Source organism: Salinisphaera sp. (genome assembly GCF_002729955.1).
In the GTDB taxonomy this organism is placed as follows: Bacteria; Pseudomonadota; Gammaproteobacteria; order Nevskiales; family Salinisphaeraceae; genus Salinisphaera.
Genome location: NZ_PBYA01000058.1, coordinates 1 through 56701, shown reverse-complemented (window position 1 = coordinate 56701; position 56701 = coordinate 1). Strand labels below are relative to the sequence as shown.

General features: G+C 64.8%; 57 protein-coding genes and 1 other RNA gene (1 of these 58 cut by a window edge). 25 read left to right on the top strand and 33 right to left on the bottom strand.

All coding sequences use genetic code 11. From position 1 onward, the window contains the following. The 6 genes from CMN27_RS17240 to CMN27_RS17215 all read left to right on the top strand — a co-directional run. A protein-coding gene (locus CMN27_RS17240; protein WP_293628497.1) for a sigma-54 dependent transcriptional regulator crosses the window boundary here: on the top strand, nt 1-200 show its final stretch. The gene continues 1225 nt to the left of window position 1, outside the view; 200 of the gene's 1425 nt are visible here — the last part of the coding sequence; its start codon lies beyond the left edge, outside the window; its stop codon occupies nt 198-200. Nucleotides 201-274: 74 nt separating this feature from the next. Then, the gene (locus tag CMN27_RS17235) at nt 275-1501 is read left to right on the top strand and encodes a type II secretion system F family protein (protein ID WP_366515485.1); all 1227 of its coding nucleotides are present in this window, start codon (nt 275-277) and stop codon (nt 1499-1501) included. 49 nt (nt 1502-1550) lie between these two features. Then, nucleotides 1551-2432, top strand: a complete 882-nt coding sequence (locus tag CMN27_RS17230) for an A24 family peptidase (protein WP_293628493.1) — start codon at nt 1551-1553, stop codon at nt 2430-2432. A gap of 85 nt (nt 2433-2517) precedes the next feature. Continuing rightward, entirely contained in the window at nt 2518-3159 is a 642-nt protein-coding gene (gene coaE / locus CMN27_RS17225; protein WP_293628491.1) for a dephospho-CoA kinase, read from the top strand. Nucleotides 3160-3239: 80 nt separating this feature from the next. Then, nucleotides 3240-4010 (top strand): cell division protein ZapD, encoded by a 771-nt coding sequence (gene zapD / locus CMN27_RS17220; RefSeq protein ID WP_293628489.1) that lies wholly within the window; start codon nt 3240-3242, stop codon nt 4008-4010. After that, the gene (locus CMN27_RS17215) at nt 4010-4213 is read left to right on the top strand and encodes a DNA gyrase inhibitor YacG (RefSeq protein ID WP_293628487.1); all 204 of its coding nucleotides are present in this window, start codon (nt 4010-4012) and stop codon (nt 4211-4213) included. Before zapD ends, CMN27_RS17215 begins: the two co-directional genes overlap by 1 nt. A gap of 5 nt (nt 4214-4218) precedes the next feature. Here CMN27_RS17215 and CMN27_RS17210 read toward each other — a convergent pair whose 3' ends face one another. The 3 genes from CMN27_RS17210 to secA are packed head-to-tail and all read right to left on the bottom strand — an operon-like array spanning nt 4219 to nt 9222. After that, nucleotides 4219-5193, bottom strand: coding sequence for a Nudix family hydrolase (locus CMN27_RS17210; protein WP_293628485.1), 975 nt, complete (start codon nt 5191-5193; stop codon nt 4219-4221). A 6-nt stretch (nt 5194-5199) separates the two neighbouring features. Beyond that, nucleotides 5200-6414 (bottom strand): bifunctional glutamate N-acetyltransferase/amino-acid acetyltransferase ArgJ, encoded by a 1215-nt coding sequence (gene argJ / locus CMN27_RS17205; RefSeq protein ID WP_293628483.1) that lies wholly within the window; start codon nt 6412-6414, stop codon nt 5200-5202. A gap of 6 nt (nt 6415-6420) precedes the next feature. After that, the gene (gene secA, locus CMN27_RS17200; protein ID WP_293628481.1) at nt 6421-9222 is read right to left on the bottom strand and encodes a preprotein translocase subunit SecA; all 2802 of its coding nucleotides are present in this window, start codon (nt 9220-9222) and stop codon (nt 6421-6423) included. A gap of 154 nt (nt 9223-9376) precedes the next feature. On the opposite strand from secA, the gene CMN27_RS17195 reads away from it, so the two are divergent. Then, nucleotides 9377-9826: a DUF721 domain-containing protein gene (locus CMN27_RS17195; protein ID WP_293628479.1), complete on the top strand. Its 450-nt coding sequence runs from the start codon at nt 9377-9379 to the stop codon at nt 9824-9826. A 9-nt stretch (nt 9827-9835) separates the two neighbouring features. Here CMN27_RS17195 and lpxC read toward each other — a convergent pair whose 3' ends face one another. From lpxC to rsmI, 18 genes are all read right to left on the bottom strand, one after another. Beyond that, nucleotides 9836-10753 carry a UDP-3-O-acyl-N-acetylglucosamine deacetylase gene (gene lpxC / locus CMN27_RS17190; protein WP_293628477.1) on the bottom strand — a complete coding sequence of 306 codons (918 nt, stop codon included), beginning with the start codon at nt 10751-10753 and terminating at the stop codon, nt 9836-9838. 279 nt (nt 10754-11032) lie between these two features. After that, complete coding sequence (gene ftsZ, locus CMN27_RS17185) at nt 11033-12178, bottom strand: cell division protein FtsZ (RefSeq protein WP_293628475.1); 1146 nt, start codon at nt 12176-12178, stop codon at nt 11033-11035. 101 nt (nt 12179-12279) lie between these two features. Next, nucleotides 12280-13515 (bottom strand): cell division protein FtsA, encoded by a 1236-nt coding sequence (ftsA, locus tag CMN27_RS17180; RefSeq protein WP_293628473.1) that lies wholly within the window; start codon nt 13513-13515, stop codon nt 12280-12282. Next, on the bottom strand, nt 13499-14245 hold the full coding sequence (locus tag CMN27_RS17175; protein WP_293628471.1) for a cell division protein FtsQ/DivIB: 747 nt from the start codon (nt 14243-14245) through the stop codon (nt 13499-13501). The genes ftsA and CMN27_RS17175 overlap by 17 nt, the downstream gene beginning before the upstream one ends. Next, a complete protein-coding gene (locus CMN27_RS17170) occupies nt 14232-15197 on the bottom strand; it encodes a D-alanine--D-alanine ligase (RefSeq protein WP_293628469.1) in 966 nt (321 codons plus the stop codon). The genes CMN27_RS17175 and CMN27_RS17170 overlap by 14 nt, the downstream gene beginning before the upstream one ends. Continuing rightward, nucleotides 15194-16648: a UDP-N-acetylmuramate--L-alanine ligase gene (murC, locus tag CMN27_RS17165; protein WP_293628467.1), complete on the bottom strand. Its 1455-nt coding sequence runs from the start codon at nt 16646-16648 to the stop codon at nt 15194-15196. Before murC ends, CMN27_RS17170 begins: the two co-directional genes overlap by 4 nt. Beyond that, nucleotides 16645-17748, bottom strand: coding sequence for an undecaprenyldiphospho-muramoylpentapeptide beta-N-acetylglucosaminyltransferase (gene murG, locus CMN27_RS17160; RefSeq protein ID WP_293628465.1), 1104 nt, complete (start codon nt 17746-17748; stop codon nt 16645-16647). The genes murC and murG overlap by 4 nt, the downstream gene beginning before the upstream one ends. After that, nucleotides 17745-18896, bottom strand: coding sequence for a putative lipid II flippase FtsW (gene ftsW, locus CMN27_RS17155; protein WP_293628463.1), 1152 nt, complete (start codon nt 18894-18896; stop codon nt 17745-17747). Before ftsW ends, murG begins: the two co-directional genes overlap by 4 nt. Further along, the gene (murD, locus tag CMN27_RS17150; RefSeq protein WP_293628461.1) at nt 18893-20233 is read right to left on the bottom strand and encodes a UDP-N-acetylmuramoyl-L-alanine--D-glutamate ligase; all 1341 of its coding nucleotides are present in this window, start codon (nt 20231-20233) and stop codon (nt 18893-18895) included. The genes ftsW and murD overlap by 4 nt, the downstream gene beginning before the upstream one ends. Next, a complete protein-coding gene (gene mraY / locus CMN27_RS17145) occupies nt 20230-21312 on the bottom strand; it encodes a phospho-N-acetylmuramoyl-pentapeptide-transferase (protein WP_293628459.1) in 1083 nt (360 codons plus the stop codon). Before mraY ends, murD begins: the two co-directional genes overlap by 4 nt. After that, entirely contained in the window at nt 21306-22688 is a 1383-nt protein-coding gene (gene murF, locus CMN27_RS17140) for a UDP-N-acetylmuramoyl-tripeptide--D-alanyl-D-alanine ligase (RefSeq protein WP_293628457.1), read from the bottom strand. Before murF ends, mraY begins: the two co-directional genes overlap by 7 nt. Next, a complete protein-coding gene (locus CMN27_RS17135; protein ID WP_293628455.1) occupies nt 22685-24136 on the bottom strand; it encodes a UDP-N-acetylmuramoyl-L-alanyl-D-glutamate--2,6-diaminopimelate ligase in 1452 nt (483 codons plus the stop codon). Before CMN27_RS17135 ends, murF begins: the two co-directional genes overlap by 4 nt. A gap of 35 nt (nt 24137-24171) precedes the next feature. Next, complete coding sequence (locus tag CMN27_RS17130; protein ID WP_293628453.1) at nt 24172-25932, bottom strand: penicillin-binding protein 2; 1761 nt, start codon at nt 25930-25932, stop codon at nt 24172-24174. Then, the gene (gene ftsL / locus CMN27_RS17125; RefSeq protein ID WP_293628451.1) at nt 25929-26198 is read right to left on the bottom strand and encodes a cell division protein FtsL; all 270 of its coding nucleotides are present in this window, start codon (nt 26196-26198) and stop codon (nt 25929-25931) included. Before ftsL ends, CMN27_RS17130 begins: the two co-directional genes overlap by 4 nt. Then, nucleotides 26195-27145 carry a 16S rRNA (cytosine(1402)-N(4))-methyltransferase RsmH gene (gene rsmH, locus CMN27_RS17120; RefSeq protein ID WP_293628449.1) on the bottom strand — a complete coding sequence of 317 codons (951 nt, stop codon included), beginning with the start codon at nt 27143-27145 and terminating at the stop codon, nt 26195-26197. Before rsmH ends, ftsL begins: the two co-directional genes overlap by 4 nt. A gap of 52 nt (nt 27146-27197) precedes the next feature. Further along, nucleotides 27198-27659 carry a division/cell wall cluster transcriptional repressor MraZ gene (gene mraZ / locus CMN27_RS17115; protein ID WP_293628447.1) on the bottom strand — a complete coding sequence of 154 codons (462 nt, stop codon included), beginning with the start codon at nt 27657-27659 and terminating at the stop codon, nt 27198-27200. Between the two features lie 381 nt (nt 27660-28040). Then, an RNA gene (gene rnpB / locus CMN27_RS17110) (RNase P RNA component class A) lies at nt 28041-28392 on the bottom strand. A 39-nt stretch (nt 28393-28431) separates the two neighbouring features. Beyond that, nucleotides 28432-29283, bottom strand: coding sequence for a 16S rRNA (cytidine(1402)-2'-O)-methyltransferase (gene rsmI / locus CMN27_RS17105; RefSeq protein WP_293628445.1), 852 nt, complete (start codon nt 29281-29283; stop codon nt 28432-28434). A gap of 97 nt (nt 29284-29380) precedes the next feature. Between rsmI and CMN27_RS17100 the strand changes: the two genes are divergently transcribed. The 3 genes from CMN27_RS17100 to CMN27_RS17090 all read left to right on the top strand — a co-directional run bounded on the left by CMN27_RS17100 (nt 29381) and on the right by CMN27_RS17090 (nt 32375). Further along, complete coding sequence (locus CMN27_RS17100; protein ID WP_293628443.1) at nt 29381-31291, top strand: penicillin-binding protein activator; 1911 nt, start codon at nt 29381-29383, stop codon at nt 31289-31291. A gap of 135 nt (nt 31292-31426) precedes the next feature. Continuing rightward, nucleotides 31427-31786 (top strand): YraN family protein, encoded by a 360-nt coding sequence (locus CMN27_RS17095; RefSeq protein ID WP_293628441.1) that lies wholly within the window; start codon nt 31427-31429, stop codon nt 31784-31786. Then, a complete protein-coding gene (locus CMN27_RS17090; protein WP_293628439.1) occupies nt 31776-32375 on the top strand; it encodes a phosphoheptose isomerase in 600 nt (199 codons plus the stop codon). Before CMN27_RS17095 ends, CMN27_RS17090 begins: the two co-directional genes overlap by 11 nt. A 34-nt stretch (nt 32376-32409) precedes the next feature. On the opposite strand, the gene CMN27_RS17085 is transcribed toward CMN27_RS17090, so the two are convergent. The 11 genes from CMN27_RS17085 to CMN27_RS17035 all read right to left on the bottom strand — a co-directional run bounded on the left by CMN27_RS17085 (nt 32410) and on the right by CMN27_RS17035 (nt 41642). Continuing rightward, nucleotides 32410-32835 carry a ClpXP protease specificity-enhancing factor gene (locus CMN27_RS17085; RefSeq protein WP_366515486.1) on the bottom strand — a complete coding sequence of 142 codons (426 nt, stop codon included), beginning with the start codon at nt 32833-32835 and terminating at the stop codon, nt 32410-32412. 138 nt (nt 32836-32973) lie between these two features. After that, nucleotides 32974-33606 (bottom strand): glutathione S-transferase N-terminal domain-containing protein, encoded by a 633-nt coding sequence (locus tag CMN27_RS17080; RefSeq protein ID WP_293628435.1) that lies wholly within the window; start codon nt 33604-33606, stop codon nt 32974-32976. A gap of 25 nt (nt 33607-33631) precedes the next feature. Beyond that, the gene (locus CMN27_RS17075) at nt 33632-34381 is read right to left on the bottom strand and encodes a cytochrome c1 (protein WP_293628433.1); all 750 of its coding nucleotides are present in this window, start codon (nt 34379-34381) and stop codon (nt 33632-33634) included. Continuing rightward, nucleotides 34378-35613, bottom strand: coding sequence for a cytochrome bc complex cytochrome b subunit (locus CMN27_RS17070; protein WP_293628431.1), 1236 nt, complete (start codon nt 35611-35613; stop codon nt 34378-34380). Before CMN27_RS17070 ends, CMN27_RS17075 begins: the two co-directional genes overlap by 4 nt. A gap of 1 nt (nt 35614) precedes the next feature. After that, nucleotides 35615-36214, bottom strand: coding sequence for a ubiquinol-cytochrome c reductase iron-sulfur subunit (gene petA / locus CMN27_RS17065; RefSeq protein ID WP_293628429.1), 600 nt, complete (start codon nt 36212-36214; stop codon nt 35615-35617). A 130-nt stretch (nt 36215-36344) separates the two neighbouring features. Beyond that, a complete protein-coding gene (gene hisD, locus CMN27_RS17060) occupies nt 36345-37646 on the bottom strand; it encodes a histidinol dehydrogenase (RefSeq protein WP_293628552.1) in 1302 nt (433 codons plus the stop codon). Beyond that, nucleotides 37646-38290 carry an ATP phosphoribosyltransferase gene (gene hisG / locus CMN27_RS17055; RefSeq protein ID WP_293628427.1) on the bottom strand — a complete coding sequence of 215 codons (645 nt, stop codon included), beginning with the start codon at nt 38288-38290 and terminating at the stop codon, nt 37646-37648. The genes hisD and hisG overlap by 1 nt, the downstream gene beginning before the upstream one ends. Beyond that, nucleotides 38287-39579 (bottom strand): UDP-N-acetylglucosamine 1-carboxyvinyltransferase, encoded by a 1293-nt coding sequence (gene murA / locus CMN27_RS17050; RefSeq protein WP_293628425.1) that lies wholly within the window; start codon nt 39577-39579, stop codon nt 38287-38289. The genes hisG and murA overlap by 4 nt, the downstream gene beginning before the upstream one ends. 28 nt (nt 39580-39607) lie before the next feature. Next, complete coding sequence (locus CMN27_RS17045; protein ID WP_293628423.1) at nt 39608-39850, bottom strand: BolA/IbaG family iron-sulfur metabolism protein; 243 nt, start codon at nt 39848-39850, stop codon at nt 39608-39610. 101 nt (nt 39851-39951) lie between these two features. Beyond that, complete coding sequence (locus tag CMN27_RS17040) at nt 39952-40707, bottom strand: ABC transporter permease (protein WP_293628421.1); 756 nt, start codon at nt 40705-40707, stop codon at nt 39952-39954. Then, entirely contained in the window at nt 40704-41642 is a 939-nt protein-coding gene (locus tag CMN27_RS17035) for an ABC transporter ATP-binding protein (protein WP_293628419.1), read from the bottom strand. Before CMN27_RS17035 ends, CMN27_RS17040 begins: the two co-directional genes overlap by 4 nt. A 148-nt stretch (nt 41643-41790) precedes the next feature. Between CMN27_RS17035 and CMN27_RS17030 the strand changes: the two genes are divergently transcribed. From CMN27_RS17030 to mgtE, 14 genes are all read left to right on the top strand, one after another. Further along, nucleotides 41791-42768, top strand: coding sequence for a KpsF/GutQ family sugar-phosphate isomerase (locus CMN27_RS17030; RefSeq protein WP_293628417.1), 978 nt, complete (start codon nt 41791-41793; stop codon nt 42766-42768). After that, a complete protein-coding gene (locus CMN27_RS17025) occupies nt 42765-43274 on the top strand; it encodes an HAD hydrolase family protein (RefSeq protein WP_293628415.1) in 510 nt (169 codons plus the stop codon). The genes CMN27_RS17030 and CMN27_RS17025 overlap by 4 nt, the downstream gene beginning before the upstream one ends. Nucleotides 43275-43286: 12 nt before the next feature. After that, a complete protein-coding gene (lptC, locus tag CMN27_RS17020; protein ID WP_293628413.1) occupies nt 43287-43838 on the top strand; it encodes an LPS export ABC transporter periplasmic protein LptC in 552 nt (183 codons plus the stop codon). Then, entirely contained in the window at nt 43813-44340 is a 528-nt protein-coding gene (lptA, locus tag CMN27_RS17015) for a lipopolysaccharide transport periplasmic protein LptA (protein WP_293628411.1), read from the top strand. Before lptC ends, lptA begins: the two co-directional genes overlap by 26 nt. Further along, nucleotides 44337-45089 carry an LPS export ABC transporter ATP-binding protein gene (gene lptB, locus CMN27_RS17010; protein ID WP_366515484.1) on the top strand — a complete coding sequence of 251 codons (753 nt, stop codon included), beginning with the start codon at nt 44337-44339 and terminating at the stop codon, nt 45087-45089. The genes lptA and lptB overlap by 4 nt, the downstream gene beginning before the upstream one ends. Then, nucleotides 45086-46540, top strand: coding sequence for an RNA polymerase factor sigma-54 (locus tag CMN27_RS17005; RefSeq protein WP_293628409.1), 1455 nt, complete (start codon nt 45086-45088; stop codon nt 46538-46540). The genes lptB and CMN27_RS17005 overlap by 4 nt, the downstream gene beginning before the upstream one ends. A 44-nt stretch (nt 46541-46584) precedes the next feature. After that, nucleotides 46585-46917 (top strand): ribosome-associated translation inhibitor RaiA, encoded by a 333-nt coding sequence (gene raiA, locus CMN27_RS17000; RefSeq protein WP_293628407.1) that lies wholly within the window; start codon nt 46585-46587, stop codon nt 46915-46917. A gap of 73 nt (nt 46918-46990) precedes the next feature. Continuing rightward, nucleotides 46991-47455 carry a PTS sugar transporter subunit IIA gene (locus CMN27_RS16995; RefSeq protein ID WP_293628405.1) on the top strand — a complete coding sequence of 155 codons (465 nt, stop codon included), beginning with the start codon at nt 46991-46993 and terminating at the stop codon, nt 47453-47455. A 13-nt stretch (nt 47456-47468) separates the two neighbouring features. After that, nucleotides 47469-48467, top strand: coding sequence for an HPr(Ser) kinase/phosphatase (gene hprK / locus CMN27_RS16990; protein WP_293628403.1), 999 nt, complete (start codon nt 47469-47471; stop codon nt 48465-48467). A 118-nt stretch (nt 48468-48585) separates the two neighbouring features. Next, nucleotides 48586-49443 carry an RNase adapter RapZ gene (rapZ, locus tag CMN27_RS16985; RefSeq protein WP_293628401.1) on the top strand — a complete coding sequence of 286 codons (858 nt, stop codon included), beginning with the start codon at nt 48586-48588 and terminating at the stop codon, nt 49441-49443. 24 nt (nt 49444-49467) lie between these two features. Next, nucleotides 49468-49866 (top strand): PTS fructose transporter subunit IIA, encoded by a 399-nt coding sequence (locus CMN27_RS16980; protein ID WP_293628399.1) that lies wholly within the window; start codon nt 49468-49470, stop codon nt 49864-49866. Nucleotides 49867-49908: 42 nt separating this feature from the next. After that, nucleotides 49909-50178: an HPr family phosphocarrier protein gene (locus CMN27_RS16975; RefSeq protein ID WP_293628397.1), complete on the top strand. Its 270-nt coding sequence runs from the start codon at nt 49909-49911 to the stop codon at nt 50176-50178. A 37-nt stretch (nt 50179-50215) separates the two neighbouring features. Further along, nucleotides 50216-51955: a phosphoenolpyruvate--protein phosphotransferase gene (gene ptsP, locus CMN27_RS16970; RefSeq protein ID WP_293628395.1), complete on the top strand. Its 1740-nt coding sequence runs from the start codon at nt 50216-50218 to the stop codon at nt 51953-51955. A 204-nt stretch (nt 51956-52159) separates the two neighbouring features. Beyond that, nucleotides 52160-53524, top strand: coding sequence for a magnesium transporter (mgtE, locus tag CMN27_RS16965; protein ID WP_293628393.1), 1365 nt, complete (start codon nt 52160-52162; stop codon nt 53522-53524). 527 nt (nt 53525-54051) lie between these two features. On the opposite strand, the gene pmbA is transcribed toward mgtE, so the two are convergent. Beyond that, nucleotides 54052-55425, bottom strand: coding sequence for a metalloprotease PmbA (gene pmbA / locus CMN27_RS16960; protein WP_293628391.1), 1374 nt, complete (start codon nt 55423-55425; stop codon nt 54052-54054). Nucleotides 55426-55520: 95 nt separating this feature from the next. On the opposite strand from pmbA, the gene CMN27_RS16955 reads away from it, so the two are divergent. Next, on the top strand, nt 55521-56701 hold a 1181-nt coding region (locus tag CMN27_RS16955), incomplete at its 3' end, for a HAMP domain-containing sensor histidine kinase (protein WP_293628389.1).

Genomic DNA, 56701 nt, shown 5'->3' with positions numbered 1-56701 from the left:
GTACGGCCAATGCCGCGCCGCGGCCTGCCGCGCCCGTGGATACCAGCGTCGATCTGGAAACCCAGCTGGAGACACTCGAACGCGAGCGTATCCAGGATGCGCTGGAGACCTGTCACTACAACAAGACGAAGGCGGCCAAGCACCTGGGCATTACGTTTCGCGCGTTGCGCTATCGCCTGGCCAAACTGGGGATGAATTAATAGCCGCGGCCGCCGATAAAGCGTTATGCGGCACAGGGGACGCCGATTACTGACGGCTAGCGGTACGGGGCAACATGGCAAGCACGATGAGCGAAAACCAGACTTTCTTCTGGATCGGCACCGATCGAAGCGGCGCACGCATCAAGGGCCAGACCGACGGTCCGAACGAGGCCATGGTCAAGGTCGCGCTGCGAAAACAGGGCATCAACCCTATTCGCGTGCGCAAGCAGACCACCATTTTCGGCCTCGGCGGCAAGCGCAAGAAAAAGATCAAGGCCGGCGATATCGCCATTTTCGCGCGCCAGCTCGCCACCATGCTGGCCGCCGGCGTACCGCTTGTGCAATCGCTGGAGATCATCGCCAAGGGGGCCGACAACCCGTCGCTGGGTGAGCTGGTAGACGCCATTCGCGCTGATATCGAGGACGGCATTCCGCTGGCCCAGGCGCTCTCCCGTCATCCGAAATACTTCGACGACCTGTTCGTGAACCTGGTCGACGCCGGCGAGCGATCCGGCGCGCTCGAGTCCCTGCTCGACAAGATTGCGACCTACAAGGAAAAGACCGAAGCCATCAAGGCCAAGGTGCGCAAGGCGCTTTTCTACCCCAGCGCGGTGATCGTGGTCGCGATTATCGTCATGGGCATCCTGCTCTATTTCGTGGTGCCGCAGTTCCAGTCGCTGTTCCAGGGCTTCGGTGCCGATCTGCCGGCCTTCACGCTGCTGGTCATCAGTCTGTCGGAAACGGTCCAGGCCTGGTGGTGGCTGATTATCGGCATCATCGCCGCCGCTTTCTACGCCTTTTTCCAGGCGCGATTACGATCGCGATCATTCAGGCGCATGAACGATCGGCTGGCGCTCAAGCTGCCCGTGATCGGCGATATTCTCTACAAGGCCGCGGTCGCGCGTTTTGCCCGCACCCTGTCGACCATGTTTGCCGCGGGCGTGCCGCTGGTGGAAGCCATGGACTCGGTCGCTCGCGCTTCCGGCAATATCGTGTTCGAAGAGGCCATCCTGCAGATGCGCGATCAGGTCTCCTCCGGCGTACAGTTGCAGCTGGCCATGAACAACACCGGCCTGTTTCCGAGCATGGCCCTGCAGATGGTCGCGATTGGCGAAGAATCCGGCTCGCTTGATGCCATGTGCTCGCGCGTGGCCGATTTCTACGAGGCCGAGGTCGACAACCAGGTGGATTCCTTGTCCTCGCTGCTCGAACCCATGATCATGGCAATCATCGGCGTTCTGGTCGGCGGGCTCGTCATCGCCATGTACCTGCCGATCTTCAAGCTCGGCTCGGTGGTCTGACGCTCGCCCGGCCGACGGTCAACGCCCGCAGCAACCGGCACGGACATCGATGCACACCCTATTCGCCGAACAGCCGGTCTTTTGCTATATCGCCGTGGCGCTATTTGGCTTGGTCGTCGGCAGTTTTCTCAACGTCGTCATTCTGCGCCTGCCACGCATGATGCAGGCCGAATGGCGCGCCAGTGCCGCCGAAATCCTCGGCCAGCCGGTCGCGACGCTTTCGACCCGCCGTATTTCGCTATCGCAGCCACGCTCGACCTGTGGGCATTGCGGCACGCCGATCAAACCCTGGCACAACATCCCCGTACTCAGCTTCCTGCTGCTACGCGGCCAGTGCGCGAACTGCAGCCACCCCATTTCGTTGCAGTATCCCGCGGTAGAACTCGTCAGCGCCGCGATGGCGGTGGTGGTTCTGGCTGTATTCGGCATGACGCCGGTGACAGGCTTCGCGCTCGTATTCACCTGGACGCTGATCGCGGCGGCGATGATCGACTGGCAGACCCAGCTGCTGCCCGACACGCTGGTGCTACCGCTGCTCTGGCTGGGGCTGTTGCTCAGCCTGGGCCACGACGCGGGGTTTGCGCTGGTGGATCCGGCCACCGCCATTCTCGGTGCGGCCGGCGGCTATCTCGTGCTCTGGCTGATTTTTCATGCGTTTCGCCTGGCCACCGGCAAGGAAGGCATGGGCTATGGCGACTTCAAGCTGCTCGCCGCGCTCGGCGCGTGGCTGGGCTGGCAGGCCCTGCCCATGGTGCTGCTGATGTCTTCGCTTGCCGGCGCGATTGTGGGCGGCACGCTCATGGCCACCGGTCTGCTCGAACGCGGCAAACCCATGCCGTTCGGCCCCTGGCTGGCGCTGGCCGGCTGGCTGACACTCGTTGCAGGCGATACAATCGGCGCCGCATATTCATCCCTCGCCGGTTTGAGCTAGCGGCCCGCTGCCGCTAGGGGTTGGGTCATCGTCGTCCCGGACGGTGCGCCGGCGTGCTGTATCCCGGCTGCAAAGGAAATAGCAAATGCCGAGTAGTCTCGTCGTCGGCCTCACTGGCGGCATCGCCAGCGGCAAGTCCTTGGTTTCCAGCGCCTTCGAGCGGCTGGGCGTCACCATTATCGATGCCGATGTCGTCGCACGCGATGTGGTCGAACCCGGCCAGCCGGCCCTGGCAGAGATCGTCGAGCGGTTTGGCGCCGATATCGTCGACGACGAGGGCCGACTGCGGCGCCGTGCCCTGCGCGAAATCGTGTTTAGCGACGATGCCCAGCGCGCCGAGCTCGAACGCATCACCCATCCGCGTATTCGCGAAGAACTGGCCCGTCGCCGCGATGCGGCCCAGTCCGACTACTGCCTGCTGGTGGTGCCGCTGCTGGCCAAGTCGAGCATGCGTGATCTGGTCGACCGCGTACTGGTGGTCGATGCGCCCGAGGTCGTGCAGATGGACCGACTCATGTCGCGCGACGAGATCAATGAAGACCTGGCACGGCGCATGATCGCCGCCCAGGACAGCCGGGCCGAGCGGCTGGCGCTCGCCGATGACGTGCTCATCAATACCGGCCCGCGCAAGGATATTGCCGATCTCGCGGCCGCGCTGCATGCCGGCTATCTGCGTCTGGCCCACGGCGAAGTGGCCGACCTGCCGCCGCTGCATCTGCCTGGCTGAGCCAGGCACGGCGCGAACACTTTGATTGGCCGGTGCAGACGCATAGACTGACCGCCTGATTTATTCATCGAGGGTTGTCTGTGGCCGATAACGGCGCGTTCTGTTACGAGCAACCGCTCAACGAGCGCATAAGAACCTTCCTGCGTCTTGAGCACCTGATCGCGCGTCTGCGCCATCACGAAGCCGACGAAAGCCCGTGGGGCCGTCGCGCGACGCTGGACGCACTGATCGACATCCTCAACGTGATGTCGCGCTATGACACCCGCGCCGAGGTCAGCAAGGAGCTCGGCAGTCGCTATGCCGCGTTCGAGAAACTGGCCGATCGCGACGACGTGGACGAGCGCGCGCTCAAGCAGGTGCTGAGCGAACTCGATACCCTCGGGCGCGCCATGCAGACCATGCCGCCGCAGTTCGCCTCCTACCAGCTGCGCGACAACGAACTGCTCAACAGCCTGAACAACCGCAGCCCCATCGCCGGCGGCGATTGCGGCTTCGATCTGCCGGCGTTCCAGCACTGGCTGTCACAGAAGAACGCCGACCAGGCCCGCGATCTGAAAGCCTGGGCCGGGCATATCCAGCCGTTCGAGCAGGCCATCGGCATGCTGCTGCGGCTGTTGCGCGAAAGCACCAGCCCTGCGTTGCACACGGCCAAGAAAGGCGTGCTCGTACACAACATGGACACCAGCACCCAACTGATCCGCGTACTGCTCGACGATGCACGCGTATTCCCCGAAATCAGCGCGGGTCGGCATCGCGCCACGGTTCGCTTCGTCGAGGTGCAGGACAAGAAGCTGCGGGTGCGTCAGTTCCCGTCCAATGTCGAATTCCGTATGGCCTGCTGTCGTTTCTGATGACCAAGACGATCGAATGCCCGCAATGTGGCAAACCGGCCCGAATTGGCCCCGACAACGCCTACCGGCCGTTCTGCTCGCGCCGCTGCAAGCTCATCGACCTCGGCGACTGGCTCGATGAAAGCAATCGCATTCCCGACCCCACCGGCTCCGCCGGTGGCATGCTGCCCGACGACGCAGACGATTCCGGCCTGCCGCACTAGGCGATCTAGTCGACCGCGGCCTTCCAGAAGCCCCGGATCGCTGCCACGCCCTGCGCATTGCGCCGCTGGGCTGCGGTGAGGTCGGCCTCGCCCAGCCCACCCAGGGCATAGACCGGCAGCGCATGGTCGGCGCGAGCCGCGCACCAGCCCTCCCAGCCCAGCGCCGGTGCGCCCGGGTGGGTGGGCGTGGCAGCCACCGGCGACAATACCGCGAAATCAGCGCCGCGCTCGACCGCCGTGGCGAGATCCGTGCCGGTATGGGCCGATACCGCCAATAGCTGGCCTGGCGCCAGCTCGGGCCGGCCTGATTCGAGCAGACGCGCCACCGACCAGTGCAGCCCGGCCGCGCCCACGGCCTCACATACCGCCAGCGACCGATCGACCAGTACGGCCACGTCGTGCCGCCCTGCCGCCTCGACCACCTTCGCCGCCAGCGCCTGATAGTCGGCATCGCTCAAGCCTTGGTCACGCAGGCGCAGCAGCCGGATGTCCGGCTGTGCGAGCAGCGAATCGAGGCGGGCCCACCAGGCATCCGGATCGGCCGCGCTCAGTGCCGGCGTGATGGGGTATCGGCCCGGAAGATCGAGGGCACAAAGGATTACGTCCGTGGCCGGGAGCAACGGGTAATCGACCAGCGCCCCGCGCTCGACCCAGGCCAGTTGCTGGCCTTCGAGGCCGCTCGGTTCACCCTGCCACTGATCGATACGCCAGACATGCAGGCGTACCGGGCGTTCGCCCTGGGTGTGCATGAACCGGATCAACGGGGTATCGAGCCGGCAGTCGGTTACGCCGACTTCCTCGGCCAGCTCACGGGCCAGGCAATCGCGCATCGGCTCCTCGCCTTCGCGCTTGCCGCCGGGGAACTCCCAGAGCCCTTCCCCGGGCGTGCCGGGCCGGCGCAGTGCAATCAACAGACGACCGGCCTGATCGACCAGAATACCGACCGCAATATCCAGCGGCACCTGCTTATCGGATGGCATGACGGTTCAGCTGCGGTATTCGGCGTTGATACGCACGTATTCGTAGGACAGATCGGACGTCCAGATACGCGCCGAGGCATCGCCGCGGCCGAGGTCGATCGCGATCGTGTATTCGCTTTGGGCCATGACCGCGGCCGCATCGCTTTCCGCATAGTCGTCGCGCGGCTCGCCATCAGCCACGATCGCGACCGAGTCCAGCGCGATGGCGACATGATCGATCGCAAAATCCGCTACCGGCGCACGACCAACCGCAGCCAGGATACGCCCCCAGTTGGGATCGCCGGCAAAACAGGCAGTCTTGACCAGCGGCGAATGGGCCACGGTGAAAGCCACCGCCCGTGCCTCGGCCTCGTCGCGGGCGCCGCTCACATCGAGGGTGATGAAACGGGTTGCCCCTTCGCCGTCGCGCACGATGGCCTGGGCCAGTTCGCGGGCGAGATCGGTCAGCGCATCGACAAAAGCCACCCAGCCGGGCGCGCTCGGCGAAAGCGAAGCGCCGGCGCCGGTGGCACAGGCAATACAGGCATCGTTGGTCGAGGTATCGCCGTCCACCGAAATCGCGTTGAAGGAATGCGTCATCGCGGTACGCAACGCGGTGTCGAGCGTATCGGCATCGATCGCGGCATCCGTGGCGATGAAGGCGAGCATGGTGGCCATATCGGGACGGATCATGCCCGAGCCCTTGGCGATGCCGGTGAGGGTCACGGTGCTGCCGTCGCCGATATCCACGCTGCGCGACGCGCCCTTGGCCACGGTATCGGTGGTCATGATCGCCTGGGCCGCATCCAGCCAGTGATCGGGTTGAAGCCCCGCGTCGAGCCCGGCGATGCAGGCCTGCATGCGCTCGACCGGCAGGTGCTGGCCGATCACGCCGGTCGAGAACGGCAACACCTGTTCCACTTCCAGCGACAACGCATCCGCCACGCTCTGGCAGCAAGCCAGGGCATCGGCTTCGCCGCGCCGGCCGGTGCCCGCATTGGCGTTGCCGCTGTTGATCAACAGCGCGCGCGCCGGCCCCGCGGCCAGATGGCGCTGTGCCACGCGCACCGGCGCCGCGGCGAAGGCGTTCTGTGTAAATACGCCGGCCACGGTGGCGGTATCCGCCAGCTTGAGCACCGCCATATCGTTGCGACCGGGTTTCTTGATCGCGGCTTCGCCCACGGCCCACGCAGCGCCGGCGACCGGCAGCAGACGCGCCGGCGCACTCAGATTAACGGCCATATCGCTTCAGTCTCGTCCGTGGCAATGCTTGAATTTCTTGCCCGAGCCACAGGGGCAGGGTTCGTTACGCCCGATCTTGCGTTCGTTGCGTACGAAGGTTTCGGGCCGCTGGTCGCCGTCGCCCGGTTCGCGCGCGACCGGGGCATCCGAGCCGGGCAGATTGGCGCGGGCGGCCTGTTCGGCCGGGTCCGGCGCCTGCCCTTCGGGCTGCTGTTGGGCGGCTGCCGCAGCGGCGACAGCCTGATCGGCCGCGCTGGCGGCTTCGGCATGCTGGAAATCGAGGTTTTCCATCTGCTTGCGGCGTTCTTCCCGTGCTTCTTCGGTGGCTTCGGCGCGCACCCGGCCCCGGGCAAGCACCGTGACCGTTTCGTGCTTGAGCCGCGTGAGCATGTCGTTGAACATCTCGAACGCTTCACGCTTGTACTCGTTCTTCGGGTCCTTCTGGGCATAGCCGCGCAGGTGAATGCCCTTGCGCAGATAGTCCATGGACGCCAGGTGTTCGCGCCACAGCGAGTCCAGCACCTGCAGCAGCACGGCCTTCTCGATCTGGGCGAGTACGTCCGAGCCGGCCTCTTCGCGCTTGTTTTCGTAGGCCTGCTTCAGCTGCGACGCGACACGTTCGCGCAGGCCTTCCTCGTCGAGCGTCTTTTCTTCGTCCAGCCACTGCTGGATCGGCAGCTCCTGACCGAAATCGCGCTGGATCGCCTCGACAAGGCCGGGGATATCCCACTGCTCTTCCAGGCTCTGCGGCGGAATATGCTGGCTGATGACGTCGTTGACGACCTCGTCCCAGATATTCTCGACGATATCGCCGACATCGTCGGCGTCCATGATTTCGTTGCGCTGTTCGTAGACGACCTGACGCTGGTCGTTGGCGACGTTGTCGTATTCGAGCAGCTGCTTGCGGATATCGAAATGGTGGGATTCGACCTTGCGCTGGGCGTTCTCGATCGCCCGCGTGACCCACTTGTGCTCGATCGCCTCGCCTTTTTCCAGGCCGAGGTTCTGCAGCATCGAGCGCAGCCGCGGCGGCGTGAAGATGCGCATGAGGCTGTCTTCGAGCGACAGATAGAACCGCGACGCGCCCGGATCGCCCTGACGCCCGGAACGACCGCGCAGCTGGTTGTCGACGCGCCGGGATTCATGGCGTTCCGAACCGATCACGTAGAGGCCGCCCGCTTCGAGCACGGCTTCGTGGGTCTTGGCCCATTCATCCTGCAGGCGCTGGCGACCGGCCTCGTCGTCTTCCATGGCCTCCAGGGCTTCCTGGATATTGCCGCCCAGCACGATGTCGGTACCGCGACCGGCCATGTTGGTCGCAATCGTGACCGCACCGGGGCGCCCGGCCTGGGCGATGATCTCGGCCTCGCGTTCGTGCTGCTTGGCGTTGAGCACCTCGTGGCGAATACCGAGCTGGCGAAGCAGCCGCGAGGAAAGCTCGGAGGCTTCGATCGAGGCGGTACCGATGAGCACCGGCTGGCCGGCTTCGCTGGCGCGCTTGGCTTCCTCGGCGATGGCCTGGAACTTCTCGGCGCCGGTCATGAAGATCTGGTCGGGCAGATCCTTGCGCAGCAGCGGCTTGTTGGTGGGGATGACCACCACTTCCAGCCCGTAGATCGACTGAAATTCGAAGGCCTCGGTATCGGCCGTGCCGGTCATGCCCGAGAGTTTGTCGTAGAGCCGGAAGAAGTTCTGAAAGGTGATCGAGGCCAGGGTCTGATTCTCTTTCTGAATCTTGACCCCTTCCTTGGCCTCGATGGCCTGATGCAGGCCATCCGACCAGCGCCGCCCCGGCATGGTGCGGCCGGTGAATTCGTCCACGATCACGATCTGACCGTCGGCGATGATGTAGTCCACGTCGCGCTGATAGAGCACGTGCGCGCGCAGGGCCGCGTTCATGTGATGCATGAGCGCGACGTTGTTCGCATCGTAGAGGCTTTCTTCCGCGTCGAGCAGACCGGCCTCGCGCATCAGCGCTTCGACCTTCTGATGGCCATCTTCGGTAAGAAAGACCTGCTTGTTCTTTTCTTCCGGCGAATAGTCGCCGGGGCCGTCTTCTTCGACCTGTTCGTCGAGGTGCTTGACCAGACGGTCGACCCGCATCGAGGTTTCCGGGTCATCGTCGGTGGGCCCGGAGATGATCAGCGGCGTACGGGCCTCGTCGATGAGAATCGAGTCGACTTCGTCAATGATGGCGTAATGCAGCGGGCGCTGAACGCGATCGGCCGGCGAGAACGCCATGTTGTCGCGTAGATAGTCGAAGCCGAACTCGTTGTTCGTGCCGTAGGTGATATCGCAGGCATAGGCGCTGCGCTTGCCCTGCGGATCCTGACCGGAGTAGATCACGCCGACGGTCAGGCCCAGAAACCGATAGAGACGGCCCATCCACTCGGCGTCACGACTGGCCAGGTAGTCGTTGACGGTGATGATATGAACGCCCTGGGCCGGCAGCGCGTTCAGATAGGTGGTCAGCGTGGCGACCAGGGTCTTGCCTTCGCCCGTCTTCATTTCGGCGATCTTGCCCTGGTGCAACACCAGGCCGCCGACGAGCTGGACGTCGAAATGCCGCATGCCGAGCACGCGCTTGCCGGCTTCACGCACCGTGGCGAACGCCTCGGCGGTGAGGTCGTCGAGCTTGGCGCCCTGTTCCAGGCGCGCCCGGAACTCTTCGGTCTTGGCTTGCAGCTGCTCGTCGCTGAGCGCCTCGTATTCGGTCTCAAGGGCGTTGACGGCGCCGACAATGCGGTGCAACCGCTTGACCACCCGCTGATTACGGCTACCGAGAAGCTTGGTCAGAATATTGCTCATGAACCCTCGTCGTCTGGCCCGATCGAAGCGCGGCGAACATCGCGCGCGATGCAAAACGGGCATGATACCGCAGGCCCTGTCTGCCTTTCAGTGACGGCAGCCGAATCCGGCTGCTACGCTTGAAACAATCCGTTCGCGTCGGCCTGGGAAGAGCATGGGGACGACACCGCAATCAATCCAGTCCCTGCTGCATACAGCGACCCCGGATATTGCCGATCTGATCGGACGCGCCCGCTTTCTGGAACGCATGCGCCAGGCGCTGCTCGAGATTCTGCCGGATGCCGCCGGCCCGCATGTGCGTGTCGCGGCCTATGAAGGCTATCGCCTGCGCCTGCACGTCACCCATGCGGGCTGGGCGACCCGACTACGCTATATGCAGCCGGCGATCGTCCAGGCGCTCGCCCAGCGCATGCGCCTGCATATCGAGGGCGTCGAGATCAAGGTGCGCCCGGACCTGACGCCTACGCCGCCCCCGGAGGTGGTGCGCACGATCAGCGATACGGCGCGGGCGCATCTACGCCGCAGCGCCGCCTATATTGGCGATAAACAGCTGGCCGACGCGCTCGCGCGCCTGGCCGAGGCCGGGCGCCGCGACAACGGCTAGCCCGGATATCTACGCGGCCGCGACGGGGCGGGCGTTGATGTAGGAGATCGGGGAATCCTCGATATCCTCGTAGGTGACCTCTTCCCAGGCTTTTTCTTCCGAGAGCAGCGCACGCAACAGCTTGTTGTTGAGCGCATGCCCGGACTTGTAGCCGGAATAGCTGCCGATCAGGCCGTGACCGAGCAGATAGAGATCGCCGATCGCGTCGAGGATCTTGTGGCGCACGAATTCGTTGTCGTAGCGCAGACCATCGGCGTTGAGCACGCGATAGTCGTCAAGAACAACGGCATTATCCATGCTGCCGCCGCGCGCGAGATTGTTCGAGCGCAGGAATTCGATATCGCGCATGAAGCCGAAGGTCCGCGCACGGCTGACTTCACGCACGAACGAGGTCGTGGAGAAATCGACGGTCGCAGACTGGGTGTCGGAATCGAACGCCGGATGATCGAAATCGATACAGAAGCTCACCTTGAAGCCGTCGAACGGGTCAAAGCGCGCCCATTTGTCACCGTCGGTGACCTGAACCGAACGCTTGATACGGATGAACTTCTTCGGCGCATCCAGCTCCTGGATGCCGGCCGACTGAATCAGGAAAACGAAAGGACCGGCACTGCCGTCCATGATCGGCAGCTCGTCCGACGAGAGCTCGACGATCGCGTTGTCGATGCCCAGGCCTGCCATGGCCGAAAGCAGATGCTCGACCGTCTGCACGCGCACGCCGTCGTCAACGAGCGTGGTCGCCAGCGTCGTATCGCCCACCTTGAATGCATCGCCACGGAACTCCTTGACCGGAGAACAGTCCGTACGACGAAACACGATGCCCATGTCAGCCTGTGCCGGGCGCAGGGTCATATAAACCTTCTGGCCGGTATGCAAGCCGACGCCGGTCGCCCGGATGGGATTCTTCAAGGTGCGTTGTCTAAGCATCGAGTTTTTATCCTTGTGGCGGTTTGTCATGCTCGGCGTGCCATGTCATAAAGCCGTCACCTGACGGTCAGATACTTTATGCACAGTGGCTTAATTTCGCCTTAACTCGCCGCGTCCTGCTACTGCTCGCGCCCGGAACCCGAAAAAGCCCGGTCCGCAAAGCCGCTTAGATTAACATAGGGATGCCGGTTGGCAGCGCACGGCTACCGCCAACCGGCATGTTTTCGACTACCGCCGGCCCGTAGGCCGGCTCTGGCAGACGCCCTCCAACCATGCCGCTTAGTCGGCCTGGTTACGCAGGAACGCCGGCACGTCGAAGTAATCCATATCGACCGCGGCGTTCTCACGCGAGGACTGCTGCGGACGGTTACGGATCACGGTGGGACGATCCAGATCCTCGTAGCGCATCTGGCCGCCGGCATCACGCTTGACCGCACGAATGGCTTCGCGCTCTTCGGCCTGACGACCCAGGCCCGTGGCCACGACGGTCACGCAGATTTCGTCGCCCATGCTCGGATCTTCGGCCATGCCGACGATGACTTCGGCATTGTCCGCGCCCATGTCGGCGATGACTTCGTTGACGATCTGGAATTCGTGGATGCCCAGATTCTCGTCGCCGGAGACGTTGACCAGCAGGCCCTGGGCGCCGTGCAGGCTCAGATCGTCCAGCAGCGGCGAGGCCAGCGCGGCTTCCGCGGCTTCGCGGGCACGGTCGTCGCCGACGGCCGTGGCGCGGCCCATCATGGCCATGCCCTGGACCGACATCACGCGACGCACGTCGGCAAAGTCGACGTTGATCACGCCCGGACGGGTGATCAGGTCGGAAATGCCCTGCACCGCGTTATGCAGCACGTTGTTGGCCGCCTGGAAGGCGTTCTTCAGCGTGGTGGCCTTGCCCAGCGCGGTGAGCAGCTTTTCGTTCGGGATCACGATCAGCGAGTCGACATAACGACCCAGCTCTTCGATGCCCTGCTTGGCGATTTCCATGCGACGGCCGCGCTCGAACGGGAACGGCTTGGTCACGACCGCCAGGGTCAGAATACCCATTTCGCGGGCGATCTCGGCCACGACCGGTGCCGCGCCGGTGCCGGTGCCGCCGCCCATGCCGGCGGTGATGAACAGCATGTCCGCGCCTTCGATGGATTCACGAATACGATCGCGATCCTCTTCGGCGGCCTGACGGCCGATGGCCGGATCCGCACCGGCGCCCAGGCCACGGGTGACGTTCATGCCGAGCTGTACGAGCACGTCGGCGTCGCAACGCTCCAGATGCTGGGCGTCGGTGTTGGCACAGATGAAATCCACGCCCTCGATGCCGCCGTTGACCATCTGGTTGATGGTGTTGCCGCCGCCACCGCCGACGCCGATGACCTTGATTATGGCCTTATCGGTCTTTTGATCTGCAAATTCAAATACTTCAGGCATGATGCACCTCTATCTTGGTTGCCGTGCTTTTTCCTTGCGGAAAAACTTTTGTGTCGGGCCGGCGACTGCCGGCGATTGACCGACGTTGATCGAACGCGAAACTAGAAATTCCCCTGGAACCAGGCCTTCATCCGCTCCCAGACCTGCGCAAACGAATTGTCTTTATTGGAAATATCGATCCCCGGCCGCGGCTGGGAACGATTACCGAACTCGAGCAGACCCACGCCCGTGGCATGGATCGGATTCTTCACTACATCCGAAAGCCCCTGTACGCGCTGGGGCGTGCCCAGACGAACCGACATGTGGAACACCTCTTCAGCCAGATCGGTGAGCCCTTCCATTTTCGATGAGCCACCGGTAATGACCACGCCGCCGGCCAGCAGATCCTCGAAGCCGGAGCGCACCAGCTCCTTGTGGATGAGCATGAACAGCTCTTCGTAGCGCGGCTTGATCACCTCGGCGAGCGTATAGCGCGACAGCCGCCGCGGCGGGCGTTCGCCCACGCTCGGTACCTCAATGGCATCGTCGTCCTCGATGAGTTCCGGCAAGGCACAGCCATAGCGAATCTTGATGCCCTCGGCATGCTGGGTGGGCGTACGCAGCGCCACGGCAATATCGTTGGTCACCTGATCGCCGGCAATCGGAATCACCGCGGTATGGCGGATCGAGCCATTCACGAACACCGCAATATCCGAGGTGCCGCCGCCGATATCCACCAGCGCCACGCCCAGATCCTTTTCGTCGTCGGAGAGCACCGCATAGCTCGACGCGAGCTGTTCCAGCGACAGCTTGGAGACTTCCAGACCGCAGCGGCCAACGCATTTCTGAATATTCTGCGCCGAGGTCACGGCACCCGTCACGATATGCACCTTGGCTTCCAGGCGCACGCCGGACATGCCGACCGGCTCCTGAATGCCTTCGTTATCGTCGACGGCAAATTCCTGCGGCAGTACGTGCAGGATCTTCTGATCGGCCGGGATCGCCACCGCACAGGCGGCGTCGATCACGCGCTCGATATCGGATTCGGTGACTTCCTTGTTACGCACCGCCACGATGCCGTGCGAATTCAGCGAGCGCACATGCGCGCCCGATATGCCGCAGTGCACGGACTGAATCCGGCAGCCGGCCATCAATTCCGCTTCCTCGACCGCGCGACGAATGGAATCGGTGGTGGATTCGATATTGACCACCATCCCCTTCTTCATGCCGCGCGACGGCGCACTACCCAGACCAATGATCTCGAGCTTGCCCTCGTTCACCTCGGCAACGATACAGGCAACCTTGGAGGTGCCAATATCGAGGCCGACGACGAGATTCTGGTCAGGCCGCTTGCTCATCACCTTTCTCCTGATTGCCGGTCGCGGCACGCGTGCCGCCGACTGCAAAACCGTCGCTATAGCGCAGATCCACATAGCCGGCTTCGGCCAGTCGCCTGCGCGCCTGTTCATCACCCAGCGCATAGCGCACGAAGCGCTGCACGCGGGCATCGATATCGTCGCGGCCCAGCCGCAGTTCCAGCCCATCGGCCAGCTGCGCGCTCCACGAGCCGCGCGCGTCCAGGGCGAGACTATGCAGCTCGACGCCGGACGCCGCCAGCGTCTTGGCCAGTTTGCGATACCTGTTGTAGACCTTCAGACCCGCGGTATCCGGGCCATCGAGCTGTGCCAGCCCGGTCGGCCGCGTATCCGCGGAGGGTGTGAAAACCTGCCCGTCTTTTGCAAGCACGCCGTTTTCGCCCCAGAGCGCAACGGGCTCATGCTCGCTTAACCGTACGACCACGCCATCCGGCCAGTGGCGCGAGACTTTCACCTCGCGCAACCAGGCCAGATTGCCCAGCTTGGCCTGCAGCCCTTCCAGATCGACGTCGAAGAAGGAGGCATCCAGATACGGGGCCGCGATTTCCGCGATCCGATCGTCGCTGACATGCACCGCATCGCCGCTAATATACAGGTGCCGGGCGGCTTCGCCTTCCGGTTTGATGCCCTGCCAGGTACAGGCTGCCACACCCAGCAGCAGGCCCGCGCCCAACAGGGCATCCCGCCAGCGCTTGGGTTCACGCCAATTCATTGTCTTTCTCCTGATTAGCCGTGGTCAGCGTGGCGGCAAGAATGCGCCACACCAGTTCGTCGAAATCCATTCCCGCCGCGCGGGCCGCCATGGGCACCAGCGAATGCGAAGTCATGCCGGGAATGGCGTTGAGTTCCAGAAACCAGGGCTGGCCGGCGTCGTCGAGCATGAAGTCGACGCGCCCCCAGCCGCGCGCCCCGGTGATTTCGAACGCGCGCAGCGCCAGGCGCTGCAGCTCGGCCTCGCGGCCCTGTTCGAGATCGCAGGGGCAGTGATAAAGCGTGTCGTCGGCGACGTACTTCGCTTCGTAGTCGTAGAAACCGCTGGACGGCTCAATATGAATCAGCGGCAAGGCGCGGCCGTCCAGAATCGAGGCCGTGTATTCGGGCCCGGCCACGAACTGCTCGGCCATGACTTCACGGTCGTATTTCGCCGCCGCAGCGCGCGCGGCGTCCAGATCCTCGACGCGCTCGACCTTGCTGATGCCGATGGTCGAGCCTTCATGCACGGGCTTGACGATCAACGGCAGTCCGAGCGCGTCGACCACGGCCTGCGAGTCGGTGCGCGCATCCAGCAGCCGATGGGCCGGCGTGGGAATCCCCTGCGCGGCCCATAGCGCTTTCGTGCGCACCTTGTCCATCGACAGCGCACTGGCCAGCACGCCGCTGCCCGTATACGGCAGCCCCTGCAGCTCGAGCGCGCCCTGAACCAGGCCGTCTTCCCCGCCGCGGCCATGCAATGCCAGCCACACGCGGTCGAAGCCTTCCTCGGCCAGGCCGAGCACACGCTGCTGGTCGACGTCGATCACCGTGACATCGACGCCGCGACGCTCCAGGGCAGCCCCCACGGCCGTGCCGGAATCCAGGGACACGGCTCGCTCGGCGGACCAGCCGCCCATCAGCACGGCAACACGGCCGAACGCGCTCGCATCGGTAATACGCGGGTTGTTCATGTCGTTGCTTCCTTGAAAGTACGAGCCATCTGCTGGGCCACCGCGCCGATATCGCCGGCCCCTAGAGTGAGCAGTACGTCGCCGTCGCGCACCACGCCGCTGAGTACGTCACCAAGGCGCTGCACGTCGTCGACGAATACCGGGTCGACCTTGCCGCGCGCACGCACGCCGCGTGCCAGCGCCCGTCCGTCCGCGCCGGCAATCGGATGTTCGCCCGCGGCATAGACTTCGCAGAGCACGAGCACGTTCAGCTCCGCCAGCACCTGGCAGAAGTCGTCGAACAGATCGCGGGTTCGCGAGAAACGATGCGGCTGAAACACCACCACCAGCCGCCGATCCGGCCAGGCGTTGCGCGCGGCGCTGATGATGCTCACCAGTTCGCGCGGGTGATGGCCGTAGTCGTCGACCAGCAGCACCCGCTGGTCGGCAAGCACGATCTCGCCATGCACTTCGCAACGACGGCCGATGCCGGCGAACTGCGACAGCGCTTCGCCGATCGCGGCCATGTCCACGCCCAGCTCGTGCGCCACCGCGGCGGCGGCCAGGGCATTGAGCACGTTGTGCTTGCCCGGCAGATTGAGGTGGACGGCATGGCCCGGCTCGCCGCTACGGCGCAGCGTGAAGCGCGTACCCGTGCCGTCGAAGGCCAGATCCTCGGCCATGATGTCGGCGTCGTGGTCGATACCGTAGGTCACGATCGGCCGGCCCACGTCGGCCAGAATCGAACGCACCACCGGGTCGTCGGCGCAGAGCACGGCCAGGCCGTAGAACGGCAGGTGGTGCAGGAATTCGACGAAGGTTTCGGTCAGGCGCGAGAACTCGCCGCCGTAGGTTTCCAGGTGATCGGCATCGATATTGGTGACGATCGCCATCATCGGCGTCAGAAACAGGAAGCTCGCGTCGGACTCGTCGGCCTCGGCGACCAGATAGGGCCCCTCGCCCAGACGAGCATTGCTGTTCGCACCCAGCACCTTGCCGCCGACGATGAAGGTCGGGTCCAGCCCGCCGCCGGCCAGCAGCGCGGCAACCAGACTCGTGGTGGTGGTCTTGCCATGAGTACCCGCCACGGCGATGCCGTAGCGAAAACGCATGAGTTCGGCCAGCATTTCGGCACGGCGAACCACCGGCACGAGACGCTCATGTGCGGTCGCGACCTCGGGGTTGTCCTCGGACACCGCGGTGGATACGACCACGACATCCGCACTTTCGACGTTCTCCGCCGCATGGCCAATGAATATCTTCGCGCCCTGAGCGGCCAGCGCCTGCGTGGTGACGCCGTCCTTGATATCGCTGCCGGTCACGGCATAGCCGAGGTTGAGCAGCACGCTGGCAATACCGGCCATGCCGACGCCGCCGATGCCCACCATGTGTACGGTGCGTACGCGCCGCATCGGCCGTTCGGCCAGCGGCTGAAAATCGCCATTGGGGTGACGTCCCTGGGGCGCGATCATGCAGCCTCCATGGTGTCGAAGCAGGCGGCGACGATATCGTCGGTCGAATGCGGCCAGGCCACGCGGCGAGCCGCCTCGGCGCGTTCGCGCAGGGCGTTGCGATCGGCGCACAGGCGCTCGATCTCTTCGGCGAGGCGCTCAACGCTCAATTCGGACTGATCGATCAGCGTCGCAGCACCCGCATCCACCAGGTACTGGCCATTGGCGCGCTGGTGATCGTCCACCGCAAACGGATAGGGCACGAGCAGCGCGGCCACGCCGGCGGCCGCCAGTTCGGCCACGGTGAGAGCACCGCTGCGACAGATCACCACGTCAGCCCAGGCATAGGCTGCGGCCATGTCATCGATGAAGGCGCTCACATCGGCCTCCACACCGGCCTTCGCATAAGCCGCCTGCGCCTGTTCGAGCGTGCGTCCGGCCTGATGACGAACCAGCGGACGCCTGTTCGTATCGATACGAGCCAGCGCTGCCGGCACGCGTTCGTTGATGGCCAGCGCGCCGCCGCTGCCGCCGAGCACGAGCAGGCGCACCGGGCCATCGCGATCCGCGAAGCGCTCTGCCGGCACTGGCAGATCCAGAATTTCGGCGCGCACCGGGTTGCCGACGCTGCGGGCCCTGTTGCCGGCAAAGGTGTTCGGAAATGCCTGCAGTACCGTATTGGCCATGCGCGCCAGCAGGCGGTTGGTCAGCCCCGCGGCAGCGTTCTGTTCGTGAATGAGCAGCGGCCGCCCGGTCAGACGCGCGGCCAGCCCGCCCGGCCCGGCGGCGAAACCGCCCATGCCGACCACCAGCTGCGGCGCCACCCGACGCACCACGCCCAGCGCCTGCAGACAGGCACGCGCCAGCCGCAGCGGCGCGGCCAGCCACGAGAGCATGCCCTTGCCGCGCAGGCCGGCGACATCGATGGTATGCAGCGGCAGGTCGTTGGCCGGCACCAGCCGCGCCTCGATACCGGCCGCCGTGCCCAGCCAGCTCACCTGCACGCCGCGCGCCAGCAGCGCCTTGGCCACCGCCAGCGCAGGGAAGACGTGCCCGCCCGTTCCGCCGGCCATGATCAGCACGTGCGGCGCGTTTGCGGTCTTGCCCACTGGCGCACTCATCGCGCACCTGCCTTTTCGGGCATGCGGGTTTCGATATCCACGCGCAGCAGCAGCGCACAGAGCACGCACATCATCACCAGGCTGGAGCCGCCATAGCTCATCAACGGCAGGGTCAGCCCCTTGGTCGGCAGCAGGCCCATGTTCACCGCGATATTGAGAAACGCCTGCAATACCAGCCAGCTGGACATGCCGTAGGCCACGAAGCCGGCAAACAGCTGGTCGGCGAGCACCGCACGGCGTGCGATGACGAAGCCCCGCCAGACCACGGTCGCGAACAGGCCGATCAGCAGCACCGTGCCGATCAGGCCGAATTCCTCGGCATAGACGGCGAACAGGAAGTCGGTATGGGTTTCCGGCAGATACAACAGTTTCTGAACCGAATTGCCCAGGCCCACGCCGGCGATTTCGCCGCGGCCGATGGCGATCAGCGACTGGGTGAGCTGGAAACCGCTGGCATAGGGATGCGCCCACGGGTCGGAAAAGCTCAGCAGACGCGCGAGGCGATACGGCGAGGACAGCACCAGGCCGACTACGGCGGCACCAGCAAGCGTGCCGAGCACGAGCAAATAGGTCAGCCGCGCCCCGGCCAGGAACAGAATCATGGCCGCCACGGCCACCATCACCGCCGCCGCGCCGAAGTCCGGCTCGATCAGTAGCAGAAAGCTCGCCAGCGCCATGAAGAACATCGGCCGGAACAGCCCGCCCCAGCTGGTGGCGAGCTCGTTCTGGCGGCGCGCAGCATAGCCGGCGACATAAAGAATGAGACAGAAGCGGGCCGGCTCCGAAGCCTGCATGGAAAACGGCCCCAGATCGATCCAGCGACGGGCGCCGTTGACGGCATGGCCGATACCCGGAATGAGCACGATCACCAGTAACAGCAGACCGATGCCCAGCAGGGTGAAGGTATTCGCCTGCCACACGCGCATGGGCACATGCAGCACGACAAAGCCGGCCACCAGCCCCACCAGAGCGAAAACCGCCTGACGATAGAAGAAATACATGGGATCGTCGGTCAGCCGATCGGCAACCGCGACCGATGCCGAACCCACCATTACCAGACCGATGCCGCCGATCAGCGCCAACGCGACCATGAGCGCGACATCGGGCTGTACCCGCGGCAGTTGAATGCTCTGCAGTGCGCGAATCATGCCGCCAGCTCCTGTACGGCGGCCACGAAGCTCTCGCCGCGATGCACGTAGTTGTCGAACTGATCGAAGCTCGCGCAGCCCGGCGACAGCAGCACCGTATCGCCGCGTTCGGCCCGTGTCGAAGCCTGCTGTACCGCATCGCGCAGCGTCATGACGCGTTCGACCGCGACATGATCCTCGACTGCCGCGGCGATCAGTTCGGCGTCCTGCCCGAACACGATCACGACCCGTGCTTTCTGCGCGGCGAGCGGACCGAGGGCGGTAAAGTCGGCGCCCTTGGCCTGACCGCCGGCCAGCAGCAGCACCGGCGTATCCATGCCGGAAAGCGATGCCATCATCGCGCCCAGGTTCGTGCCCTTGGAGTCGTTGATCCAGCGCACGCCATCGATTTCGGCCACGGTTTCGCAGCGGTGTGGCAGGCCCGCGAACTGTGCAAGACCGCGACGGATGGCCTTTTCATCCATACCGGCGGCTTCGGCCAGCGCCCATACCGCCAGCGCATTGAGCTGGTTGTGACGACCCGCCAGACGCAGCTCGTCGCAGGCCAGCCACGGCTGTTCGCCGCGCGCCAGATGACGCCTGCCGTCGGCCTCGACCAGTCGATAGTCGGCGTTTTCGGCTTCGCCGAACTGCATCACTTCGGCCGTGCCGGTGGCCATGGCCGCCACCCGGGCATCGTCGCCGTTGATCACCGCCACTTCGGCGGCCGTGAAAATGCGCGCCTTGAGCGCGGCGTAGTGCTCGATATCGCCATGGCGATCAATATGATCGGCGCTGATATTGAGTACCGTCGCGGCCTGCGCCGGCAGTCGGTGCGTCAGCTCGAGCTGGAAACTCGACAGTTCCAGCACATAGAGTTCGATATCGTCGGCCAGCAGATCCAGCGCCGGCGTGCCGAAATTGCCGCCAATGGCATACCGCTTGCCGGCCGTCTTCGCGATCTCGCCCATCCAGGCGGTGACAGTGGACTTGCCGTTGGAACCGGTGATCGCGACCACCGGCGCATCGACGACCTGGGCAAACCATTCGATGTCGCCGACCACATCCATGCCACGATCACGAGCGGCCTGGATCAGCGGCTCGCGCAGATCCACGCCCGGCGAGACCACGATATGGCTCATGCCTTCGAGCAGCAGCGGGTTGAATTCGCCCACCACGAGGCTAGCCTGCGGGCAGGCCTCGGCCAGGGCCGCGGCACCCGGCGGCTCTTCGCGGGTATCGACCACCCGCACGCGCGCGCCGCAGGCACTCGCAAAACGCGCTGCGGAAACGCCGGACAGGCCGCAGCCAACCACCAGCACGGCGGCATTGGCGAGTTGTTCGCGCAGGCCGCTCATCGGATCTTCAACGTGGACAAACCAATCAGGACCAGCACCAGCGTGACGATCCAGAAGCGCACGATGATCTTGGGCTCGGGCCAGCCCTTGAGTTCAAAATGGTGGTGCAGCGGCGCCATGCGGAACATGCGCTTGCCGGTAAGCTTGAAGGTCGCCACCTGCAGGATCACCGACACCGTTTCGGCCACGAAGATGCCGCCCATGACCACCAGCACCAGCTCCTGGCGCACGGCCACGGCGACCACGCCAAGCGCGGCACCCAGGGCAAGCGCGCCGACGTCGCCCATGAAGACCTGGGCCGGATAGGCGTTGAACCACAGAAAACCCAGCCCCGCGCCGCCGATGGCGGTACAGAAGATCGACAGCTCGCCCACGCCTTCGATATAGGCAAAGCCCAGATAGTCGGCGAACTGCACGTTGCCGGCGACATAGGCGAATACCGCCAGCGCCGAGGCCACCAGTACGCAGGGCATGATCGCCAGCCCATCGAGGCCGTCGGTGAGATTTACCGCGTTGCTCGAACCCACGATCACCAGATAGCTCCACAGGATATAACCGGCGCCCAGCGGCACCGACACGTCCTTGAGCATGGGAATGAGCACGCTGGTTTCGGCGGAACTGGTCGCGCCCAGATACAGCCACAGCCCGGCGGCAAGGCCCACGAGCGTCTGGGCGCTGTATTTGGCCTTGGCCGAGAGCCCCTTGCTGTTGCCGAACTTGAGCTTGCGGTAATCGTCGAGAAAACCGATGACCCCGAATGCAGCCGTGACCAGCATCACCAGCCATACCCAGCGGTTGCTCAGATCGCCCCAGAGCAAGGTCGCCACCAGCACGGCGGCAATGATGAGCGTGCCGCCCATGGTGGGCGTGCCGGCCTTGACCAGATGACTCTGCGGACCGTCGTCGCGCACGTGCTGGCCGATCTGGTGGAACGTCAGCTTGCGGATCATCATCGGGCCGAAGACGAACGAAAACACCATCGCCGTCAGCACGCCGAGAATCGCGCGCAACGTGATGAACTGAAATACCCTAAAACCGCTGTGCAACGGCTCGAGCCATTCGGCAAGAAAGGTCAGCATGACACCCCCGCCTTGGCATTGGCCTGCAGGGCAAGCGCGTCGGCCACGCGATCCATGCGTGCGCTGCGCGAGCCCTTGATGAGCAGGGTCGTTTCGCTCTGGCGTACCGACAGCGCGGTTTCGAGTGCCGCGATCAGCTCGCCGTGGTTGGCGAACCATTGCGCGCCCGGGCCAAAGGCTTCGGCGGTGAGCCGGCTGAGTTCGCCGGTAACCCATAGCCGTTCGATGCCGGATTCGCGGGCCGCGCGCCCGGCATCGCGGTGTGCCTGTTCAGCCTGGTCGCCGAGCTCGGCCATATCGCCGAGCGCGGCCCAGCGCGCACCACGCTGCTGGGCCAGCCAGCCCAGGGCGGCGGCGAGCGAGTTGGGGTTGGCGTTGTAACTGTCGTCGATCAGGCGCGCACCATGGCGGCCGGCGATGATCGCGAGGCGGCCGCCCACGCCTTTCATCGCCCCGAGCGCACGCGCGATGAGATCGGCGTCGAGTTCGATGGCGCTGGCCGCGGCGGCGGCTGCCAGCGCATTGCTGATGTTGTGCGCACCCGCCAGCGGCAGCACGATATCGGCCGCGCCCGTCGGGGTATGCAGGGTGAAGCGGCTATGGTCGGCGCCCAGCTCGATATCGCTGGCGAACACATCCGCTTCGGCCCGTGCATGGCGGGCGAACACCAGCCGCTGGCGATCGCCCGCCAGTTCGTGCCAGAGCGGCGCAAAATCGTCGTCGCCGTTGATCACGGCGATACCATCGGCGTCGAGCCCCGCGAACATTTCGCCCTTGGCCCGGGCCACGCCCTCCCGACTGCCGAAACCCTCGATATGGGCCATGCCGGCATTCGTGACCATGCCCACCTTCGGACGTACCAGTTCGGCCAGCATGGCGATCTCGCCGGCATGGGAGGCGCCCATTTCGATGACCGCGCGATTGACGCTGTCGTCCAGGCGCATGAGCGTAATCGGCACGCCCAGGTGGTTGTTGAGGTTGCCTTCGGTGGCGAGCACGGAACCGGCTTCGGCCAGAATCGCGGCCAGCATCTGCTTGACCGTGGTCTTGCCATTGCTGCCGGTCACGCCGATCACGGTGCCGTCGAAAGCGCGCCGCGACGCCGCCCCCGCCTGCTGCAGAGCCTGCTCCACGTCGGCCACCACCAGCTGGGGTAACGGCGAATCCACGACGCGGGCGACGACCGCTGCGGCCGCGCCCAGGCTCGCCGCCCGGGCGACGAAATCGTGCCCGTCGACGCGTTCGCCCGGCAGCGCGAAGAACAGCGCATTGCGCTCGAGCCGACGCGTATCGATGCTCGCACCCGCATACTCGCCATCGCGGCCGTGCAGGCTTGCGTTCAAAGTCTGTGCCAGTTCCGACAGACGACCTTTCATAGCGCCTCCAGCGCGTCTTGCGCGGCTACGCGGTCGTCGAAGACACGCCGCGTTTCGCCGATCTGCTGGGTGGTTTCGTGGCCCTTGCCGGCAATCAGCACCACATCGCCCGGCCGTGCGGCATGAATCGCGTTCGCGATCGCCGCAGCCCGGTCGTGTTCGATCGTCACCGGGGTATCGCCCTGCATGCCGGCCATAATCGCGGCCACGATGGCGGCCGGCGCTTCGCTACGCGGGTTGTCGTCGGTAATCCATACCGCATCGGCGGCCTCGGCGGCCGCGCCCATCAGGGGGCGCTTGCCGGTATCGCGGTCGCCGCCGCAGCCGAACACGCACAGCACGCGCCCCGCGGCATGCTCGCGCACGGCGGCGATCGCGTGGGTAAGCGCGCCCGGGGTATGGGCATAGTCGACCACCACCATGGGCTGGTCGTCGCGGGTATCCACCCGCTGCATGCGTCCGGGCACCGTGGCCAGCCGTGCGAGCACGGCCGTCGCCGTATCGAAGTCGACGCCGCGCGCCAGCAGCACGGCCAGCACCGCAGCCAGATTCATGGCATTGAAACGCCCGACGAGCGTGCTTTCGACGCAGGCCCGGCCCCAGCTCGTATCCAGCGTCAGCGACAGGCCATCGATGCGTGTGGCGACGGCCTCGATACGCACATAGTTTTCGGCTAGAGCGGCCATATCGCCACAGCCGTAGGCAATCGGCGTGACGTCGCCGGCCAGCGCGGCCAGCCATTGGCGGCCGTGCTCGTCGTCGCCGTTGAGCACCACGCTGCTCAGCCCTTCGAAAGCGAACAGGCGCTGCTTGGCCTTGGCATAGGCTTCGAGGCTGCCGTGATAATCCAGATGGTCACGGCCGAGCTGGGTGAGCACAGCCACATCAAAGGCCACGCCGTCCACGCGATGCTGATCGAGCGCATGCGAGGACACCTCGAAGGCCACGGCGCTGGCATCGGCGGCGGCCAGTCGTGCCAGCCAGTCCTGTACGCCGACCGGGTCGGGCGTGGTATGGGTAGCCTCGGCCAAGTCGTCGGCGAAGCCGAAACCCAGCGTGCCGATATAGCCGCAGCGCGCGCCGAGAAGCTCGAGCGCATGCGAAAGCAGCCATGCACAGGATGTCTTGCCATCCGTGCCGGTGACCCCGGCCACGAAGAGCTTCTGCGACGGCTCGCCATAGAAGCGCCCGGCAATACGGCTCGCCTGGGCGGCCAGCGCCTCGACGCGCACGCTCGGCACATTCAATACGGGCGGCTGCGCGTCGTCCCAGGCCACCGCAGCCGCGCCGGCGGCAATGGCCGCATCGACATGGTCGAGCCCGTGACTGCGCGTGCCTTGGTAAGCCAGAAACAGCGCGCCCGGCTGCACACGGCGGCTATCGATCGCCACGCCGGCAATATCAACGCCCGGAACGTCGCAGGCCAGCCCCTGAAGAAGGCTGGCCAAAGGCCGCGCTGCCGTTTGTACAGATGCCAGCCCAGTCATGTGCCAGCTCCGTTGGATCGCGTGTCGGCCGATGCGGTCAACACACTCGGGTCGTCCGGTGGCACCCGGAGCAGGCGCAATGCATCCCGCATGACCGCGGCAAACACGGGCGCGGCGACGGCACCGCCGTAATAGGCATCCTTTTTCGGCTCGTCGAGCATGACCAGCGTCACCAGCGCCGGCTTTTCCGCCGGTGCCATGCCCACGAACAGCGCCTGGTGACGGTCGGCGTTGTAGCCGCCGCTACCGGCCTTGCGGGCGGTACCGGTCTTGCCGGCCACGCGATAACCGGGAATCGCCGCCTTCGTGGCCGTACCGGCCGGGCTGATCACGCCTTCCAGAAGATGGCGCATGGTGCGCGCGGTTTTTGCCTTGAGCACGCGCCTGGGCGGGACATGCATATCGGCGCCCTCGCCTTCGATCAGGCGTAGGCTGCGCAACATGCCGTCATCGGCGATCGCGCCATAGGCACGAATGAGCTGAAACGCGGTCACGGCCAGGCCATAGCCATAAGACGCCGTGGCCGTTTCGACGTTGTTCCACTCGTAGAAATCCTTGAGCACGCCGAAACGCTCACCGGGAAAACCGCTGCCGGTGATATCGCCGAAACCGAAATCGTTATAGGCGCGCCACACGCCCTCGGCCCCCATTTTCAGCCCCACATGGGCAGCGCCGACGTTGCTGGACTTCTGCAGGATCTTGGCGAAATCGACGTCGCCGTAATTGCGGAAATCCTTCACCGTCAGCCGGCCAACCATGAACCAGCCCTTGGTATGGATGACGTCGTCGGTGTCGAACAGGCCGCTGTCCAGCGCCTTGGCCAGCAGCAACGGCTTGACCGTCGAACCCGGCTCCATGACGTCGGTGGCCGCCCGTGCGCGCACGCCGGAGGGATCGATGGAATCGCGATCGTTGGGGTTGAAGCTTGGATAGGAGGCCACCGCCCGCAGCTCGCCCGTGGTGGGGTCGAGCATGACCACCATGCCGCCCTTGGCATCGTTTTTGACCACCGCCGCCTTGATATGACGGTAGGCCATGTACTGCATGCGCGAATCGATGGTCAGGCGCAGGTCGTGGCCCGCCTGCGGCGGCTGGAATTCGGCCAGATCCTCGACCACGCGACCGACCCGATCCTTGACCACGCGCCGACTGCCCGGCTCGCCGTGCAGATAATCGTCACGGTTGAGCTCGAGGCCTTCCTGGCCACGACCGTCGATATTGGTCATGCCAACGATCTGGGCGGCGGCTTCGCCGGCCGGGTAGTAGCGCTTGTACTCGCGCTGCAAGAACACGCCCGGCGCGTCGACCGCCATTACCGCGCGTGCGTCGGTCGGCGCCAGCTGGCGACGCAGATACAGAAACTGACGCCCCTTGTAGCTTTCCAGGCGACTGCGCAGCTCGGAAACCGGCATGTTCAGCTCGCGTGCGAGCGGCGCGATCTTCTCGGGCGCCTCCAGCACCGCGCCGGGCACTGCCCAAACGGATTCGGTGGGCGCCGACAGCGCCAACGGTTCCCCGTTGCGATCCTTGATCACGCCACGACCGGCCGGCACGGACACACTGCGAAGATGACGCTTGTCGCCTTCCTTGGTCAGAAAGGCCTGATCGAGCACCTGCAGATCAAACGCCCGGCCTGCCAGGACCACGGCAAAGGCCACGAACAGCGTCAGCACGAACCAGCCGCGCCAGCCCGGCGGCGGCGGCGTCTGGTTACGCTTGGAGCGCGGACCGCTGCGACGATGGTCGTGCCGGCTCATCGCCGCGACTCCAGCACGACATATTGCCGCGGCTGCACCATACCGAGCTCACGACGGGCCACCTGGGCCACCCGATCGGGGTTCGCCCAGGCGCTCTCCTCGAGCTGAAGCTGGGCCCATTCGGTCGACAGCTTGTCGCGCTCGACGCGTTCGACCTGCAGCTGATGCGCCATTTCGCGCGTCTTGTGCTTGGCCTGAACGACCGCGACCGCGCTCACCAGAATGGTCAGCGACAGGCCGATGATGGTCAGAAGCGGCCGACTCATGCCGTCACCTTCGGTGCCGCGGTACGTTCGGCTACCCGCAGGATAGCGCTGCGTGCACGGGCATTGGCGGCAAGCTCGGCGGCATCCGCGCGTACGGGCTTGCCGATTTCGCTCAAGGCCGGCTCGGCGGCGGGCACCATGGGCACCGGCGGCGGCGCCGGGCGGGCCTGGGCGCGAATGAAGCGCTTGACCCGACGATCCTCGAGCGAATGAAAACTGATGACCACAAGCCGCCCGCCCGGCGCGAGCACGTCGAAGGCGGACTCGAGACCGCGCTCGAGCGCGCCGATCTCGTCGTTGATGTACATACGAAAGGCCTGAAAGGTACGCGTCGCCGGGTGAATGCGCTTGCCGGCGGCGACCCGCGCGGGAATCGCAGCCGCCACGATCGCGGCAAGACGCCCGGTGTCCTGGATCGGCCCGGCCTCACGGGCATCGACGATCGCCCCGGCGATACGCCCGGCCATCGGCTCTTCGCCGTAGCGCTTGATCACGGACGCGATCTCGCCGTGACTCGCGGCATGCAACCACGTCGACAGCGGCTGCCCGGCATCGGGGTTCATGCGCATGTCCAGCGGGCCGGCATGACGAAACGAAAAACCGCGTTCGGCCACATCGAACTGGGGTGACGACACACCCAGATCGAACAGTACGCCGTCAACGCGACCGGTCAGGCCAAGTGCGGCGATACGCTCGCCCAGCTCGGCAAAGGAGCTGCGCACGAAGCTGAACCGGGCATCGCTGTCGACCAGCGGCTGTGCATGCGCCTCGGCGTCGGGATCCTGATCGAAGGCAATCAGCCGGCCCTGTTCGCCCAGCTGCGCCAGCACGCCCCGGCTGTGGCCGCCACGACCAAAGGTGGCATCCACGTACACGCCGTCGGCACGCACGCCAAGCCCTGCCAGGGCGGCGTCGAGCAACACCGGTTGATGTTCGGCCTGCGGCATGTGAGCAGCGGTCCTCATGACTTCGATTAAATGCAGCGGTGGATGAAAGGGGTCACAGGCTCAGATCCATGAGCACGTCGGGCAGCTCGCCGTTGGCCGCGTCTTCCGACAACTGGGCAGCGATATCGGCCGAGCGCGCGTGGTAGGTCGCTTCGTCCCACAGCTCGAAGAGATTGCCCATACCCGACAACACCGCCTTGGATTCCAGATGCGCATAGCCACGCAGGTTGGCCGGCAACAACAGCCGCCCCTGCTTGTCCATCTCGACGTCGCGGGCATTGCCAATAAGAAAACGCTGGATGTTTCTCACCTTCGGATCGAGTCCACCCTTGGCCAGCAGCTTCTTCTCGAACGCCTGAAATTCCGACAACGGGTAGATCAGCAGGCAGCCGTCCCAGTGCTGGGTGACGACAAGCCGGCCCGCACAGTCGTCAACCAACGACTGGCGATACGACGCCGGGATCGCAATGCGACCCTTGGCATCGATAGTGACCGGATGCGACCCCTTGAACACGCTGCGGCCTCATTTCTGCCGTTGAACCACTTTGCCCCACTTCCTACCCCTCGGCGCCACTATAGGCAGTGCCGCTTTCGAGTGTCAAGCAAACGACGAAGGGCAAAAAAACCCAGCAAAACAGTGATTTCTGAAGCCTTCACAGCCCAATTTGAGACCAAAAACGGCATTGCCATTTTGTTTTGTTTTTTAGGGTTTTAGCGGTTTTAGCTCGACGATTTTGTAAGCCGTTGCCGGCCGCGAAGCCTTTATTGGCGTGCATAACCTGCGAGCGGGGAATTCCGTGGCGCACAAATCGGCGCGCAGTTTGCGCAGGTGGGGCGCTCGCCCACGCCGGGGCGCGCAAAGGCCGGCCGGGGCCGTCGCGTGGGGGGAACTGGAGGTCGGAGTCGGCCGATAAGCCGGGTTCTGTCGTACGCAATCATTCATCTGGGACATGCGTCACCGCATGCCTCCTGCGACCTACCCGAGGACTGTGCGGGCCGCACGTCGTCCTCCTATTTGGTCTTGCTCCGGATGGGGTTTACCGTGCCGCGAACCGTTGCCGGACGCGCGGTGCGCTCTTACCGCACCCTTTCACCCTTACCTGGCTCGCGAACGAGCCATAGGCGGTCTGCTCTCTGTTGCACTTTCCGTAGGCTCACGCCTCCCAGGCGTTACCTGGCATCCTGCCCTGTGGAGCCCGGACTTTCCTCCGTGCCCTTGCAGGCACCGCGATTGCGTGGCCGACTCCGAGCGCGGATTCTATCACCCGTGGCTACGCTGCGGTGCATCAATCGGCAGCGGCAAGCTCAAGCGCCCGGGCATAGATCTCGTTGGTCGCGCGCCCGGTCAGACGGGCCGCAGCCTTGGCCGCCTGCTTGGTGCCGGTCAACGCCAGCAGCTCGCCGAGCAATGCATCCAGATCGATCTCGCCGCGTTCACGGCTGGCCTCGGGCGCGCCTTCCACCACCAGCACGAATTCGCCGCGGCGGCGGTTGTCGTCCTCGGCGAGCCAGCCAGCGAGGGCCTCGGCCTCGAGCAGGACACTCTGTTCGTGCAGTTTGGTCAGCTCACGGCAGAGCCCGATCCGTCGCCCGGCGCCCAACACCTCCCCCATATCACGCACACAGCGTTCGATGCGATGGCTGGACTCATAGACGATGAGCGTGCGGCTTTCATCGGCCAGCTCGGCCAGGCGGCTGCGCCGGGCGGTGGCCTTGGAGGGCAGAAAACCCTCGAACACGAATCGATCGCTGGGCAGGCCCGCAATCGAAAGCGCCGCGATCGCCGCACAGGCCCCGGGCACGGCAAGTACGGCATAGCCGGCCGCACGTACCGCGCCGACCAACGCATAACCCGGATCGCTGATCAGCGGCGTGCCGGCGTCGCTGATCAGGGCCACCGAATCGCCGGCGGCCAGCCGCTCGACGATCGTATCGATGCGCGCGCCCTCGTTATGTTCGTGCAAAGACATCATCGGCGTATCGATGCCCAGATGACGGGTCAGACGCGCACTGTGGCGGGTATCTTCGGCAGCGATCAGCGCCACGTCGTTGAGCGTGCGCCGTGCGCGATCGCTGAAATCACCGAGATTGCCAATGGGCGTGGCCACAATCCAGAGCGCGGCCGTGGTCGATTGCATAGTCGTTTCACGACGTCGTAGGGATGGCGCTGATATTATGCAGGCCATACTGACGCGCTTGGGGGATGAGGCGCGCAAATCTGGGAGTTCCAATCTTATGACCGTCTATAAAAAGCTATCGCTGGGCCCGCTTGCCGTCCTGCTTATCGCCCTGCTGCTGGCCGGCTGTGCCGAGCAGTTACGTCAGGCGCAGGGCCAGTTCGGCAACGCCCCGACGGGCACCCCCGAGGAGGCGGTCGCACAGGGCGACTACGCCCGTGCCGCCGAACTCTATGCCCAGGCCTCGGCGAACGCCTCCGACCGGGATCGCGCGCGACAGCTTCGCTTCGAAGCGGGGCTTGCAGCCGCCCAGGCCGGCGATGCCCAGACGGCCAAGCAGATCCTGTCGAGCTTTCCGCCGAGCACGCTCAACGATCTGGAACGGGCGCGCTACGAGCTGGCACGCCGCGAGGTCAACCTCGTGGGCACAGCGCCGGCAGCCGCGCTCGAGCAGCTGCCCCCGCCGGGCAGCGGCACGCCGCCGCAGGTGGCCGAGCGCGTCTGGGAAAAACGCGCGCAGCTGCAATTCGAACAGAACGACCTGATCGCCGGCATCGGCGCCCTGGTGCAGCGCGGCGTATGGCTGGTCGACGACCGCATGCTGCGCGGCAACGACGACAACATCTATGCCAAGGCGCTGGATGCGATCGCCCGCGGCCAGGGCCCGCAAAGCCAGGCCGCCCAGCAGGCAGACCAGACCACGATCGGCTGGCTGGCGCTGGCGGATATCGGTCAGCGTCGCTGGAACAGCCGTAACGAACGCGATCAGGCCCTGGCCGCCTGGGAGGACCGTTTCCCGCAGCATCCGGCCACCCGCAGCATTCTCGAGCAGCGCTTCGACTACCGCGCCCGCACCTCGCCGGTCGAGCGCAGCCGGCCCGGCCAGCAGTTTGGCCAGGCCCCGCGCCCGCAAAACGATAGCGTGGCCCTGGCCCTGCCGATGACGGGCAACTTCTCGAGTGCGGCCAAGGCCATTCGCGACGGCTTCATGTTTGCCTACGAAAATGACAGCAGCAAGCCGGCCCGCCCGCAGATCTACGATACCAGCAGCATGAGCGCCAACGAGCTGCTCCAGCGCGCACAGAGTGACCGCGTCGGCATTCTGGTCGGCCCGCTCGACAAGCCGAAGGTCGCCGAGATGGCCCGGCTGGACAGCCAGATCCCGACCGTCGGCCTCAACTACACCGATACGCCCGACAGCCACGCCGGCTTCTACCAGTTCGCTCTCGCCCCCGAAGACGAAGCCCGCGAAGTCGCACGTCAGGCTGCCGCCAAGGGCCGCACGCGCGCCCTGGCCCTGGTGCCCAGCGGCGACTGGGGCATGCGCGTGTTCAACGCCTTTCGCAGCGAGCTGGAAAAACGCGGCGGCCAGGTCGTCGACCAGGCGACCTACGAGCCCAGCGAGCCGGATCACCGCGACCCGATCCAGCGCCTGTTGCAGAGTTATCGCCGTGGCGGCGCCGACTACATCTTCGTGGCCGCCCAGCCCTCCCAGGCCCGCCTGATTCGTAGCCAGCTGCGCTACTACCGGGCCCGCAACCTGGCCATGCTGACCACCTCGCATTCCTACACCGGCAGCCCCGACCCGGGCGAGGACATCGACCTCAACGGCGTTGAGTTCGTCGACATGCCCTGGGTGGTCGGTGCCGGCGATTTTCTCGACTCGCGCCGGGCCGAAGCGATCCAGCGCTACGGCACGACCGCCGAACACTACGAGCGGCTGTTCGCGATGGGCATGGACGCCTGGAAACTCGCCGACCGTATCGCTGAGCGCGGCCTGCGCCCGGACGATATGTTCGAGGGCATGACCGGCGTGCTCAAGGTCAATCCCGATGGCACGATCCGGCGCTATCTGGCCTGGGCGGTGTTCCGCGACGGCGAACCGGAGCTGGCGGAAATGCCGTCGATCAGCGACGCCAAGAACGACGCCGCCGGGGCCTCGAGCACGCGCGACCCTTGGGCGCGCTAGTCCGACCGAGCCGCGCGCCGACACGCATTCGGCGCGCGGCCTCATGGCACCGCGCCCGCACGCGGGTGCTCGTAGAGCGCGCGTGCAGCGGCGCTCGCCTGGTACTGCACGGCCGCATGGCGCGCTAGACCCGCTATGCGTCGGACCACGCTTGCAACCGGGCACGACGCCGAGGATGTCGTCGACCGGGCCGCACGAAGACGCGGCTGGAAGCGTATCGAGCGCAATTACAACGTTCGCGGCGGCGAACTCGATCTGGTCTACGATGCCCGCGGCACGCTGGTGATCGTGGAGGTGCGCTATCGCGCGCGCAGCGACTACGGCAGCGCCGCTGCGACGGTCACGCGAACCAAGCAACAGCGTATCGTGCGCGCGGCCCGGCATTTTCTGGTGCAATACCCGCGCTATGCGCAGGCCACGATCCGTTTCGACGTGGTCGGCGTGAACGCCCACAACGAACTCGACTGGATAGAGAACGCTTTCTATGCCGAATGACGCCGACACTCGCCTGCAGCTGGTTGGACAGCTGTTCGCCGACAATGCGCAGGCCAATATGGCCACCCTGGCCAGCAGCGATCGGCAGATCGTTGCCGCGGCCGACCTGTTGATCAACTGCCTGGACGAAGGCCACAAGATCCTGTCCTGTGGCAATGGCGGCTCGGCCGGTGACGCCCAGCATTTTTCCTCCGAGCTGATCAACCGTTTCGAACGCGAGCGCCGCGCCCTGCCCGCCATCGCGCTGACCACCGAAAGCTCGACGCTGACCGCGATCGCCAACGACTATGCCTATGAGCGTCTGTTTGCGCGTCAGATCGAAGCCCTGGGCCAGCCGGGGGACGTGCTACTGGCGATCAGCACCAGCGGCAATTCCGCCAACGTCTGCGAAGCCGTCGATACCGCGCACGCCCAGGGCATGCGGGTGCTCGCGCTCACCGGCAAGGACGGGGGCCATATGGCGGGGCTGCTCGACGATAAGGACGTCGAGTTAAGAGCAGCCTCGGCCAGCACGGCCCGGATCCAGGAGATGCACCTGCTGTTCATCCACTGCCTGTGCCGCCTGATCGAGGATCATCTGCTCGACTAGGCGCCTGCGCGGGCAGGGCCCGCGGCGGCCTGCCCTACTTCACCACCTTGAGGTGCGGGTGCTTGCTCTTGGTGTCGCCGGCCTCGTCATCCATATCGGCGTCGTCCGTGCCGCCGCCCGGGCCACCGTCGGGGGGCGTGGGCGTAGTTTCCACGTCGCCGAAAAGCATGCCCTCGCCGTTTTCGCGCGCATACAGCGCCAGCACGGCGCCGGGCGGCAGGCTCACGTTGTAGCTCTGGCCCGAGAAACGCGCCGAGAAAGTGATCAGCTCGTTCTCGAGCGCCAGACCGCGTACCGCGCCGGGGCTTATGTTGACCGTGATCTTGCCGTCTTCGGTGACGAACTGGCGTGGCACGTCGACGCCGTCGGCGTCGGCCGCAACCAGCAGATGCGGGGTCAGATCGTTGTCGAGCACCCAGTCGTACAGGGCTCGAATCAGGTACGGCCGGCGGGACGTCAGTTCGGCCATGGGCACAACCTCAAATCAGTATCAGAGCGAATTGTCTGCCTACCAAGGTGGGGCAGATCGCGCATATAAACAAGACGTGGGAATACGGGGCGAGCGCGGCGAGTGAGCATGCGCCGCGCCGGCGTTCGTTCAGCGCTTGGGCGGCAGCTCACCCATTTCGGCCTCGACCGCCGACAGACTCTCGGCAAAGGCGGGCCGGGCGAACAGGCGCTGTGCATAGCTCGCAAGCGTTTTCGCATGACGCGGCGGCAGTTTGACGCCGTAGTGTTCGAGCCGCCAGAGGATCGGCGCGAGCGTGCAATCGACCAGGGAGAACTCTTCGCCGATATATTCGCGCGGCGAAAAATCCGCGGCCAGCGTGGTCAGCAGCTCAGTCATGCGCTCGCGCGCCTTGCGCGCCACCGCCGGGGTGCCATCGAGATCTTCGCACAGCTCGTAAAGATCTGCTTCCATGCGGAAAATCGCCAGCCGGTACTGGGCTCGCAGTACCGGGTCCACCGGCATCAACGGCGGGTGCGGATAACGCTCGTCGATATACTCGAGAATGATGCGCGGGTCGTAGACCACCAGATCACGATCGACCAGTGTCGGAACCGTGTTGTAGGGATTGAGCTCGAGAAGATCCTCGCTTTCCTCGTCTTCTCGAAGCTCGACCACCTTGTAACTGGCCACGCCCTTTTCAGCCATGATCAGCCGCACCCGGTGGCTGTGCACACAGCCCGGGCGCGAATAGAGCGTGATCGTGGCGCTACGACTGGCCATGAATCAGCGCTGGACGCGAAGCGGTTTAATGCACATCGCGCCAGAATTCCCGCTTGAGCATATAGGCCAGGGCCGTGAACAGCAGCAGGAACACGATGACCTTGAAGCCCAGCGAATACCGCACAAGCTTGGCCGGCTCACCAACGTAGACGAGGAAGTTGGTCAGATCGCCCACGGCCTTCTTGTACTCGGCCGGGTTGAGCTGCCCTTCCTGGATAAGCTCGAACTCGGGCGCTCCGTGGCCGGCACCGTGCGAGCCTTCGCCTTCACCTTCGCCCTCGCTGTGCTTGAGCGCCTGATAGCCCTGCAGCGGCGCGAGCACCGCGGGCATGGCCGTATTGCTCATCACGACGTTATTTACGCCGGTCGGACGCGAATCGTCGCGATAGAAGCTCAGCAGGAAGCTGTAAACCCAGTCTGCGCCGCGCTCGCGCGCGGTCAACGACAGATCCGGCGGCGCCTTGCCGAACCACTCGGCAGCGCTTTCGGCGTCCATCGTGCCCTGGATGGTGTCGTGGATCTTGCCGCGGGTCATCATGAGATTGTTCTCCATGACGTCCTCGGGAATCTCCAGATCGTCCGCGATACGCTGATAGCGCATGTATTGCAGCGAGTGACAGCCGGAGCAGTAGTTCATGAACATCTTGGCGCCACGCTGCAGCGAAGCCTGGTTGCCAAGATTGGTGTCATGATGAAACGGCACGGACTCACCACCGGCCGCCCATGCGGCCAGCGGCATCATCAGAAACAGCGCAATGAGGAACCGACGCATCATCCCGTTACCCTTTCCGGAACCGGCTTGGTCCTGTCGATCGCGCTATAGAACGGCATCAACAGGAAGAAGGCGAAATAGACCGCAGTACAAATCTGCGCAATGGTAGTCAGCAACGGGCTCGGTGCCTGTGTGCCGATATAGCCAAGGGTGATGAAGGCCACCACGAAGATTGCCAGCATGCCCTTGAAGATCGGCCCCTTGTAGCGAATCGACTTGACCTTGCTTCGATCCAGCCAGGGCAGCACGAACAGGATGAGCACCGCGCCAAACATCGCGATCACGCCCAGCAGCTTGGCCGGCACGCCCAACACTTCGAAGTTGATGGCACGCAGGATCGCGTAGAACGGCGTGAAGTACCACACCGGCGCGATATGCTCGGGCGTTACCGACGGGTTCGCTTCCGTGAAGTTCGGCGGCTCGAGGAAGAACCCGCCGAATTCCGGCGCGAAGAAGATTACGCCGCAGAACAGGATCAGGAAAACGCCCACGCCGAACAGATCCTTCACCGTGTAGTACGGATGGAAGGGAATACCGTCGGCCGGATGGCCGTCAGCGTTCTTGTTGGCCTTGATCTCGATACCGTCGGGGTTGTTCGACCCCACGTGATGCAGCGCCATGATGTGGGCGATCACCAGACCGACCAGCACGAACGGCAGTGCCACGACGTGCAGGGCGAAGAAGCGGTTGAGCGTGGCGTCGCCGATCACGAAGTCGCCGCGAATCCAGGTGGTGAGCTGTTCACCCACCACGGGGATGGCCGAGAACAGCGAGATGATCACCTGCGCGCCCCAGTAGGACATGTTGCCCCAGGGCAGCACATAGCCCATGAAGGCCTCGGCCATGAGGGCAAGGAAGATCAGGCAGCCGAAGATCCACAGCAGTTCGCGCGGCTTGCGGTACGAGCCGTACAGCAGGGCACGAAACATGTGCAGATAGACAACGATGAAGAAGAACGATGCACCCGTGGAATGCATGTAGCGGATCAGCCAGCCCCACTCCACGTCGCGCATGATGTAGGCGACCGAGCCAAAGGCTTCGGCGGCCGACGGCTTGTAGAACATCGCCAGCCAGATACCGGTGAGCAGCTGGTTGGCCAGCACCAGCATGGCCAGGGAGCCGAAGTAGTACCAGACGTTGAAGTTCTTCGGGGCGTAATACTGGCCGATGTGTTCGTTCCACAGCTGGGTCGCCGGGAACCGGGCATCGACCCAGTTCATGAACTTGCTTGCCATCTTACGCAGCCTCCTCGCCGCCCTGGTTCGGATCCTCACCCACCACTATAAGGCTGTCGCCCTCATAGCGATGCGGCGGCACCACCATATTCAGCGGCGCGGGCACCCCTGAATAGACCCGGCCCGCGATATCGAACTTGGAACCATGGCACGGGCAGAAGAAGCCACTGTAGGACAGCTGACCGCCGTCGGCCTCCGGACGATACTTGGGCGAACAGCCCAGATGCGTACAGATGCCCACCATCACCAGCACGGCCGGCTCGATCGAGCGGTGCTTGTTGCGACAGTATTCCGGCTGCTGATCGGCCTTGGATTCCGGATCGGCCAGCTCCGGCGCGATCTCGTCCAGGGTTTCCAGCATTTCGGGCGTGCGGCGCACGACCCAGACCGGTTTACCTCGCCAGGTCACGCTCACGAGCGCGCCCTCTTCCAATGCGGCGATGTTGACCTCCACCGGGGCGCCAGCCGCCCTGGCGCGCGCACTCGGCAGCCAGGACTTGACGAACGGTGTGGCCACAAAGGCCGCGCCCACGCCACCGACGGCTGCGGTGGCGGTGGTCAAAAATCGGCGTTTGCCGACGTCGACCCCCTCTTTGCTCATGCGTAAAACCTCTTCGAGCAGGGCAGAAATGCCGGTTCGATTTTTCTAAAGGGTGCGTGATCCGCGGCGTGGCAGGACGCCGCAATGGAGTCTGAAAAGTATAGCACAGCGCGTCGCAATCAAAGCTGACTCAGCCGCCGCTTTCATCGGCGCGCACGCGTGCCGAGGCGGCATGGGCATACAGCCCCTCGCCCACGGCAAGCTCGGCAGCGACCGGAGCGAGTGCGGCTGCACCGCGCGGGCTGGCCTGAATGATGGACAGCCGCTTTTGGAAATCGTAGACGCCCAGCGCCGAGGAAAACCGTGCCGTACGGCCGGTGGGCAGCACGTGATTGGGCCCGGCGCAGTAGTCGCCGAAGGCTTCGGGGGTGCGATGCCCCATGAAGATCGCGCCGGCATGGGCGATGGAATCCAGCAGCGCCTCCGGGTCGGCGACGGCGAGTTCCAGATGCTCGGGGGCAATCCGATTGGACAGGGCCATGGCTTCGGCCATGTCCGCGACCGCAATCAACGCGCCGTGATTGGCCAGCGAGGCGCGGATGATGTCGCGCCGGGGCTGTTCTTCGATGAGGCGCTCGACAGCGGCCTCGACGGCAGCGAGAAAATCCGTGTCGGGGCTGATCAACAGTGCCCGCGAATCCTCGCCGTGCTCAGCCTGGGCGAACAGATCCAGCGCCGCCCATTCCGGGTCGCCGCTGCCATCGGCAACGATCAGCACCTCGGACGGCCCGGCCACCGATTCGATACCGACCCGACCGAAAACCTGGCGCTTGGCTTCGGCCACATAGGCATTGCCGGGGCCAACGATCTTGTCGACACAGGGCACGCTGTTCGTGCCATAGGCCAGCGCCGCCACGGCCTGGGCACCGCCAATGGTAAAGAAGCGATCCACGCCAGCGAGCGCGGCCGCGGCCAGCACCCAGTCGTTGACCTCGCCGGCGGGCGCCGGCGACACCATGATGATCTGCGACACACCGGCCACTTGGGCCGGCAGCGCGTTCATCAGAACGCTCGACGGATAGGCGGCCTTGCCGCCCGGTGCATAAACACCGGCGCGTTCGATCGGCCGCACCAGCTGACCGAGTCGATTGCCGTATTCATCCTCGTAGGACTGGGCCTCGATCTTCTGCGACTCGGCATAGCGCCGAATGCGATCGGCCGCGGTTTCCAGTGCCGCCCGCGGCTGTGCCGGCATCGCCTCGAGTGCGGCACTCAGGCGCGCCGGGGCGATTTCCAGCGCGGCCATATCGGTCGCCGGATGCCGGTCGAGCTCGCGAGTGTATGCCACCACCGCCTCGTCGCCGCGTTCGCGCACGTCGGCAATGATCGCCGCCACCCGACTGTCTATCTCGGCCTGGGCCGGCGTATCGCTGTCGATGAGCGCTTCGAAGCGTGCTTCGAAATCCGCGCTCGCGCTATCCAGACGCTGCATCACGCCGGGCCTCCGGCATTCGGATCGAACAGATCGATCAGCTCGCCGATCTCGGCATGCTTCATCTTCTGCGCGGCCTTGTTGACGACCAGTCGCGCGCTGATGTCCTCGATTACCTCGAACGGCTCCAGCCCGTTGGCGCGCAGCGTATTGCCGGTATCCACCAGATCCACGATCACATCGGCCAGGCCCACCAGCGGCGCCAGTTCCATCGAACCGTAGAGTTTGATGATCTCGACCTGCCGGCCAAGCCGCGAAAAATAGGCGCGGGTTGTCTCGACATACTTGGTCGCCACCCGCAGCGGGCGATGCCCGGCCGCGTCCATCGCGCCCGGCAGCCCGGCGGTCATGAGCTTGCAGCGCGCAATGCCCAGATCCAGCGGCTCGTAGAGGTCGGCGCCGCCATGTTCAATGAGCACGTCCTTGCCGGAAATACCGATATCGGCCGCGCCGTATGCCACGAACGTGGGCACGTCCGAGGCGCGGATCACCAGCAGACGCAGGCCGGGCCGGTTGGTTTCAAAGACCAGCTTGCGTGACTTGTCCGGATCGACTTCAGGCTCGATACCGGCCGCGGCCAGCAGCGGCAGCGTGGCCTCGAGAATGCGTCCCTTCGACAGGGCAAGGGTAACCTGACGACTCATGCTCCCACCTCGCGGGCCGTGACGGGCGCCCGGTCGGGCAGTCGCTGGATATGACCGCCGAGCTGGGCCATCTTCTCCTCGATGCATTCATAGCCGCGATCGATATGATAGATCCGGCGCACGTCGGTGGAGCCGTCGGCGACCAGCCCGGCAATCACCAGCGAGGCCGAGGCACGCAGATCGGTTGCCATCACCGGCGCGCCGGTCAGACGCTCGATACCGGTCACGATCACGGTATGGCCTTCCTGGCGGATCTGCGCGCCCATGCGCTGCAGTTCCGACACGTGCATGAAGCGGTTTTCGAACACGGTTTCGGTCACCGTGCCCACGCCGCTGGACAGCGCGTTGAGCACGCAGAACTGAGCCTGCATATCGGTGGGAAAACCCGGATACGGCGCCGTGCGCAGATTGACGGCCCTGGCCTGCTTGCCACGCATGTCGACCTCGATCCAGTCGTTGCCGGTAGAGACATGCGCACCGGCCTCCGCCAGCTTGTCGGTGATCGCATCGACCAGGCTCGGATCGGTATGGGTGACTTTCACGCGACCGCGGCTGGCGGCCCCGGCCACCAGAAAGGTGCCGGTTTCAATACGATCGGGCAGCACGCGATGGCGTGCGCCATGGAGCTTTTCCTTGCCCCGGATGGTGATCGTGGAAGTGCCCGCGCCTTCGATTTCCGCCCCCATGGCGATAAGGCATTTGGCCAGATCGACGACTTCCGGCTCGCGGGCCGCGTTTTCCAGGATCGTGACGCCGTCGGCCAGCGTGGCCGCCATCATCAGATTCTCGGTGCCGGTCACGGTGACCGTGTCCATGGCGATACGTGCGCCCTTGAGCCGGCTGCACCGGGCTTTCACATAGCCCGCCTCGACCCGGATCTCGGCGCCCATGGCCTCCAGACCGCGCAGATGGATATCCACCGGGCGCGCACCGATCGCGCAGCCGCCGGGCAGCGATACCTCGGCCTCGCCGTGGCGCGCCAGCAGCGGCCCGAGCACGAGGATGGAGGCACGCATGGTCTTGACCAGATCATAGGGCGCGACACAGCGGGTAATCGTCGACGCATCGGCCTCGACCACCATGTAGTCGCCGATGGTGACCGACACGCCCATATGCGCGAGCAGCACATTCGTCGTGGTCACATCTTCGAGATGCGGCACGTTCTCCACCAGCAGCGGCTCGTCGATGAGCAGCGCCGCGGTCATGATCGGCAGCGTGGCGTTCTTCGCCCCGGAAGCACGCACGGCGCCGTTCAACGGCGGGCCACCCTCGATGCGCAGTAGATCCATCGCACGAAATCCTAGAAAGTCGGAATGATCAGGATACGGACGCGAACTCGTCGGGCGTCCAGGTTTTCATCGTCAGCGCATGAATCTCGTTGCCCATGAGCTCACCCAGCGCGGCGTAGACCATCATCTGGCGTTTGACCGGCGGCTTGCCCTCGAAATCCTCGCTGATGATACGACCAGCGAAATGCACGCCATCGTCGCTCACGATCTTGACATCGGCGTCCGGCAGGGCGGCAAGAATGAGTTCGCGTACGGCTTCCGGGCTATACATGATTCGGCGTCTTTGGAAATCGGGCGCGAAATGCTAGCACGAGCGACCCGTTCGCGAGCGCCGAGACACCCGGCGCGACCGCGACAGGTTGTGCAGAGTCCCTAGCCACGAATCTTGTAGCCCCGGGCCAGCATGGTGACGCAAATCGTCGACACGAAGGCGAAGAATGCCGCCGCCACCACCACGCTGAGCAGCGGATTGCTGTCGCCAACGCCGAAAAAGCCCTGTCGAAACCCGTCGATCATGTAGAAAAACGGATTGAAGTGCGATGCCTTCTGCCAGAACTCGGGCAGCGAGTGGATGGAGTAGAACACCCCCGACAGAAACGAAAGCGGCATGATGAAGAAATTCTGGAACGCCGCCAGGTGGTCGAACTTGTTCGCCAGAATGCCCGCGATCAGGCCCATCACCGCCAGCGTACCGCCGCCGAAGACCAGCATCGTAAACACCAGAACCGGGTTGGCGATCGGCACCGTCACGAACAGCTGGGTGACCACATACAGCACCACCGCCACCAGCGATGCACGCACCAGCGACGCGCCGATATAGGCCAGATAGATCTCGAAGGCCGACAGCGGCGTCATCAGCAAAAACACCAGATTGCCGTTGATCTTGGACTGGGTCAGGCTCGACGAGGTATTGGCGAAGGAGTTCTGGATGATGCTCATCATCATCAGACCGGGCACCAGAAACGCCGAGGCCGGCACGCCCTGAATCTCCTGGCCCTGAAGCACCTGCCCGAAGACCACCATATATAGCAGCGCGGTGACCACCGGCGCGCCGACGGTCTGCAGGATGACGCTGTAGAAACGCCGGACTTCCTTCGAAAAAAGCGTGAAACAGCCCTGCCAGTTCATGCCGCATCCTCGTCGCGGTCGTTGGAGTGATCGGTGAGCTCGACGAAGATATTCTCCAGCGAGGGCTCACGGGTGCGCACATCCTGAATGCGATAGCCCGCATCGCGGATCTGCTCCATTACGTCGGCGATGAAATCCTTGCCCTGCTCGAGCTTCAGATCGAGGGTGTCGCCGTGACGGTCCTCGATGAGTCGCTCGACGCTGGCCGGCAAGGCGCCACCGTTCCCCGACAGCTGCAGCGACAGAAAACGATAGGGATGACGATCGAGCAGCGCGCGCTTGTCCTCGAGTACCGACAGGCGTCCACGGTCGAGAATCGCGATGCGATCGCAGAGCTCTTCGGCCTCTTCCAGATAGTGCGTGGTCAGCACGATGGTATGGCCGGCCTCGTTGAGCTCGCGGGTGAAATGCCAGAGCGTGCGCCGCAGCTCCACGTCCACGCCAGCGGTCGGCTCATCGAGAATGACCACCTCCGGCTTGTGGACCAGCGCCTGGGCAATGAGCACCCGCCGCTTCATCCCGCCGGAGAGCGCACGCATCGAAACATCGGCCTTGTCGGTCAGATCCAGGCGTTCGAGCAGCTCGTCGATCCACGGCCAGTAGTCCTTGCCGCAGCCGAAATAGCCGGCCTGGATCCGCAGCATTTCGCGCACCGGAAAGAACGGGTCGTAGACCAGCTCCTGGGGCACCACACCGAGCGCGCGCCGGGAACGGCGAAAATCGCGGCGCACGTCGTGGCCGAGCACGGACACGCTGCCGGATGTGGCATGGGCAAGCCCGGCGATGATGCTGATCAGCGTGGATTTTCCGGCCCCGTTGGGGCCCAGCAGGCCGAAGTATTCGCCCGGGCGAATCTCGAAGGACACGCCCTTGAGCGCATGCGTGCTCGGGTAGCGCTTTTCGACGTTCTGTATGGAAATAGCGGGTTCGGTCATCGCAGCCGCACGGGTCGAGCAAAAGGGCGCGCATTATACGGGCCCCATGCAAACCTGCATACGACAACGACCGGGACTTGCCGGCCCGCGCGCCGAAAGCCTGAACGAACAACATGTTGGCTTGTCGCAGCTACGCTAGAATAAAGCCATGAACGCACAGGACATCATGAACTCGGCCCGGCGCGTGATCGATATCGAAGCCGCGGCCGTGGCAGCACTGGCGGCACGTGTCGATACCCAGTTCGCGGCCGCGGCCGAAACGCTCATCGCCTGTCCGGGGCGCGTGGTGGTCACCGGCATGGGCAAGTCCGGGCATATCGCCGGCAAGATCGCGGCCACGCTCGCCTCCACGGGCACGCCGGCCTTCTTCGTGCATCCGGGCGAGGCCAGCCACGGCGATCTGGGCATGATCACTGCCCAGGACGTGGTCATCGCCCTGTCCTATTCCGGCGAAACGGGCGAGATTCTGACCATTCTGCCGCTGATCAAGCGTCTGGACGTACCGTTGATCGCGATGACCGGCAATACGCAGTCCACGCTGGCACAACGCGCCGACGTGCATCTGGATGTCGCCGTGGAACTCGAAGCCTGTCCGCTGGAACTGGCGCCCACCTCGTCGACCACCGCCGCGCTGGTGATGGGCGACGCGCTGGCCATCGCCCTGCTTGAGGCGCGCCACTTCACCGCCGAGGATTTCGCCCGCTCCCACCCGGGCGGTGCGCTCGGCCGGCGTCTGCTGCTGACCGTGGGCGACATCATGCACACCGGCGACGAGCTGCCGCTGGTATCAGCGGATGCACGACTGCGCGAGGCGCTGCTGGAAATGAGCGCCAAGGGCCTGGGCATGACCGGCGTCGTCGACGGCGATGGTCGCCTGGCCGGCGTATTTACCGATGGCGATCTGCGTCGCACACTGGATCACGACATCGATATCAAACACGCCGGCATTGCCGAACACATGACCCGTTCACCCAAAACCGTGACCGCCGACATGCTTGCCGCCGAAGCCGTGCGACTGCTGCAGACACACCGCATCGGCGGTGGCGGACTGCTGGTGGTGGATGCCGACAACCGTCCCCAAGGGGCGCTCAACATGCAGGACCTCCTGCGAGCCGGAGTGATATGAAACCCGAGTTCAGCGAAATCCAGAAACGCGCGGCCGATATTCGTGTGGCCGTATTCGACGTCGACGGCGTGATGACCGACGGCAAGCTCTATCTCTACGACCACGGCGAAGAGATCAAGAGCATGAGCGTGCGTGACGGGCTGGGCATCCAGCGGCTGCAGGCGGCCGGCGTGGCCGTGGCGGCGATCAGCGGCCGCCCGTCGCCGGCGGTGGCGGCGCGCCTGCATGCGCTGGGCGTGGAATACATCTATCTCGACAGTCACGACAAGCAACTGGACTTCGAAGCCCTGCTCGCCGAACTCGAACTCACCCCCGATCAGGCTGCGGTCATGGGCGATGACCTGCCCGACCTCGGCCTCATGCGCCAGGCGCGTCTGGCCATGGCCGTGGCCGACGCGGTCGATGAAGTCATCGACACAGCCCACTGGGTGAGTCGCTTCGACGGCGGCCAGGGCGCGGTTCGCGAGGCCTGCGAGCTGATCATCGCCGCCCATAACGCCCACTAGCGCGCGCCTGCCATGTTACGCATTGTCGCCATTCTGCTCGTGGTATCCGCCGTGCTTCTGGGCCTGCGCGTGTTCAACAACGAACGCGCAACCGATAACAATGCGCCGCGTCTGTCCACGCCGGACAACAGCGACTACTACATGAGCGATGCCGTGGTTCGCCAGATGGACGACAGCGGCAAGCTCGCCTATCGCATGACCGTTGCCCAGAGCCTGCACTTCGCGGACGACTCGGCTCGGCTCACGGATATTGACGTACACTACCTTGCAGGCACCAAGACCTACTGGGACGTAAGCGCCGAGCGCGGCCGCATACCGGCGGGCGAACGCGATATCTATCTTTACGACGGCGTCACGGGACGGCATCCGCGGGTCGACGGCAACGTGGTCGAAGTCGTCACCGACAACGCCTGGGTGCGCCCGGACACCGATCGTATCGATACGCAGGCCCATGTGACCGCCACCGAACCCGGCCAACGGGTCGAAGGCGACGGCATGGAGGTCAACCTGAAAACGGACAAGCTGAGACTGCTCGAAAATGTACAAGTCACTTACACGCCGTAGGGGTCTGTCAGTCGCGCTGGTCGCACTCGGGCTTGTGCTGGCCACAGGCGCTGCACCCGCACAGCAGCCGCTGCCGATTCGAATCGAATCCAACAGCGCGGATCTGTCCCAGCAAAGCGGCACCAGCACCTACACGGGCAACGTCGTGCTCACCCGCGGAGGGCTCACGCTGACCGGCCACCGGCTGGTGGTCACGCGTATCAACGACCGCGGCAACATCAAGGCCGTGCTCCACGGCAGCCCGGCCAGGTTCGACAAGCAGCCCGACCGCGAAGGCAACGACGTGGTCACCGGCAACGCCGGCCAGATCGAATACACCAACAACGATTCCACCATCGTGCTGCGTGGCGATGCGGTGGTCCGCCGTGGCGGTGACGAGATCAACGGTCAGGTCATCCGCCACAACCTGGACACCGAGCGCACCCAGGCCGAGCGCGGCAGCGGCGAAAGCAAGCGCGTACGCATCACCATTCAGCCGACCGCGCAGGACGAGCAGCCGTGAGTTCGGCCGCCGCCACGGCGAACGGCCAGCGGCTGGTCGCCGAGAACCTGAGCAAACGCTACAAGGGTCGTGCCGTCGTCGAGGACGTCAGCCTGTCGCTGGCACCGGGCGAAGTGGTCGGCCTGCTCGGGCCCAACGGCGCGGGCAAGACCACCTCGTTCTACATGATCGTGGGTCTGGTCACCCCCGACGCGGGCCAGATCATGCTCGGCGAGCGCAGCCTGATCGGCCTGCCCATGCATGCGCGGGCAAAGCTGGGCATCGGCTATCTGCCACAGGAGGCCTCGGTCTTTCGCAAGCTTTCGGTGGCTGACAACATCCGCGCCATCCTGCAGGTGCGCCCCGGCCTGAAGAAGGCCGATATCGAGCGCGAACTCGCGCAGCTGCTCGACGAGCTGTCGATCGGCCATATCGCCGATTCCAAGGGCGTGAACCTGTCCGGGGGCGAGCGCCGCCGGGTGGAAATCGCACGCGCGCTGGCGGCCCAGCCGCAGTACATGCTGCTCGACGAACCCTTTGCCGGCATCGACCCGATTTCCATTGGCGATATCCGCAGCATCATCACGCATCTCAAGAACCGTGGTATCGGCGTACTGATCACTGATCACAACGTGCGCGAGACGCTGTCGATCTGCGAGCGCGCCTATATCCTCAGCGACGGCGCCGTGATTGCGGACGGCCCGGGCGAAGCGATTCTGGCCGACCGCAAGGTAAGGGAGGTCTACCTCGGCGAGGATTTCCGACTATGAAACAGTCGCTGAACCTCAATCTGTCGCAAAGCCTGACGATGACGCCTGCGCTGCAGCAGGCGATCCGCATGCTCCAGTTGTCCACGCTGGATCTCAAGACCGAGATCCAGGAAGCGCTGGAGTCCAACGTCATGCTCGAGGCGGATGACGGTCACGACGAAATCGACAGCCGCGAAGCCAACCGCGCGGAAAGCGAAGAAAGCCAGCGCAGTGCCAGCGAGGCCGGCGCCGAGATCCCCGAAAACCTGCCCGTCGATGCCGACTGGAACGACATCTACGCCGGCAGCGCCTCGCCGGCGCCCGCCCCGACCAGCGACGACGAAGACTACTGGGACTATCGCCAGGCCAACCTCACCAGCACGCCCGACCTGCATGCGCATCTGAGCTGGCAGGCGGACATGCATCGCTTGACCGAAACCCAGCGGGCGATTGCCGACCACATCATCGATGCGATCAACGAACGCGGCCTGCTCGACGACTGGCAGGAGCTGGCACCACGCCTGGCCGGGGATTTCGACACCGACGAGGCCGCGATCGAAGCGGTGCTCGCCGAAATCCATCGCTTCGATCCGCCGGGCGTTGCCGCGCGCAGCCTGGCCGAATGCCTGAGCATCCAGCTACGCCAACTGCCTGCGGCAACGCCGGGCCGGCATACCGCCCTGCGTATCATCGACGAAGAACCGCTGGAATGCCTGGCATCGCGCGATCGCGAAGCGCTGGCCAGCCGGCTCGAGATCGAGACGCAGGCGCTGGAACGCGCGATCGCCCTCATCCAGACCTTGCAGCCCCATCCGGGCGAGGCGTTTTCCGACCACGAATCCAATTACGTGGTGCCCGAGGTCTTCGTCACCCGTCAGTCCTCGCGTTGGCAGGTGTCACTGAATGCCGAGATTGCCCCGCGCCTGCGCATCAACAGCCAGTATCTGGCGCTGATCAAGCGAGCCGACAAGAGCGCCGATCAGACCACGCTCAAGTCGCATCTGCAGGAGGCACGCTTCTTTCTCAACAGCCTCAAAAGCCGCAACGACACGCTGCTGCAGGTCGCACAAACGATTGTTGAAGCACAGCGCGCTTTTCTGGAATATGGTGAAGAAGCCATGAAGCCGCTGGTGTTGCGGGATGTGGCAGAACAGCTCGATATCCACGAATCCACCGTGTCGCGCGCCACGGCCAACAAATACATGCAGACCCCGCGCGGTATTTTCGAACTCAAGTATTTCTTTTCCAGCCACGTCTCGACGACGGATGGCGGCAGCGCCTCGGCAACGGCGATCCAGGCCATGATCAAGCGCATGGTCGCGGACGAGCGCCCCGGCAAGCCGCTTTCCGACAGCAAGCTCGCCGAGCTGTTGCTGGGAAACGGTATCAAGGTCGCCCGTCGCACGGTGGCCAAGTATCGCGAAGCCCTGTCGATCGCGCCCTCGCATGAGCGCCGGCGACAGGCCAGCTGAACCGCTTCACACGCGCTTTTCCACAAGCCGACAAGGAGTACCTGATGAACCTGAACATCTCCGGGCATCACATCGACATGACCGAAGCGCTGCATAACTACGTGGCGTCCAAGATGGATCGTATAGAGCGCCATTTCGATGACGTCATCGATGCGGAAGTCGTACTCGAAGTCGAAAAGGTTCGACACAAGGCCGAAGTCACCATGCAGGTCCGCGGTGCCACCCTGCATGCCGAATGCACCCAGGACGACATGTATGCCGCCATCGACGGCATGGTCGACAAGCTTGACCGGCAGACGCTCAAGCACAAGGAAAAGGAAAAGGATCACCACAACCGGCAGGCCCGGCACGCCAATCTGAACATGGACGCCGGGTGAGCCGGGTCCGGCCACTGGCCGCCTGCCAGTGGCCGGACGACCGCACGCATTTTGTATTGCCTAAAGGAAGTTTATGAACATCGCCGATATCGTCGCTCCCGAGCGCGTACGTCTTGCCGACGACGTGCAGAGTAAAAAGCGCGCGCTCGAGCAACTGGCCGAATTCCTGACCCAGGGAACGCCCTATCTCACCGCCAGCGAAATCTTCAACGGTCTGGTGTCCCGTGAAAAGCTCGGCAGCACCGGTATCGGTGACGGCGTCGCGATTCCGCATGCGCGCCTGAAGGGCATCGATGACTGCATTGGCGCCTTCATGCGTCTGCCCCAGCCGGTGAATTTCGAATCCAACGACGAACAGCCGGTGGATCTGGTGTTCGGTCTGCTGGTGCCGGAGAAATCCACCGAAGAACATCTCATGCTGCTGCGCCGCCTGGCGGAGCTGTTCTCCGAAAACCAGACGCTGGCCGAACTACGCGATGCCAGCGATGACGAAAAGCTCTACAAGACGCTCATCGCTCGCGATACCAGCGAAGCATAAGCCGGCCTCTGCGGTGGCACGCCCCGGCGACGACCTGTTCGACGACGAATCGCTCGCAGCCCGACGGGTCGCGGTGGAAACCGTGTACGCACGCCTGAAATCCTCGCTCGGCCTGCACTGGCCGGACGAGGTCGGCGGCCAGCAAACGCTGGGGGCGACCCGCATCAACGGCCGTCGTGTACCGATGGTCGGCTATCTCAACTTCATCCATCCGCCGCAGGTTCAGGTCATCGGCGAGCCCGAGACCGCCTACCTGGACACCATCGAACAAGCCCAGCTCGACCACGTGCTCGAGCGGGTGACCTCGGGGGCCACGAAACTGGTCGTGGTCGCCGACGGCTGCACGCTCATCAAAGCACTTCGCGAAGCCTTCCGCGAGGCCGGCGTCGCCGTATTCGAAACCGCGGCCAGTGGCCATCGTGCCGCCTATCGGCTGCGTCATTTTCTGGGCGAGGCCCTGGCCCGCCAGATCACCGTACACGGCGTATTTCTCGAAGTGCTGTCGATCGGCCTGCTGCTCACCGGTGACCCCGGCGTGGGCAAAAGCGAACTGGCCCTCGAGCTGATCAACCGCGGCCATCGCCTGGTGGCCGACGATGCCCCGGAATTCGCTCTACTCGGCCCGGATGATCTCAACGGCGGCTGCCCGCCCGTCCTGCAGGATTTTCTGGAAGTGCGCGGCCTGGGCATTCTCAATATCCGCGCCATGTTCGGCGAGGCCGCGATCAAGCGACGCAAGCAGCTGGGGCTGATCATCCGTCTCGTGCGACCGGCGTCCGGCACGCTGGACGCGCCCGACCGGCTGACCGGAACGCGTACCCAACGCCGGATACTGGATGTCGACATCCCCGAAATCACCCTGCCCGTGGCCGTGGGGCACAATCTCTCGGTACTGGTCGAGGCCGCCTGTCGCGACCACCTGCTGCGCATGCAGGGCCACTACAGCGACGAACAGTTCGCCACGCGCCAGAGCCTGGCGATGGCCGCGAGTGCGGCCTCATACGAGCCGTGAGCGACGCGCCGGGGTCATCCGGGGGGCGCAAACCCACTCTACCCTCGCAGCCGGACACGATGTTGGCCACAATACGGCACAACGGCGTAGCAAGCGTATTCAAACCTGAAGGTGAGTCATGCGACTGATCGTGGTGAGCGGTCTGGCGGGGTCGGGTAAGTCGGTCGCGCTGCACATGCTCGAAGACCTGGGCTATTACTGTATCGACAACCTGCCGCTGGGACTGCTCAGCGGGGTGTCGGCGGATACGCTCAACAGCGAGGGGCTGGATTTCGACCGCCTCGCCGTGGGCATCGACTCGCGTTCGCGGCGCGGCGAAATCGCCGGCTTTCGCGACCGTATCCAGTCGTTGCGCGAGGGCGGCATCGAGATCGAGGTCATCTATCTGCATGCGGATACGGATACGATCCTGCGCCGCTATTCGGAAACGCGGCGCAAGCATCCGCTCACCGACGAGCAGACCTCGCTGATCGACGCGGTGCATACCGATCGCAAGCTGCTGGCCCCCATCGCCGACAGCGCCGATGTCTCGATCGATACCAGCCATACCAATATTCACCAGCTGCGCGATATCATCCGCAACCGGGTCGAAGGCGGTGCGAGCGGCGAGATGTCGATTCTGCTGCAGTCGTTCGGCTTCAAGTACGGGCTGCCCCAGGCCGTGGACTTCGTCTTCGACGTGCGCTGCCTGCTCAACCCGCACTGGGTACCCGAACTGCGCGCGCTTACCGGGCAGGACGCACCGGTGGCCGAGCACCTCGAAGCACAGCCGCAGACCCGCGCCATGCTCGACGATATCCACGGCTTCGTGAGCCGCTGGCTACCCGATTTCGCGCGCGAAAACCGAGCCTATGTCACGATTGCGGTCGGCTGCACGGGCGGCAAGCATCGCTCGGTCTATATCGTCGAACAGCTGGCTCGCCGCCTGCGTGAAACCTATGCCCAGACGCTGGTAAGACACAATGAACTGCACTAGCTTTTTCGTAACCGAGACGCGCCCGTGATCGGGGTATTGCTGATCACCCACGGCCGGCTCGGCGCGCATTTCGTGGATACGGTCACCGGCATGATCGGTGAACTGTCGCGGCCGACCGAAGTCCTCGAGGTTCATCGCCACGACGACCCGGACGAACGCAGCGACGCCGCGCATGCCGCGCTCGAGCGCCTGGACGAAGGTGACGGCGTGCTGATCATCACCGACGCCTTCGGCTCCACCCCCAGCAATATCGCCACTCGCGCGGCGGGCCAGTACGGCGCGCGCGTGGTCGCCGGCATCAACCTGTCGATGCTGGTGCGCGTTTACAATTACCCGCAGCTCGCGCTCGACGACCTGGCCGCTTCGGCCATCGAGGCCGGGCGAGCCGGCGTCATGGCCTGCCCGTCTCAATCCGAGCGCTGATCCTTCACCCATTCGTTTTCAATCGACACGACAACCCTCGTTATGCCCACCCGTGAACTCGCCATCGTCAACAAGCTCGGTCTGCATGCGCGCGCGGCCAGCAAGTTCGTTACCGTCGCCTCTCAGTATGACGCCGACATCCGGGTCTCCAAGGACGGCCGCGAGGTATCGGGCAAGTCGATCATGGGCGTGATGATGCTGGCGGCCGCCCGCGGCTCGCGTATCGAAGTCACCGCCGAGGGCGACGACGCCGAAGCCGCGCTCGACGCGCTCGACGAACTGGTGCGCGATCGCTTCGGCGAAGGCCAGTAGCCGTGATCGAACCACGCCCACACAACCGGGCCAACACATGAGCCTATGGCTGGCGGCCATCGGGGTATCGCGGGGCGTGGCCATCGGCGCAGTGCATCGCGTGCACGGTACCGATCTGGATATCCCCGAATATTCGATCTCGCCGGACCACGTCGAAGCCGAGATCGCGCGTTTTCAAAGCGCGCTCGAAGATGCACGCGACCAGCTCGCCGACATTCGTGAACAGATTCCGGCCAACGCGCCTTCGGAAATCGGCGCGTTTATCGAAACGCATCTGCTGATGATGCAGGACAGCGCCCTCACCGATACGGTCTGTGCGTTGATTGGCGAGCACCACTGCAACGCCGAAGCCGCGCTCAAGATGCAGGCCGAACACCTCACCGCGGTGTTCGACCAGATGGACGACAGCTATCTGCGCACCCGGCGCGACGACGTCGCCCATGTAACCGCCCGTATCCAGCGGATTCTGCTCAAGCAGGAACGCACCATCGAAACGCGGGAAGCCCCGGATGCACCGCCGCCGGTGATCGTGGCCGACGAGCTCACCCCGGCCGATATCATCCTGTTGCACCAGCAAGGCGTGGCCGCCTTTGTCACCGAACACGGCGGGCCGCTGTCGCACTCGGCCATTCTGGCGCGCAGTCTGCGCATTCCCGCGATCGTGGGCATGCACAACGCCCGGCGCCTGCTGCTCGACGACGAGACCGTCGTGGTCGATGGCGAAGCGGGGCACGTGCTCGCCGGCCCGGACGAGGCCGCGCTCGAGTTCTATCGCCATCGCCAGAAACGCGACGCACGCTACCGGCGCATGCTCGGCATGCTGCGCGACGAGCCGGCGGTCTCCACCGACGGCGTGCGCGTACGCATGCTGGCCAACGTCGAACTGCCCGACGACAGCGCCGACGCCGCCGAAGTGGGTGCCGAAGGCGTGGGCCTGTATCGCACCGAATTCCTCTACATGAACCGCGACGAAACGCCCGGCGAAGAGGAACAGCTGGCCGCCTACCGGCGCGTGCTGCGCTCGGTGGACGGCCCGGTCACCATTCGAACCCTCGATCTGGGCGCCGACAAGACGGTGGGTCGCAACGCCGGCAAGACCTCGAGCAATCCGGCGCTGGGCCTGCGCGCCATTCGTCTGTGCCTGAAGGAAACCGACCTGTTTCGCACCCAGCTGCGGGCGCTGCTGCGCGCCTCGGCGGAAGGCGATCTACGCATCATGCTGCCCATGGTCTCGAACATTCAGGAAATGCGTCAGACCCACCACCTCATCGACGAGCTCAAAAGCGAGCTCCGGCGCGACGGCCTGGACTTCGATGCCCAGCTGCAGGTTGGTGCGATGATCGAGGTGCCGGCCGCGGCCCTGGCCGCGCCGCTGCTGGCCCAGTACTGCGATTTCTTCTCGCTGGGTACCAACGATCTCATCCAGTACACGCTGGCCATGGATCGTATCGACGACGAGATCAACTACCTCTACGACCCGCTGCACCCGGCCGTGCTCCAGCTCATCCGCATGACCATCGAAGCCGGGGACGCGGCGGGCATCAGCGTGTCGATGTGCGGCGAAATGGCCTCGGACAAGCGCTACACCGCCCTGCTGCTCGGACTCGGACTCACCGAATTCTCCATGCATCCGGCCAGCGTGCTCGAGGTCAAGCGCGCGATCATGAACGCCGACGTCGACGCGCTGAAAACGCGTACCCGTGAAATCCTGGCGCTGACCGATTCCCAGGCCTATCGGGAAGCCCTGGAGACGCTCAGCCGCCAGCTCGTGGGGTAAACCAGACGCTGACACGCCGTGCCACGGCCGCACAGGCGTCGTCGCCTTTAAACAGAGCCCGGTTAAGCTGAACCGGGTCAGCCACGCTGGCAACCCCGAGGCCCCAGGGGCGCCGCCCACGGGCTAGCATCAAAAAAAGCGCAGGAAAATCCATATTTTTCTGGTATTTTGAAATACCACCCAACGATTCGAGCATGCGCTGCGATGAGCGACGCCAAGACCACTGAAAATCAGATGGAATCGCGGCTCGCGCATCTAAACGAGGCGCTGGAATCCGGGCGCATGCGTCGGCTCAAGCCGATGCTGCATTCGCTCTCCCCGGCGGAAATCGGGCTGCTGCTGGAATCGATCCCGCGCACCAAGCGCGAGCTGGTCTGGCGACTCGTTCCCGAAGACGATCACGGCGAAACGCTGCTGCACGTCAACGACGAGGTGCGCGCCGAACTCATCGACGCCCTCGACGACGATGTGCTGCTGGCGGCCACCGAAGGCATGCCGATCGACGACCTCGCGGATCTCATTGAGGACCTGCCCGAGCAGGTCACCCGCGAAGTCCTGCATACGATGGACCTAGACAATCGCGAACGCCTGGAAGCGGTGCTGTCCTATCCTTCGGATTCGGCCGGCGGCCTGATGAACAACGACACCATCACCGTCCGCCCGGACGTGTCGCTGGATGTCGTACGCCGCTATCTGCAGCAGCGCGGCACCCTGCCCGACGATACCGAATCGCTGTTCGTGATTTCGCGCTACGGCCGCTATCTGGGCATGCTCACACTGGCCAAGCTGCTCACGCTCGACCCCGAGCGTGACGTCTCCGAGGTGATGAACACCGATATCGAAGCCCTGCCGGTCGATATGTCCGCCGCCCAGGTCGCCAAGCGCTTTCAGGACCTCGACCTGATCTCGGCGCCGGTGGTCGACGAAAACGAAAAGCTGGTCGGCCGGATCACCATCGACGACGTGGTGGACGTGATCCGCGACGAGGCCGAGCATTCGATCATGAGCATGGCCGGCCTCGACGAGGAAGAAGACGTCTTCGCACCGATCGCGCGTAGCGCGCGCCGACGCGCCACCTGGCTGGGCGCGAACCTGCTCACCGCGTTTCTGGCGGCCCAGGTGGTCGGCCTGTTCGAAGCCACCCTGTCGCAGGTGGTGGCATTGGCCGTACTCATGCCGATCGTAGCCAGCATGGGCGGTATCGGCGGCTCGCAGACGCTCACGCTCATGATTCGCGGCCTGTCACTCGGCCAGATCGGCTTCGGCAACGCCAAGACGCTGTTAATCAAGGAACTGGCGGTGGCCGTGATCAACGGCATCCTCTGGGGCGCGGTGGTCGGCGTGGTCGCACAGGTCTGGTTCGGCAACCCCACCCTGGGCGTGATCATCGCCGTGGCGCTGATTATCAATCAGATCGGCGCCGCCATCGCCGGCGTAGCCATTCCGCTGGCCATGAAGAAGATGGGCATCGACCCGGCGCTGGCGGGCTCGGTGGTGCTGACCACCATCACCGACGTCATCGGCTTCGGCGCCTTCCTCGGCCTGGGCACACTGTTTCTGCTGCGCTAACGGGCCGGCCTCGTCGCTCGAATGAGCGCCTCGTGAGTTGGATGAGCGCAGCGTAATCGCGTCATTACCGCAGCGCCTGTCGAAGATTCGACCTGAGTGCTTCAAGCCGCCAATCCGGCAATTGCGTATTGGCTTGCGGTCTTCGGCCAGAAGGAAAAAGTCCGCAAATGAACGCGAAAAGCGCAAATGAGAAACACCTAGCAAACTCGCCTTGTACAACCCGTTCTTGGGTATGTACGACCGCGCGTGTAGCAGGGGTCACTTGCCCCTGATCTATCTGCCTAGCCACATCGCGTTCATTTGCGGACAATTCGACCGCAATTGATCCAGTCGGCCAGTCGGCCAGTCGGCCGGCGTAGCGAAGCGTCATCCCGCAAAGAATGGCACCCCTGTACGCGATTCGACCCGGATGCTCGGCGGCGCTTGCCTGCCGGCTTACGATGCGAAGCCCGAACCAACCCTAGCGACCGCCTTATTTGCGTGTCTTCGCGTTCATTTGCGGACTGTCAGACGAACACGAGACCGAATCACTGCCCGGCGATCGTCATCGACCCGATCAACACCGACGGCGTACGCAGGGCCGCGCCGAAATCGACATCGCTGCCAAGGGCGTCGATACCCTGGTACATCTCGGCCAGATTGCCGGCGATCGTGGCGTTCTCGACCGGATAGGCGATCTCGCCGTTCTCGACCCAGAAACCGGCCGCGCCGCGCGAGTAATCGCCGTTGACGAGGTTGACGCCCTGGCCCATGAGTTCGGTCACCACCAGCCCGCGCCCCATGCCGGCGACGAGCGCGTCGAAATCATCCGTGCCGGGGGCCACGTCGAGGTTGAACACGCCGCCGGCGTTGCCGGTCGAGGCCAGGCCCAGGCGGCGGGCGGTATAAGCCGAGAGCACATAGCCCCGCAGCACGCCGCGCTCAACCAGCGTGCGCTCGGCGGTGGCCACGCCGTCGCCATCGAAGGCCGCACTGGCCAGCCCACGCGGCCGGTGTGGATGCTGGCTCAGCGTCAGCGCATCGACCGCGATCGATTCATCGATCCGATCCTTGAGGAAACTGGCATTGCGATAGAGCGCGCCGCCGCTGATCGCGCTGATGAGATGTCCCCACAGCCCCCGTGCCACGCGCGGCGTGAACAGCACCGATGCCGTGGTGGTCGGCGGTGTGCGGGCGCCAAGCCTTGACACCGCGCGCTCGGCGGCGAGGCGTCCGACGTCCGTGACAGCCTGCAGATCATCAACGTGGCGCGCCTGCGAGAAGGCGACCTCCCGCTGCATGCCGGCATCGCCGCGGGCCAGCGGCTGGCAACTGAGCGCATGGCGGCTGGCGCGCTCGCCGCCGACGAAGCCGTGGCTGTTGCCGTAGACGCTTACACCGTCGCGACTGGCGACCGTGGCGCCCTCGGTCTGGGCGATACGTTCATCGTAATCGAGCGCGGCGGCCTCGAGTTCCAGCGCCATTTCCAGCGCCTGCTCGGCATCCAGCGACCAGGGATGATAAAGCGACAGATCGGGCTGTTCGCCGGCCATGAGCTCGGCATCGGCGAGTCCGGCAAACGTATCGGCTTCGGTAAAGCGGGCGATGGTCAGCGCCTGGTCGAGGGCGGCGCACAGCCCGTCGCCGGTCAGATCGGTCGTGGAAGCGCTGCCACTACGCTGGCCGCAGTAAACGGTCAGGCTCGCCGCGCAATCGCCTTCGTGCTCGACCGATTCACGCTGGCGCGCTCGGGCGGTCACCGAAAGCGCCCGCGAAGCCGACAGCGATACCTCGGCCTGATCGGCGCCGCGACGCTCTGCTTCGGCAAGCAACTCGCGCGTGCGTGCTTCCAGCCAGGCCAGTTGTGGCAGGCCGCTCTCGCTTTCAGCGGGTGACGTATCGACTGCAGAAATGCCGGTCATGCAGGGGGTCTCTCGGGACGCAAAACAAGCGCCAGACGTTAGCCCCGCAGGGCCTGCCGACGCAACGTCGGCGTCGTTCACGCTATGCTGTACCCATGTCGCGTCCCGTTTCCGCCGTCGCCGAGCCGCCGCGCAAGCAGCACCGTCGGCGCCGCCTGATATTTCGCCCCCGTTCGATCACCGGGCTGCTGCTGAGCAGTTTCGGCCTGGTCGCCCTGCCGCTGATCGTGGCGGTGCTCTTCGGCGTGACCTATGTCGACCGGCTGACCGGTCAGAGCGAACGCCTGGTACTGCAAGGCGTGGAAGTGACCCGTTACAGCAAGCGCCTGGGCTCGCTGCTGGTGGGCATGGAACGCAGCGCTCGCCAGTACGGCGTACTGCAAAGCGACGAGCTGGTGGAGCGTTTCGAACGCCAGAGCCAGGAATTCGACGCCATGCTCGACGCGCTCAGCGCGCTAGAGCTCGACACCCTGCCGGGCTGGAACCTCGATACCCTGCGCCGCCAGGCGCGGGCGCTCGCCGAGCGGCTGCGCGCCCGCCCGGCCGACGTAGGCGGCGTGATCGAAGAACTGACCGACATGCAGCGTGAGACCGACCTCATAACCCAGCAGGGCAATGTGTTCATCGACCGCGAGCTGGCCCGTCTACAGGCCACGGCCGCCGATGCCCGCTTTTTCCTGCTGCTGTGCGTGTTCGCGCTCATTCCGGGCACGCTGGCCCTCACCGCGCTTTTCGTGGTGGTGATCGCCCGCCCGCTGCGCCAGATTTCCGGGGCCGTCACCCGTCTTGGCGACGGCGATTTCTCACAGGAAATCAAGGTATTCGCGCCCACCGTCGAACTCGATGCGCTGGGCGCGCGGCTGGACTGGATGCGCCGCCGGCTGGCCACCCTAGAAAACGAAAAGCAGCAGTTCATCCGCCATATGTCGCACGAGCTCAAGACACCGCTGGCCAGCATCCGCGAAGGCGCCGATCTGCTGCGCGACGGCACCGTGGGCAAGCTCAACGCGGCCCAGGCCGACGTGGCCGAAATACTGCAGCAGAACAGCATCGAGTTGGCCAAACTCATCGACAATCTGTTGGACTTTGCAGCCTGGCAGCAGCAACACGCTAAACTTGAGTACGAGCGCTTCGACCTGAACGCGCTCTTCGAGGCAATCGTGGCCCGTCAGCGGCTTACGATCGAGGGCAAGACGCTCGAGGTGATCACGCCGGGCGCAACCATGGAAATCACGGCCGACCGGGACCGTATGCAGCTTATTGTCGACAATCTACT

Bases quoted from the DNA above. Each gene is read 5' to 3' on its own strand.
- CMN27_RS17235 (WP_366515485.1), top strand. From the start codon at position 275: ATGGCAAGCACGATGAGCGAAAACCAGACTTTCTTCTGGATCGGCACC.
- CMN27_RS17230 (WP_293628493.1), top strand. From the start codon at position 1,551: ATGCACACCCTATTCGCCGAACAGCCGGTCTTTTGCTATATCGCCGTG.
- coaE (WP_293628491.1), top strand. From the start codon at position 2,518: ATGCCGAGTAGTCTCGTCGTCGGCCTCACTGGCGGCATCGCCAGCGGC.
- CMN27_RS17215 (WP_293628487.1), top strand. From the start codon at position 4,010: ATGACCAAGACGATCGAATGCCCGCAATGTGGCAAACCGGCCCGAATT.
- CMN27_RS17210 (WP_293628485.1), bottom strand. From the start codon at position 5,193: ATGCCATCCGATAAGCAGGTGCCGCTGGATATTGCGGTCGGTATTCTG.
- argJ (WP_293628483.1), bottom strand. From the start codon at position 6,414: ATGGCCGTTAATCTGAGTGCGCCGGCGCGTCTGCTGCCGGTCGCCGGC.
- secA (WP_293628481.1), bottom strand. From the start codon at position 9,222: ATGAGCAATATTCTGACCAAGCTTCTCGGTAGCCGTAATCAGCGGGTG.
- CMN27_RS17195 (WP_293628479.1), top strand. From the start codon at position 9,377: ATGGGGACGACACCGCAATCAATCCAGTCCCTGCTGCATACAGCGACC.
- lpxC (WP_293628477.1), bottom strand. From the start codon at position 10,753: ATGCTTAGACAACGCACCTTGAAGAATCCCATCCGGGCGACCGGCGTC.
- ftsZ (WP_293628475.1), bottom strand. From the start codon at position 12,178: ATGCCTGAAGTATTTGAATTTGCAGATCAAAAGACCGATAAGGCCATA.
- ftsA (WP_293628473.1), bottom strand. From the start codon at position 13,515: ATGAGCAAGCGGCCTGACCAGAATCTCGTCGTCGGCCTCGATATTGGC.
- CMN27_RS17175 (WP_293628471.1), bottom strand. From the start codon at position 14,245: ATGAATTGGCGTGAACCCAAGCGCTGGCGGGATGCCCTGTTGGGCGCG.
- CMN27_RS17170 (WP_293628469.1), bottom strand. From the start codon at position 15,197: ATGAACAACCCGCGTATTACCGATGCGAGCGCGTTCGGCCGTGTTGCC.
- murC (WP_293628467.1), bottom strand. From the start codon at position 16,648: ATGATCGCGCCCCAGGGACGTCACCCCAATGGCGATTTTCAGCCGCTG.
- murG (WP_293628465.1), bottom strand. From the start codon at position 17,748: ATGAGTGCGCCAGTGGGCAAGACCGCAAACGCGCCGCACGTGCTGATC.
- ftsW (WP_293628463.1), bottom strand. From the start codon at position 18,896: ATGATTCGCGCACTGCAGAGCATTCAACTGCCGCGGGTACAGCCCGAT.
- murD (WP_293628461.1), bottom strand. From the start codon at position 20,233: ATGAGCGGCCTGCGCGAACAACTCGCCAATGCCGCCGTGCTGGTGGTT.
- mraY (WP_293628459.1), bottom strand. From the start codon at position 21,312: ATGCTGACCTTTCTTGCCGAATGGCTCGAGCCGTTGCACAGCGGTTTT.
- murF (WP_293628457.1), bottom strand. From the start codon at position 22,688: ATGAAAGGTCGTCTGTCGGAACTGGCACAGACTTTGAACGCAAGCCTG.
- CMN27_RS17130 (WP_293628453.1), bottom strand. From the start codon at position 25,932: ATGAGCCGGCACGACCATCGTCGCAGCGGTCCGCGCTCCAAGCGTAAC.
- ftsL (WP_293628451.1), bottom strand. From the start codon at position 26,198: ATGAGTCGGCCGCTTCTGACCATCATCGGCCTGTCGCTGACCATTCTG.
- rsmH (WP_293628449.1), bottom strand. From the start codon at position 27,145: ATGCCGCAGGCCGAACATCAACCGGTGTTGCTCGACGCCGCCCTGGCA.
- rsmI (WP_293628445.1), bottom strand. From the start codon at position 29,283: ATGCAATCGACCACGGCCGCGCTCTGGATTGTGGCCACGCCCATTGGC.
- CMN27_RS17100 (WP_293628443.1), top strand. From the start codon at position 29,381: ATGACCGTCTATAAAAAGCTATCGCTGGGCCCGCTTGCCGTCCTGCTT.
- CMN27_RS17095 (WP_293628441.1), top strand. From the start codon at position 31,427: ATGCGTCGGACCACGCTTGCAACCGGGCACGACGCCGAGGATGTCGTC.
- CMN27_RS17090 (WP_293628439.1), top strand. From the start codon at position 31,776: ATGCCGAATGACGCCGACACTCGCCTGCAGCTGGTTGGACAGCTGTTC.
- CMN27_RS17080 (WP_293628435.1), bottom strand. From the start codon at position 33,606: ATGGCCAGTCGTAGCGCCACGATCACGCTCTATTCGCGCCCGGGCTGT.
- CMN27_RS17075 (WP_293628433.1), bottom strand. From the start codon at position 34,381: ATGATGCGTCGGTTCCTCATTGCGCTGTTTCTGATGATGCCGCTGGCC.
- CMN27_RS17070 (WP_293628431.1), bottom strand. From the start codon at position 35,613: ATGGCAAGCAAGTTCATGAACTGGGTCGATGCCCGGTTCCCGGCGACC.
- petA (WP_293628429.1), bottom strand. From the start codon at position 36,214: ATGAGCAAAGAGGGGGTCGACGTCGGCAAACGCCGATTTTTGACCACC.
- hisD (WP_293628552.1), bottom strand. From the start codon at position 37,646: ATGCAGCGTCTGGATAGCGCGAGCGCGGATTTCGAAGCACGCTTCGAA.
- hisG (WP_293628427.1), bottom strand. From the start codon at position 38,290: ATGAGTCGTCAGGTTACCCTTGCCCTGTCGAAGGGACGCATTCTCGAG.
- murA (WP_293628425.1), bottom strand. From the start codon at position 39,579: ATGGATCTACTGCGCATCGAGGGTGGCCCGCCGTTGAACGGCGCCGTG.
- CMN27_RS17045 (WP_293628423.1), bottom strand. From the start codon at position 39,850: ATGTATAGCCCGGAAGCCGTACGCGAACTCATTCTTGCCGCCCTGCCG.
- CMN27_RS17040 (WP_293628421.1), bottom strand. From the start codon at position 40,707: ATGAACTGGCAGGGCTGTTTCACGCTTTTTTCGAAGGAAGTCCGGCGT.
- CMN27_RS17035 (WP_293628419.1), bottom strand. From the start codon at position 41,642: ATGACCGAACCCGCTATTTCCATACAGAACGTCGAAAAGCGCTACCCG.
- CMN27_RS17030 (WP_293628417.1), top strand. From the start codon at position 41,791: ATGAACGCACAGGACATCATGAACTCGGCCCGGCGCGTGATCGATATC.
- CMN27_RS17025 (WP_293628415.1), top strand. From the start codon at position 42,765: ATGAAACCCGAGTTCAGCGAAATCCAGAAACGCGCGGCCGATATTCGT.
- lptC (WP_293628413.1), top strand. From the start codon at position 43,287: ATGTTACGCATTGTCGCCATTCTGCTCGTGGTATCCGCCGTGCTTCTG.
- lptA (WP_293628411.1), top strand. From the start codon at position 43,813: ATGTACAAGTCACTTACACGCCGTAGGGGTCTGTCAGTCGCGCTGGTC.
- CMN27_RS17005 (WP_293628409.1), top strand. From the start codon at position 45,086: ATGAAACAGTCGCTGAACCTCAATCTGTCGCAAAGCCTGACGATGACG.
- raiA (WP_293628407.1), top strand. From the start codon at position 46,585: ATGAACCTGAACATCTCCGGGCATCACATCGACATGACCGAAGCGCTG.
- CMN27_RS16995 (WP_293628405.1), top strand. From the start codon at position 46,991: ATGAACATCGCCGATATCGTCGCTCCCGAGCGCGTACGTCTTGCCGAC.
- rapZ (WP_293628401.1), top strand. From the start codon at position 48,586: ATGCGACTGATCGTGGTGAGCGGTCTGGCGGGGTCGGGTAAGTCGGTC.
- CMN27_RS16975 (WP_293628397.1), top strand. From the start codon at position 49,909: ATGCCCACCCGTGAACTCGCCATCGTCAACAAGCTCGGTCTGCATGCG.
- ptsP (WP_293628395.1), top strand. From the start codon at position 50,216: ATGAGCCTATGGCTGGCGGCCATCGGGGTATCGCGGGGCGTGGCCATC.
- mgtE (WP_293628393.1), top strand. From the start codon at position 52,160: ATGAGCGACGCCAAGACCACTGAAAATCAGATGGAATCGCGGCTCGCG.
- pmbA (WP_293628391.1), bottom strand. From the start codon at position 55,425: ATGACCGGCATTTCTGCAGTCGATACGTCACCCGCTGAAAGCGAGAGC.